The sequence below is a fragment of the Corynebacterium sphenisci DSM 44792 genome, from assembly GCF_001941505.1.
GTDB lineage: Bacteria > Actinomycetota > Actinomycetes > Mycobacteriales > Mycobacteriaceae > Corynebacterium > Corynebacterium sphenisci.
The window spans coordinates 726,404-783,355 of the sequence record NZ_CP009248.1 but is presented as its reverse complement, the minus strand read 5'-3'; the positions used below and the strand labels follow the sequence as shown (position 1 = coordinate 783,355).

General features: G+C 71.5%; 46 protein-coding genes, 1 pseudogene and 1 CRISPR repeat array (2 of these 48 only partly in view). Of the genes and pseudogenes, 26 read left to right on the top strand and 21 right to left on the bottom strand.

Annotated elements, in window-relative coordinates; all coding sequences use genetic code 11:
• Positions 1–381, top strand: the 3' end of a protein-coding gene (locus CSPHI_RS03560) for a sugar-binding transcriptional regulator (RefSeq protein ID WP_075691531.1). It extends 573 nt beyond the left edge of the window; the window shows 381 of its 954 coding nt (coding positions 574–954); the start codon falls outside the window, past its left edge; its stop codon occupies positions 379–381.
• Positions 382–385: 4 nt separating this feature from the next.
• Here CSPHI_RS03560 and CSPHI_RS03555 read toward each other — a convergent pair whose 3' ends face one another.
• Positions 386–1,606 (bottom strand): NupC/NupG family nucleoside CNT transporter, encoded by a 1,221-nt coding sequence (locus tag CSPHI_RS03555; RefSeq protein WP_075691530.1) that lies wholly within the window; start codon positions 1,604–1,606, stop codon positions 386–388.
• Between the two features lie 77 nt (positions 1,607–1,683).
• Positions 1,684–2,082, bottom strand: coding sequence for a cytidine deaminase (locus tag CSPHI_RS03550; RefSeq protein ID WP_075691529.1), 399 nt, complete (start codon positions 2,080–2,082; stop codon positions 1,684–1,686).
• A 168-nt stretch (positions 2,083–2,250) separates the two neighbouring features.
• On the opposite strand from CSPHI_RS03550, the gene CSPHI_RS03545 reads away from it, so the two are divergent.
• From CSPHI_RS03545 to CSPHI_RS12620, 6 genes are all read left to right on the top strand, one after another.
• Positions 2,251–3,534 (top strand): thymidine phosphorylase, encoded by a 1,284-nt coding sequence (locus CSPHI_RS03545; protein WP_075691528.1) that lies wholly within the window; start codon positions 2,251–2,253, stop codon positions 3,532–3,534.
• Positions 3,535–3,630: 96 nt separating this feature from the next.
• Entirely contained in the window at positions 3,631–4,290 is a 660-nt protein-coding gene (gene deoC, locus CSPHI_RS03540; protein ID WP_075691527.1) for a deoxyribose-phosphate aldolase, read from the top strand.
• A gap of 1 nt (position 4,291) precedes the next feature.
• A complete protein-coding gene (locus tag CSPHI_RS03535) occupies positions 4,292–5,992 on the top strand; it encodes a phospho-sugar mutase (protein WP_075691526.1) in 1,701 nt (566 codons plus the stop codon).
• A gap of 770 nt (positions 5,993–6,762) precedes the next feature.
• Positions 6,763–8,334, top strand: coding sequence for a Re/Si-specific NAD(P)(+) transhydrogenase subunit alpha (locus tag CSPHI_RS03530; RefSeq protein WP_075691525.1), 1,572 nt, complete (start codon positions 6,763–6,765; stop codon positions 8,332–8,334).
• 109 nt (positions 8,335–8,443) lie between these two features.
• The gene (locus tag CSPHI_RS03525; protein ID WP_245803378.1) at positions 8,444–9,871 is read left to right on the top strand and encodes an NAD(P)(+) transhydrogenase (Re/Si-specific) subunit beta; all 1,428 of its coding nucleotides are present in this window, start codon (positions 8,444–8,446) and stop codon (positions 9,869–9,871) included.
• Positions 9,872–10,100: 229 nt separating this feature from the next.
• Positions 10,101–10,781, top strand: a complete 681-nt coding sequence (locus CSPHI_RS12620; protein WP_157118469.1) for a hypothetical protein — start codon at positions 10,101–10,103, stop codon at positions 10,779–10,781.
• Positions 10,782–10,875: 94 nt separating this feature from the next.
• Here the strand turns inward: CSPHI_RS12620 and CSPHI_RS03515 are convergent, their stop codons facing one another.
• From CSPHI_RS03515 to CSPHI_RS03495, 5 genes are all read right to left on the bottom strand, one after another.
• Entirely contained in the window at positions 10,876–14,319 is a 3,444-nt protein-coding gene (locus tag CSPHI_RS03515) for an exonuclease domain-containing protein (RefSeq protein WP_075691522.1), read from the bottom strand.
• A gap of 269 nt (positions 14,320–14,588) precedes the next feature.
• A CRISPR array of direct repeats spans positions 14,589–15,409; the repeat unit is 28 nt; unit sequence GGAACAGCCCCGCTCACGCGGGGACGAC.
• Between the two features lie 155 nt (positions 15,410–15,564).
• On the bottom strand, positions 15,565–16,356 hold the full coding sequence (locus tag CSPHI_RS03510) for an ABC transporter ATP-binding protein (RefSeq protein WP_075691521.1): 792 nt from the start codon (positions 16,354–16,356) through the stop codon (positions 15,565–15,567).
• Complete coding sequence (locus CSPHI_RS03505; protein ID WP_075691520.1) at positions 16,357–17,226, bottom strand: ABC transporter permease; 870 nt, start codon at positions 17,224–17,226, stop codon at positions 16,357–16,359.
• The gene (locus CSPHI_RS03500; RefSeq protein ID WP_075691519.1) at positions 17,223–18,200 is read right to left on the bottom strand and encodes an ABC transporter substrate-binding protein; all 978 of its coding nucleotides are present in this window, start codon (positions 18,198–18,200) and stop codon (positions 17,223–17,225) included. Before CSPHI_RS03500 ends, CSPHI_RS03505 begins: the two co-directional genes overlap by 4 nt.
• A gap of 170 nt (positions 18,201–18,370) precedes the next feature.
• Positions 18,371–18,865 (bottom strand): hypothetical protein, encoded by a 495-nt coding sequence (locus CSPHI_RS03495; RefSeq protein ID WP_075691518.1) that lies wholly within the window; start codon positions 18,863–18,865, stop codon positions 18,371–18,373.
• A 202-nt stretch (positions 18,866–19,067) separates the two neighbouring features.
• Between CSPHI_RS03495 and CSPHI_RS03490 the strand changes: the two genes are divergently transcribed.
• The 5 genes from CSPHI_RS03490 (at position 19,068) to CSPHI_RS03470 (ending at position 23,119) form a co-directional block, all read left to right on the top strand.
• The gene (locus CSPHI_RS03490; RefSeq protein WP_075691517.1) at positions 19,068–19,601 is read left to right on the top strand and encodes a type 1 glutamine amidotransferase domain-containing protein; all 534 of its coding nucleotides are present in this window, start codon (positions 19,068–19,070) and stop codon (positions 19,599–19,601) included.
• Positions 19,602–19,855: 254 nt separating this feature from the next.
• Entirely contained in the window at positions 19,856–20,533 is a 678-nt protein-coding gene (locus CSPHI_RS03485; protein WP_075691516.1) for a YoaK family protein, read from the top strand.
• A gap of 82 nt (positions 20,534–20,615) precedes the next feature.
• Positions 20,616–21,812: a CapA family protein gene (locus CSPHI_RS03480; RefSeq protein ID WP_157118468.1), complete on the top strand. Its 1,197-nt coding sequence runs from the start codon at positions 20,616–20,618 to the stop codon at positions 21,810–21,812.
• Positions 21,813–21,913: 101 nt separating this feature from the next.
• A complete protein-coding gene (locus CSPHI_RS03475; protein WP_075691514.1) occupies positions 21,914–22,687 on the top strand; it encodes an SDR family oxidoreductase in 774 nt (257 codons plus the stop codon).
• Positions 22,688–22,828: 141 nt separating this feature from the next.
• Positions 22,829–23,119 carry a hypothetical protein gene (locus CSPHI_RS03470; protein WP_075691513.1) on the top strand — a complete coding sequence of 97 codons (291 nt, stop codon included), beginning with the start codon at positions 22,829–22,831 and terminating at the stop codon, positions 23,117–23,119.
• On the opposite strand, the gene CSPHI_RS03465 is transcribed toward CSPHI_RS03470, so the two are convergent.
• The 3 genes from CSPHI_RS03465 to CSPHI_RS03455 are packed head-to-tail and all read right to left on the bottom strand — an operon-like array spanning position 23,116 to position 25,246.
• Complete coding sequence (locus tag CSPHI_RS03465; protein ID WP_075691512.1) at positions 23,116–23,748, bottom strand: TetR/AcrR family transcriptional regulator; 633 nt, start codon at positions 23,746–23,748, stop codon at positions 23,116–23,118. The genes CSPHI_RS03470 and CSPHI_RS03465 overlap by 4 nt on opposite strands.
• Positions 23,745–24,479, bottom strand: coding sequence for an ABC transporter permease (locus CSPHI_RS03460; RefSeq protein ID WP_075691511.1), 735 nt, complete (start codon positions 24,477–24,479; stop codon positions 23,745–23,747). Before CSPHI_RS03460 ends, CSPHI_RS03465 begins: the two co-directional genes overlap by 4 nt.
• Positions 24,476–25,246, bottom strand: coding sequence for an ABC transporter ATP-binding protein (locus CSPHI_RS03455; protein ID WP_084210218.1), 771 nt, complete (start codon positions 25,244–25,246; stop codon positions 24,476–24,478). Before CSPHI_RS03455 ends, CSPHI_RS03460 begins: the two co-directional genes overlap by 4 nt.
• A 283-nt stretch (positions 25,247–25,529) precedes the next feature.
• Between CSPHI_RS03455 and CSPHI_RS03450 the strand changes: the two genes are divergently transcribed.
• Positions 25,530–26,963, top strand: a complete 1,434-nt coding sequence (locus tag CSPHI_RS03450) for a phytoene desaturase family protein (protein WP_075691510.1) — start codon at positions 25,530–25,532, stop codon at positions 26,961–26,963.
• Between the two features lie 63 nt (positions 26,964–27,026).
• Here CSPHI_RS03450 and CSPHI_RS03445 read toward each other — a convergent pair whose 3' ends face one another.
• A complete protein-coding gene (locus CSPHI_RS03445) occupies positions 27,027–28,790 on the bottom strand; it encodes a class I adenylate-forming enzyme family protein (protein ID WP_075691509.1) in 1,764 nt (587 codons plus the stop codon).
• Between the two features lie 196 nt (positions 28,791–28,986).
• Here CSPHI_RS03445 and CSPHI_RS03440 point away from each other — a divergent pair, with 196 nt between their 5' ends.
• Both CSPHI_RS03440 and CSPHI_RS03430 read left to right on the top strand, forming a co-directional pair.
• Complete coding sequence (locus CSPHI_RS03440) at positions 28,987–30,162, top strand: acyl-CoA dehydrogenase family protein (RefSeq protein WP_075691508.1); 1,176 nt, start codon at positions 28,987–28,989, stop codon at positions 30,160–30,162.
• A 694-nt stretch (positions 30,163–30,856) separates the two neighbouring features.
• On the top strand, positions 30,857–32,611 hold the full coding sequence (locus tag CSPHI_RS03430) for a hypothetical protein (protein WP_075691506.1): 1,755 nt from the start codon (positions 30,857–30,859) through the stop codon (positions 32,609–32,611).
• Between the two features lie 27 nt (positions 32,612–32,638).
• On the opposite strand, the gene CSPHI_RS03425 is transcribed toward CSPHI_RS03430, so the two are convergent.
• Positions 32,639–33,160, bottom strand: coding sequence for an MmpS family transport accessory protein (locus tag CSPHI_RS03425; protein WP_075691505.1), 522 nt, complete (start codon positions 33,158–33,160; stop codon positions 32,639–32,641).
• A gap of 392 nt (positions 33,161–33,552) precedes the next feature.
• Between CSPHI_RS03425 and CSPHI_RS03420 the strand changes: the two genes are divergently transcribed.
• Together CSPHI_RS03420 and CSPHI_RS03415 are read left to right on the top strand one after the other, a co-directional pair.
• The gene (locus CSPHI_RS03420; RefSeq protein WP_075691504.1) at positions 33,553–34,674 is read left to right on the top strand and encodes a ribonuclease H family protein; all 1,122 of its coding nucleotides are present in this window, start codon (positions 33,553–33,555) and stop codon (positions 34,672–34,674) included.
• Between the two features lie 63 nt (positions 34,675–34,737).
• Positions 34,738–35,556: a hypothetical protein gene (locus tag CSPHI_RS03415; RefSeq protein ID WP_075691503.1), complete on the top strand. Its 819-nt coding sequence runs from the start codon at positions 34,738–34,740 to the stop codon at positions 35,554–35,556.
• Positions 35,557–35,881: 325 nt separating this feature from the next.
• Here CSPHI_RS03415 and CSPHI_RS03410 read toward each other — a convergent pair whose 3' ends face one another.
• Positions 35,882–36,175: a hypothetical protein gene (locus tag CSPHI_RS03410; RefSeq protein WP_075691502.1), complete on the bottom strand. Its 294-nt coding sequence runs from the start codon at positions 36,173–36,175 to the stop codon at positions 35,882–35,884.
• Positions 36,176–36,589: 414 nt separating this feature from the next.
• On the opposite strand from CSPHI_RS03410, the gene CSPHI_RS11990 reads away from it, so the two are divergent.
• Together CSPHI_RS11990 and CSPHI_RS03405 are read left to right on the top strand one after the other, a co-directional pair.
• Positions 36,590–36,760, top strand: a complete 171-nt coding sequence (locus CSPHI_RS11990) for a hypothetical protein (protein WP_157118466.1) — start codon at positions 36,590–36,592, stop codon at positions 36,758–36,760.
• A gap of 143 nt (positions 36,761–36,903) precedes the next feature.
• Positions 36,904–37,872 (top strand): annotated as a pseudogene (locus tag CSPHI_RS03405) (IS481 family transposase).
• On the opposite strand, the gene CSPHI_RS03400 reads toward CSPHI_RS03405, so the two are convergent.
• From CSPHI_RS03400 to lepA, 4 genes are all read right to left on the bottom strand, one after another.
• Entirely contained in the window at positions 37,869–38,285 is a 417-nt protein-coding gene (locus tag CSPHI_RS03400; protein WP_075691501.1) for a Dyp-type peroxidase, read from the bottom strand. The pseudogene CSPHI_RS03405 and the gene CSPHI_RS03400 sit on opposite strands and share 4 nt — an antisense overlap.
• A 750-nt stretch (positions 38,286–39,035) precedes the next feature.
• Positions 39,036–41,534 (bottom strand): N-6 DNA methylase, encoded by a 2,499-nt coding sequence (locus CSPHI_RS03395; protein WP_075691500.1) that lies wholly within the window; start codon positions 41,532–41,534, stop codon positions 39,036–39,038.
• A gap of 487 nt (positions 41,535–42,021) precedes the next feature.
• Positions 42,022–43,665: an ATP-dependent nuclease gene (locus CSPHI_RS03390; RefSeq protein WP_075693690.1), complete on the bottom strand. Its 1,644-nt coding sequence runs from the start codon at positions 43,663–43,665 to the stop codon at positions 42,022–42,024.
• 1 nt (position 43,666) lies between these two features.
• Positions 43,667–45,508: a translation elongation factor 4 gene (lepA, locus tag CSPHI_RS03385; protein ID WP_075691499.1), complete on the bottom strand. Its 1,842-nt coding sequence runs from the start codon at positions 45,506–45,508 to the stop codon at positions 43,667–43,669.
• 137 nt (positions 45,509–45,645) lie between these two features.
• On the opposite strand from lepA, the gene CSPHI_RS03380 reads away from it, so the two are divergent.
• A complete protein-coding gene (locus CSPHI_RS03380) occupies positions 45,646–46,209 on the top strand; it encodes a type II toxin-antitoxin system PemK/MazF family toxin (protein ID WP_075691498.1) in 564 nt (187 codons plus the stop codon).
• Between the two features lie 118 nt (positions 46,210–46,327).
• Here the strand turns inward: CSPHI_RS03380 and CSPHI_RS03375 are convergent, their stop codons facing one another.
• Positions 46,328–47,026 carry a hypothetical protein gene (locus CSPHI_RS03375; protein ID WP_075691497.1) on the bottom strand — a complete coding sequence of 233 codons (699 nt, stop codon included), beginning with the start codon at positions 47,024–47,026 and terminating at the stop codon, positions 46,328–46,330.
• A 206-nt stretch (positions 47,027–47,232) separates the two neighbouring features.
• Positions 47,233–47,844, bottom strand: a complete 612-nt coding sequence (locus CSPHI_RS03370; protein ID WP_075691496.1) for a hypothetical protein — start codon at positions 47,842–47,844, stop codon at positions 47,233–47,235.
• A 282-nt stretch (positions 47,845–48,126) separates the two neighbouring features.
• Between CSPHI_RS03370 and rpsT the strand changes: the two genes are divergently transcribed.
• The 6 genes from rpsT to CSPHI_RS03340 all read left to right on the top strand — a co-directional run bounded on the left by rpsT (position 48,127) and on the right by CSPHI_RS03340 (position 55,640).
• Positions 48,127–48,393 (top strand): 30S ribosomal protein S20, encoded by a 267-nt coding sequence (gene rpsT / locus CSPHI_RS03365; RefSeq protein ID WP_075691495.1) that lies wholly within the window; start codon positions 48,127–48,129, stop codon positions 48,391–48,393.
• A 265-nt stretch (positions 48,394–48,658) separates the two neighbouring features.
• Positions 48,659–50,461 (top strand): acyclic terpene utilization AtuA family protein, encoded by a 1,803-nt coding sequence (locus CSPHI_RS03360; protein ID WP_075691494.1) that lies wholly within the window; start codon positions 48,659–48,661, stop codon positions 50,459–50,461.
• A gap of 89 nt (positions 50,462–50,550) precedes the next feature.
• Positions 50,551–52,086: an acyl-CoA carboxylase subunit beta gene (locus CSPHI_RS03355; RefSeq protein ID WP_425429738.1), complete on the top strand. Its 1,536-nt coding sequence runs from the start codon at positions 50,551–50,553 to the stop codon at positions 52,084–52,086.
• A 14-nt stretch (positions 52,087–52,100) separates the two neighbouring features.
• Positions 52,101–54,176 (top strand): ATP-binding protein, encoded by a 2,076-nt coding sequence (locus CSPHI_RS03350; protein ID WP_075691492.1) that lies wholly within the window; start codon positions 52,101–52,103, stop codon positions 54,174–54,176.
• Positions 54,177–54,180: 4 nt separating this feature from the next.
• Complete coding sequence (locus CSPHI_RS03345; protein WP_245803343.1) at positions 54,181–54,972, top strand: enoyl-CoA hydratase family protein; 792 nt, start codon at positions 54,181–54,183, stop codon at positions 54,970–54,972.
• 62 nt (positions 54,973–55,034) lie between these two features.
• Complete coding sequence (locus CSPHI_RS03340; RefSeq protein WP_075691491.1) at positions 55,035–55,640, top strand: TetR/AcrR family transcriptional regulator; 606 nt, start codon at positions 55,035–55,037, stop codon at positions 55,638–55,640.
• 53 nt (positions 55,641–55,693) lie between these two features.
• On the opposite strand, the gene holA is transcribed toward CSPHI_RS03340, so the two are convergent.
• Positions 55,694–56,686 (bottom strand): DNA polymerase III subunit delta, encoded by a 993-nt coding sequence (gene holA / locus CSPHI_RS03335; protein WP_075691490.1) that lies wholly within the window; start codon positions 56,684–56,686, stop codon positions 55,694–55,696.
• A protein-coding gene (locus CSPHI_RS03330) for a ComEC/Rec2 family competence protein (RefSeq protein ID WP_084210216.1) crosses the window boundary here: on the bottom strand, positions 56,683–56,952 show its 3' portion. Its footprint extends 1,662 nt past the window's final position; the window shows 270 of its 1,932 coding nt (coding positions 1,663–1,932); the start codon falls outside the window, past its right edge; the stop codon is at positions 56,683–56,685. The genes holA and CSPHI_RS03330 overlap by 4 nt, the downstream gene beginning before the upstream one ends.

Here is a 56,952-nt window from a genome sequence, read left to right as displayed (position 1 = left end):
GCCCGGATCCTGGCCCTGGGCCGGGCGGTGGACCTGGCGGTGTTCACCGTCGGCGGGGTCAGCCCCGACTCCCTGGCGCTGAACCTGGGCCTGCTCACCGAGGACGAGCGGCGGCTGCTGCTGGAGCGCGCCGTGGGCGACGCCTGCTCCCGGTTCTTCCGCGCCGACGGCGGGGTCGCGGTGCCCGAGATCGACGCGCGCACGGTGGGCATCGAACTGCACCAGCTGCGCGCGCTGCCCGCCCGGCTGCTCATCGCCGGCGGGGCGGACAAGGCCGACGCGATCGAGGTGGCGCTGCGCACCGGGTTGGCCACCCACCTGGTCATCGACGCGCCGACGGCCCGGCGGGTGCTGGACCTCGCCGGGCCGGGGCAGGGATAGCGGCTCAGCCGAAGGCGACCACGCCGACCAGGGCGGCGTTGAGCATGTTCGTGGAGAACCCGGCGGCCAGGGCCAGGGGCCCGTTCTTGGCGACCTCGCCGCGGCGCTCCGGGGCGAGCCCGCCGATGGCGCCGATCTGGATGGCGATGGAGGAGATGTTCGCGAACCCGGCCAGGGCGAAGGTGGAGAGCATGATGGACTTCTCGCTGAGCAGGTGCCGGGCCTCGCCGAAGGCGGTGTAGCCGACGAACTCGTTGAGCACGGTCTTCTGCCCGATGAAGTTGCCGACCAGCCCGGCGTCCTCCCAGGGCACCCCGATGAGCCAGGCCACCGGGGCGAAGGCGAGCCCGAACAGGCCCTCCAGGGACCAGTTGTCCTGGCCGAACCAGGCGCCCACGCCGCCGATGATCGCCGAGGCCATGGCGATGACCGCGATGAAGGCGATGAGCAGGCAGGCCACGATGACCGCGACCTTGCCGCCGTTCATCGCCCCGGCGCCGAGGGCGTCGATGACGTTCTTCGACTCGGTGTCGCGCACATCGCGCACCGAGGCGTCCAGTTCGCTCTCCTCGGTCTCCGGCCAGAAGGCCTTGGCCATGATCAGCGAGCCGGGGGCGTTCATCACCGAGGCGGCCAGCAGGTACTCCAGGGGCGCGCCGAGCAGCGAGTAGCCGATCAGCGTCGATCCCGCCACGGAGGCGAAGCCGCCGGTCATACAGGCGAAGAGCTCGGATTTCGTCAGCCGCGGCAGATAGGGCTTGATCACCAGCGGCGCCTCGGACTGGCCGAGGAAGATCACCGTCGAGGCCCACACCGACTCCACCTTGGAGGTGCCCAGGATGCGGTTGAGCACGGTGCCCACGGCGTCGACGAGGTACTGCACCACCCGCAGGTAGTACAGGGCGCCGAGGATGGCGCCGAGGAAGATGATCACCGGCAGCACGTTGAGCGCGAAGATGAAGCCCTCGTCGGCCTCCGGCAGCAGGGCGCCGAAGACGAAGCCGGTGCCGGCGTCGGTGAAGTCGATGAGCTTCTGCACCCCGCGGGCGGTGGCCTTCAGCGCCGCGAAACCGGGCTCCCATTTGAGCACCAGCAGCGCGAAGCCCACCTGCAGGGCGAGGCCGACGCCGAGGGTGCGCCATTTGATGGCGGTGCGGTGCCGGGAGAACGTGATCGCGAGGCCCAGGATGGCGATGACGCCGAGCAGGCCCTGGAGGCGTTCCATGATCGGGGGGTCCTTTCGGGGGATGGGGATCGGGTGAGGTCGGGGGAATCGGGGCGCGGGGCCCGGCGCGGCCGGGGCTAGAGGTCCCCGGGGCCGAAGGCGTGCGGCAGCAGGTCGGCGAGGTCGAGCACCAGCGGATCGCCGGCGTCGTCCTCGAGCACCACCCGGGTGCAGCCGAACTCGTGCAGCACCTGGCGGCAGGCCCCGCAGGGCGGCAGCGGGGCGGCGCCGGGCCCGGCGATGGCGCAGGCCACCACCCGGGCGCCGGGGCCGGCCTCGGCCACCATCCGGAACACCGCGGAGCGCTCCGCGCAGTTGGTCAGCCCGTAGGAGGCGTTCTCCACGTTGGCGGCGGTGATCGTCTCCCCGGCCTCGGTGAGCAGCGCGGCTCCGACGGGGAAGCCGGAGTAGGGCGAGTAGGAGTTCCTCGCGGCCCGGTGGGCCAGGGCGAGCAGGTCGGCGTCGGTGACGGCCATGGGCGGTTCCTCCCGGATGGGGGCAGGTCGCCGGCGGGTTTTACACTTGGCAACTTGCCCGTTGACATTTGTTCCACCGCTCACCATAATGGAGGCCGACGCCGGCGGCAAGACCGCCACCCGCACCGGGGCCACCCGCCCCCACCAGCAGAAGGAGCATTCAAGAACATGGCCGAGAGGTTCGACATGGTCGACGTCATCCGCATCAAGCGCGACGGCGGGCGACTCGACGACGGGCGGATCGACTGGGTCATCGACGCCTACACCCGCGGGGTGGTCGGCGATGAGCAGATGGCCGCGCTGAACATGGCGATCTTCCTGCGCGGCATGGACCGCGCCGAGATCGCCCGGTGGACCCGGGCGATGATCGACTCCGGCGAGACGATGAGCTTCGAGTCGCTGTCCCGGCCCACCGCGGACAAGCACTCCACCGGCGGCGTGGGCGACAAGATCACCCTGCCGCTGGCCCCGCTGGTCGCCGCCTACGGGGTGGCGGTGCCGCAGCTCTCCGGCCGCGGCCTCGGCCACACCGGCGGCACCCTGGACAAGCTGGAGGCCATCCCCGGCTGGCGGGCGGAGGTCTCCAACACCCGGCTGATGGAGATCCTGGAGGACCCGGGCTGCGTGATCTGCGCCGCCGGGACGGGCCTGGCCCCGGCGGACAAGAAGATCTACGCGCTGCGCGACATCACCTCCACGGTGGACTGCATCCCGCTCATCGCCAGCTCCATCATGAGCAAGAAGATCGCCGAGGGCACCGGCTCCCTGGTGCTCGACGTCAAGGTCGGCTCCGGGGCCTTCATGAAGGACGAGGACCAGGCTCGGGAGCTCGCCCGCACCATGGTCGACCTCGGCCGCGACGCCGGGGTGGACACCGTCGCCCTGCTCACCGACATGAGCGTGCCGCTGGGCCGGAAGATCGGCAACGCCCTGGAGGTCGCCGAATCCGTGGAGGTGCTCGCCGGCGGCGGCCCCGCCGATGTCGTGGAGCTCACCTGCGCCCTCGCCCGGGAGATGCTCGCCGCCGCCGGGGTCGAGGACCCCGACGTGGAGGCGGCGCTGGCCGACGGCCGGGCCATGGACCGCTGGCGGGAGATGATCCGCGCCCAGGGCGGGGATCCGGACGCGCCGCTGCCCGTCGCGCGGCACACCCACGAGGTGCGCGCCGAGCGCGACGGGACGGTCACCCGCCTGGACGCCCTGGCCCTGGGCGTCGGCTCCTGGCGGCTCGGCGCCGGCCGGGCCCGCAAGGGCGATCCGGTCCAGGCCGGCGCCGGCATCGAGATCCACGCCGGGCTCGGCGAGCGGGTCACCGCCGGACAGCGGCTGCTCACCCTGCACACCGATGAGCCGGACCGCGTCGACCGCGCCCTGGAGTCGGTGACCCCGGGCATCGAGGTCGGCGACGGCCCCGCCCCCGAGCGGCGGGTGATCCTGGACCGGATCGCCTAGCCCCGCCCCCGCCCCGGGCCGCGCCGGCCCGGGGCACCGGGCCCGCCCCGCACCCGCACCCGCACCACCGCATACCCCGACCCCGAAAGGAACCCCATGACCGCCCCCGCCTCCCGCGCGGACGTCGCCGCCGTCATCGACCACACCCTGCTCACCCCCGAGGCCACCGCCGACCAGGTCGCCGACCTGGTCGCAGAGGCCGCCGAACTCGGCTGCTGGTCGGTGTGCGTCTCCCCCTCCCTGCTGCCCGCGGACCTGCCCGCCGGACTGCACCTGGCCACCGTGGTGGGCTTCCCCTCCGGGGCCCATGCGGCGGAGGTGAAGGCCGCCGAGGCCGCCCGCGCCGTCGCCGCCGGCGCCGAGGAGGTGGACATGGTGGTCAACCTCGGCCTGGTCAAGGCCGGCGATTTCGCCGCGGTCGCCGAGGAGATCGCCGAGGTCAAGCGCGCCTGCGGCACCGCCCTGCTGAAGGTGATCATCGAATCCGCCGCCCTCGACGACGCCGAGATCGTCGCCTGCTGCCGCGCCGCCGAGGACGCCGGCGCCGACTACGTGAAGACCTCCACCGGCTTCCACCCCGCCGGCGGGGCCAGCGCGCATGCGGTGCGGCTGATGGCGGACACCGTCGGCGGCCGGCTCGGGGTGAAGGCCTCCGGCGGGATCCGCGACGCCGCCGCCGCCCGGGAGATGCTCGCCGCCGGGGCCACCCGGCTGGGCCTGTCCTCCTCCCGGGCCGTCCTGGAGGGGCTGGACTGAGATGGCCCCGCAGGACGACGCCGCCGATCTCCTCGCCCGCGCCCGGCGCTGGCGGGACCACGACCCGGACCCGGTGACCCGGGCGGAGCTCACCGCGCTCCTCGACGCCGGGGACCGCGCCGGCCTCGCCGCGGCCTTCGCCGGGCCCCTGGAGTTCGGCACCGCCGGGCTGCGCGGCCGGCTCGGCCCCGGCGAATCCCGGATGAACCTGGCCACCGTGCTGCGCGCCACCGCCGGGGTGGCCGCCCATGTGCGCGCCCACGCCACCGGGACCTGGCGGGTGGTCCTCGGCTGCGACGCCCGGCACGGCTCCGCGGCCTTCCAGGCCGCCGCCGCGGAGGTCGTCTCCGCCGCCGGCGGCGAGGCGCTGCTGCTGCCGGCGGCGCTGCCCACCCCGGTGACCGCCTACCTCACCCGGGCGCTGCCCGCCGATGCCGGGGTGATGATCACCGCCAGCCACAACCCGCCCGCCGACAACGGCTACAAGGTCTACCTGGGGCGGGCCCTGGCCGAGCGCGACTCCCAGGTGGGGGCCCAGATCACCGCCCCGCATGACCGGCTCATCGCCGAGGCGATCGCCGCGGCCCCGCCCGCCGACGAGGTGCCCCGCGACCGCTCCCGGATCCGCCGGCTCGGCCCCGGGGTCCTCGAGGACTACCTGGACCGGGCCGCCTCGCTGGCCCGCGTCTCCGACCCGGCCGCACGCGGCCGGCTCCGCATCGCGCTGACCCCCATGCACGGGGTGGGCGGGGCGCCCATCGCCGCGGCCCTGGCCCGGGCCGGGTTCACCTCGGTGCACCCGGTGGCCGCCCAGTTCGAACCGGACCCGGACTTCCCCACCGTGGAGTTCCCCAACCCGGAGGAGCCCGGGGCCCTGGACCTGGCGCTGGCGGAGGCCCGCCGGATCGGCGCGGATCTCATCCTCGCCGCGGACCCGGACGCCGACCGCTGCGCCGCCGCGATCGCCGATGACGCGGCCGAGGGCGGCTACCGGCTGCTCTCCGGCGATGAGCTCGGCGCGGTGCTCGCCGAGTACCTCGCCCGCGAGCACGCCGGGGAGCATGGGGCGAGCCTGGCCAACTCCATGGTCTCCTCCCGGCTGCCCGCCCGGATCGCCGCCGCGCACGGCCTGGGCCACGTGGAGACCCTCACCGGGTTCAAGTGGATCTCCCAGGCCCCGGGCATCGTCTACGGCTACGAGGAGGCGATCGGCTACTGCGTGGACCCGGGGCGGGTGCGCGACAAGGACGGGGTCTCCGCCGCGGTGCGGGTCGCCGACATCGCCGCCGCGCTGGCCCCCGCCGGCCGGGACCTCGGCGACGTGCTCGACGATCTGGCCCGCGCCCACGGGCTGCACCTCACCCGGCCGCTCACCGTGCGGGTGGCCGACACCGCCCGGATCGCCGGGGCGATGGCCCGGCTGCGGCAGTCCCCGCCCGGGGAGCTCGCCGGCTCCGCGGTGACCGGCGTCCGGGACTACGCGGAGGGTGCGGCGGGGCTGCCGGCCACCAACGCGGTGGCGCTGACCACCGCGGACGCCGACCGGGTGATCGCCCGGCCCTCCGGCACCGAGCCGAAGCTGAAGTGCTACCTGGAGGTCATCGTCGACGTCGCCGGCGGCGACGTCGCCGCCGCCCGGGCGCGGGCGGAGGCCCGCTTGGACGCCATCGCGGCGAGGATGCGGGACGCCCTCGGCCTCTAGGCGGCGGCCCTGCCGCTACCGACCCGGCGGCGCCGGGATCATCGGCCGCACCCCGGCCGGAACTGCCCCGCCACGGGGATGATGACCACCGGGGACCGGCCGACCGGCACCGCCCAGCGGCGCGCGGGGACCGGCCGCGGGGCCGCACCGGGGCGCCCACCGGCGGGCCGACCCCGCTGAACGAGACCACCGCCCGCTGCGCGAAATCCCCTGAGGGCATCCACGAGCGCGGCACCACCTGGTTCACCGGCGGCACCAGCGGCCGGCCCCGACACCGCGCGGAGGACGTCCACGGCGGGCCGCCACCCTCCCCCGGGACGACGTGGGCGACGACCGTCGAGCAGCCGGAGCCGGAGCCCGCGGACCGCGCCACCCCGCCGATCCGCCGCCCCGGACCAGGACGGCCCCGGCGAACCGGGCCGGTGCCGTGGGGTGCCGCGGATGCGCGCTGAACCCGATTGAGGGGCGGGGAAACGGCCGTGGCGCGGGCCCCGGGGCGGGGCCGGGGGTGACGTGGGTCACCCCCGATTCAGAAAGCCGAACAAAACCATCGCGCCCGCATGAACGGCGTCTGCCACCGGGTATGCCCCCGCGGCGGATCCGGGGCGGATCGGCGCGGGCGGATCCGCGGCAAAGGGGTGCGCCACCGGCTTACAGCTTCTTAAATAAGCATGTTGCGCACGCCGGCACACCCGCCGCACCGAGGTCCGCACCCATGAGGCCCGCAGCCCGCCCCCTTTACCGCCCAGCAAGACCCTTCAGGAGACGAAGTGCGAATCGGAGTCCCCACAGAACCCGGTGAGCGGCAACCGCTCGTCGCCGCCACCCCGGACACCGTCGGCAAGCTGATCAAGCTCGGCTACGACGTGGACGTGCAGGCCGGCGCCGGCGCCGAGGCCGCCTTCCCCGACGAGCTCTACGCCGCCGCCGGCGCCCGCATCGTCGGTGAGGAGGTCTGGGAGGCCGACATCGTCACCCTCCTCGACGCCCCGGACGCCGCGCACCGCGCCCGGATGCGCCCCGGCGCCATGCTCATCGCCCGGATGGCCCCCGGCCGGCACCCCGAGCTCATCGAGGAGCTCGCCGAGCACCGGATCACCGCCCTGGCCATGGACGCGGTGCCCCGGCTGTCCCGCGCCCAGTCCATGGACGTGCTGTCCTCCATGGCGAACATCGCCGGCTACCGCGCCGTGGTCGAGGCCGCCGCCGCCTTCGGGCGCCTGTTCACCGGCCAGGTCACCGCCGCCGGCAAAGTGCCCCCGGCCACCGTGTACGTCATCGGCGCCGGGGTCGGCGGGCTCGCCGCGATCGGCGCGGCGAACTCCATGGGCGCGGTGGTGCGCGCCACCGACCTGCGCCCCGAGGCCGGCGAGCAGGTCGAGTCGATGGGCGCCGAGTTCATCCCGATCCCGGCGGCCGCGGAGCGCTCCGCCGACGGCTACGCCAAGGAGATGACCGCCGACCAGGCCACCGCCGCGGCGAAGCTGTACTCCGAGCAGTCCGCCGCCGCGGACATCGTGATCACCACCGCGAACATCCCGGGCCGGACCTCCCCCACCCTGCTCACCGCCGACGACGTGGCCAATATGCGCCCCGGTTCGGTGATCGTGGACATGGCCGCGGCCAACGGCGGCAACTGCGAGCTCACCGTCGCCGGGGAGACCATCGTCACCGAGGGCGGCGTGACCATCATCGGGCACCGGGATCTGGCCAGCCGGCTGCCCGGCCAGGCCTCCCAGCTCTACGGGCAGAACATCGTCAACCTGTTCAAGCTCATCACCCCGGAGAAGGACGGCACCCCCGTGCTGGACCTCGGGGACGAGATCATCCGCGGCATCACCGTCACCCGGGCCGGCGAGGGCGACGCCGCCGCCGAGATCCTCTGGCCCCCGCCGCCGGTGCAGGTGTCCATCACCCCGGCCGCGGACAAGCAGGAGGAGCTGGCGAAGAAGGCGCACCAGGCCGGCCCGGAGAAGGTCTCCGTGGTCGGCGGCGGCGGGTCCGGCGCGAAACTCGGCCTCGGCCTCGCCATCGCGGCCGCGATCGCGCTGATCCTGGTCTCCCCGCTGACGGTGAGCGCCAACTACATGGTGCTCACCCTGGCCATCGTGCTCGGCTTCTACGTGATCTCCGCGGTCACCCCCACCCTGCACACCCCGCTGATGTCGGAGACCAACGCCATCTCCGGCATCGTCCTGGTCGGCGCGATCCTCCAGGTCGGGTCGAAGGACCCGCTGGTCGCCGCGGTGGCCTTCGCCGCCATCGCGGTCAGCTCGGTCAACATCTTCGGCGGCTTCGCCATCACCCACCGCATGCTCGGCATGTTCCGGAAGGAGGCGTGAGACCATGATCGTCGACGCGCACACCCTGCACCTCGCCGGCGGCCTGCTGCTGGCCGACTCCCCCGCCGCGGGCGCCGACCTGCAGGCCTGGACCGCCCGGCTGTCCAACATGGCCTACATCCTCGCCGCGGTGCTGTTCATCATGGCCCTGTCCGGGCTGTCCAAGCCCACCACCGCCCGGCGCGGCAACGCCCTGGGCATGACCGGCATGGGGGTCGCCGTGGTTGCCGCGGTGATCCAGGCCGCGGTGGTCTCCGCCACCGAACCCGAGGCGCACCGCGGCCCGGTGGTCACCGTGATCCTGGTCGCCGCGGCGATGGGCCTCGGCGCCGTCTACGGCATCTGGCGCGCCACCAGCGTGGAGATGACCGGGCTGCCGCAGCTGATCGCCATGTTCAACGGCCTGGTCGGCCTCGGCGCGGTGTTCATCGGCTACAACTCCTACATCTCCCCCGAGCACCTGGACACCTCCGACGCCGCGATGATGGCCTTCCACCGCGGCGAGGTGTTCATCGGCGTGCTGATCGGCGCGGTGACCTTCTCCGGGTCCATCGTCGCCGGGCTGAAGCTGTCCACGCGGATCTCCGGGGCCCCGGTGCTGCTGCCGGCGCGCAACCTGCTCAACCTGGTGCTGCTGGGGATCGCCCTGGTGCTCCTGATCGCCTTCGTGGTGCTCGCCGAGGGCCCCTGGGCCTGGGCGGCGCTGGGCGTGATGACCGCGCTGGCGCTGTTCCTGGGCTGGCATCTGGTGATCGCCATCGGCGGCGGCGACATGCCCGTGGTGGTGTCCATCATGAACTCCTACTCCGGCTGGGCCGCGGCCTTCACCGGCCTGATGCTGGGCAACACGCTGCTCATCATCACCGGCGCCCTGGTCGGCTCCTCCGGCGCCTACCTGTCCTACATCATGTGCGAGGCGATGAACCGCTCCTTCTCCTCGGTGCTGCTCGGCGGCTTCGGCACCGACGGCGGCGCCGTCGCCGGCGGCGAGGACTACGGCACGCACACCGAGATCAGCGCCGCGGAGACCGTGGAGCTGCTCAAGGGCGCCCGCACCGTGATGATCACCCCCGGCTACGGGATGGCCGTCTCCCAGGCCCAGTACCCCGTCGCCGAGCTCACCCGGAAGCTGCGGGAGGCCGGCAAGACCGTCACCTTCGGCATCCACCCGGTCGCCGGCCGGCTGCCCGGGCACATGAACGTCCTCCTCGCCGAGGCGAAGGTGCCCTACGACATCGTGCTGGAGATGGACGAGGTCAACGACGACTTCGACGAGATCGACGTGGTGCTGGTGATCGGCGCCAATGACACGGTCAACCCGATCGCCGAGGAGCCCGGCTCGCCCATCGCCGGCATGCCGGTGCTCAAGGTGTGGGAGGCCGAGCGGGTCGTGGTGTTCAAGCGCTCCATGGGCTCCGGCTACGCGGGGGTGCAGAACCCGCTGTTCTTCAAGGAGAACTCGGACATGCTGCTCGGCGACGCCAAGGCCTCCGTGGAGGCCCTGGTGCAGGGCCTGCAGACCGCCGAGGTGCGCTGAGCCGCATACCGCGCCGGCGGGGCCGCGGACGCGCCCCGGGGACCCGTTCCCCGGGGCGCGTCCGCGTCCCCGGGCCCGGATCCCCCTCCCGGGGGTGCGGCGCCCGCCGGCCGCGAGGCCCGGACGGCACCCCCGGGGGAGGGGTGCACCCCCGTCCCCCCGTAGCGCTTTTGCGTTGGGAAGGGATACCGCACAATGGCAGACCTGCCCGCCCTACGGAAGGACACCCATGACGACCGGCTCCACAACGACCGCCGCAGGCCCCCGCCGCAGCCGAACCCGCAGGCTGCTGCGCGGGGTGCTGCTGCTCCTCGGCACGGCGATCGTCTTCGCCGGGGGCTTCGGCGCCGGCTTCCTCTACGCCACCATGCCGGGGGTGACCAACAACCCGCCGCCGGTGGCGGTGGCCTCCGCGGAGGCGCCCCCGGAGGACGCGCCCGCGGAGACCACCACCCCGGCCGCCGGGGCGGCCGGCGGAATCGGCGAGGAGATCGCCGCCGAGGGGGTCACCCTCACCGTGCTGGAGGTGGACCAGGCCACGGAGATCGACTTCCTGGAGGAGGGCGTCATCCCCGCCGCCGCGGCCGTGGAGACCCGGGAGGCGCCCACAGGCGGGGTGCTGGTGTCGGTGACCACCGAACTGGAGAACACCGGCAACCACTCCTGGGACCTCACCTGCGGTTTCGCGGTGCAGATGGAGCTGGTGGACAGCCTGGACCGGCATTTCGTGCCGATCGACGGCCTGGACCGGGTGCCCGGCAACCCGGAGTGCAACAGCAGGCTCAACCCCGGCCTGGGCACCACCATGACCTGGGTGTTCGAGGTGCCGGAAAACGCCGAGGGGCTGCTGCTGGGCTTCGCGGACCCGGAACTGGCCTACGACGAGCTCACCTACGTCGAACTCGACTGACCAGGGGGCACTGGACCGGGCATCCGGCGGGCCCATCCCCGCCCGGCCCGCGCAGGCCTCCCCCGGCGGCGGGGAGGGCCCGCCCGCCGTCTACTCAGAGCAGGCGGATCCGCTCCGCGACTTCCTCCTCCCCACGGTGCCGGAAGCGGGCGACGAGGCGCCGCCGCGGTGCGTCGCCGGGCAGGCCCACGGCCTCCGCGAGGACCCGCAGCACCACCTCCGGATCCGCGGGCCCGCCATCGGGCGGGAGAAGACCGCCGGATGCGCCGCCGGCGTCATCGAAACCGCAGTGGTTGAGCAGATCGCGGCCCGGATCCGGGTCGGGCACCCGATCAGTGGCCGGCAGCACCTCGAACAAGTCCGGTGCGAAACGCAGCCAGACCCGCCGGCCCTCCGCCGAACCGAGCTCCTCCAGGTGGCGGCGGATGGTGGACAGGGTCACCCCGGTGCGTCCCCAGCGGATGCGCTGCTCCCCGAACCGGCTGGGCACCAGGACCGCGCCGTTGTAGGGCACGTCGTAGAGGGCGCCTACCGCCGCCGGCACGCCGGTACCGGAGCCGCGGAGATGATCCGGGGTCACGGTGGCCAGGAGCATCCAGGCGCCATCACGCCGGTACAGGTTCCGCGCCTCCTCCGGGATCGCGTCATTGACCGCCTCCCCGCTGCCCAGGTGCACCCTCCCGTCGACGAGGTCGAACTCCGGGGAGGCCACGTAGGTGCGCAGGGTCGACTCGGAGATGCCCAGGGGCCGCACCTCCTCGATGAGCTCACCGAGATCCGCCCCGGCACCGTCGGAGTCCCGGATCCGACGCCGGATATGGTCGACCAGGTTCGTCCACTCCGGCATCCCCCACTCGGCCAGCGCCCAGATGCCGTGACCGCAGCGGTGCACGAGATCGGAGACGATGAGGGCGTTGCCCACCGAGCCCGGGCTGCGATCGTCGATCAGCGCGGTGATGTCATCGAGGGTCATCGGTTCACCGCGGATGGCCAGTTCCGCGGCGGCGCGGTCGGCGATGCTGCGCAGCGCGGTGCGCACCAGCCCCTCGCGGACCAGCCCGGCCCCGGTGGCCTCGAGGCGGTCGGCCAGCACCGCCGGATCGCAGTCCATCCGCCGGGCCAGCTCCGCCAGGTCGACCACCCCGTACCGGTCGGCGAGCTCGTCGATGGCGCCGGCCAGGCGCTCATCGACGTCCCCGACGAGCAGCCACTCCCCGTCGAGGCACCACCGATCCCCGGCGAGCACGTCGAGGACCTGCAGCAGCGTCGCCGCGGTGGTCACCTCGGTCACCGCCTCGAGCGACGGCAGCGCCCGGACCACGTCGGCGATCCGGGCGCAGGGCCGGAAGCGGCGGCCCAGGGCGTCCACCACGGCGATGAGCTCCGGGCCCGGGGCGGCGAGATCGGCGCGCAGCCGACTCTGCAGCTGGCGCATCCGCTCGCGGGACAGGCCGAAGGGTTCGGCTGCGGCCTCGAGCGTGGCCCCGCCGATGAGCCGGTCCTCCAGCAGCACCCGCCGGCGCGGGTCCGCGCCGACCAGACCGGGCAACTGCGCCTGCGCCCGCTCCAGCAGCTCCTCGCCCGGGTGCACCGCATCCGCCGCCTCGGTGACGGCCGCCGGGGCGTCCGGCCCGGGAAAGAGCCCGGCCAGATCGAGCCAGCCCGCGACGAGCTCCAGGCCCCCGGGTGGCTCCCCCGCATCCTCCCCCGAGTAGATGCTCCCGGCGAGGATGCCGAGGGAATCATCCTCCCCATCGAGTGCGCCGAACCCGCCGGGGCCGCCGATCCACTCCTCCAGCCCGCCATCGTCGGCGATCCCCAGCTGCCCGGGGGAACCGGCCACCGCACCAACCTCGGCGTTGTCCAGCGCCCGCAGCGCCACCGCGTAGACCAGCGACTGCAGACGCAGCCGACCCACCCCACGCAGATCCCGCAGATCCCGGGCGCTGGCCGCCAGTGGCTCGGGGTACCTGCGGTACCAGGCGGCCACCGCGGACTGACGCGCCGACAGGCCCTCCGGGCGGTCCCCGGGCTCCAGGTGCGGGGAGAGCTCATGCAGCGGCAGCACCGCGCTGACCTCGATCCAGCGGTCCACCACCGCGATGGTGTCCTCCGGGTCCACCCCCTCCGCGGCCGCCCAGGGGAAGACCTCCGCGGCCTGGACACCGACGGGCCCGTCCTCGCCGGCGGTGCCGCCGGAGGTCGCCTCGGGCAGGTCGAACAGGGGGTCCGTCACCGCGCCGGCCTCCTCCGACGCGACCGGGAAGAGACCCCCGTCGACGTCCATGGTGGCCTCATCGCCCGGATCGCCCGCCACCTCCGGGGCGGCCGGGATGCCCCGGGGGCCGCCGTCCTCGGTGAGCTCGCGCAGGAGGGTGGCGAAGGCCGCCTCATCCACCACCGGGATCCCGAGGCGGCGCGCGGCGGCGACCTTGCCGGAGCCGGATCCCGGGTCGGCGGCGACCACCAGGCGGCAGGACCCGACCACCCCGCCCACGGTCAGCCCGGCGGCCTCGACCCGGGCCCGCCAGTCACCGCGGGGCAGGGCCAGCATCCCGGCGAAGCCCACCCGGTCTCCCGGGCGCAGGCTGATCGGCTCCCCGGCCCCGGGCTCGGCCTGCGGAGGCGTGGCGAGCAGGGCGGACACCCGATCCCGGGGCACGTCCAGCTCATCCGCGATTTGGATGAGCCATTCCCGCTCATCCTCGGTCAGCACCCCGTCACTCCAGGCATCCACCGCGAGGATCCGCATGAACCTGTCATGCAGCTCGGCGACATCGGCGGCGTCGAAGCCGGCGGCCCCGGCGCAGGAGACGAGCTCGTCGATCTCGCCATCGGAGAGCCGGCCGTCCACCAGCACGTCGGCGAGCAGCGTGAGATAACGGTCGACGTCCGCGGCGCCGTCCGCCGGTGCGGCGGCGGCGACCCGGGTCAGCCAGTCCCGGGCGCCACGGGGCACCGCCGGCTCCTGGGGCTGCTCCCACAACGGGGCGGGATCGAGGTTCAGCGGATGCGCCGCGGCCAATTCGGCGGCGGCGTCGTCCGCGAGCCTGGTGAAGAGCTCGGCGGTGGCCTCGGCCCGGGCGAGGGCGGTATGCGCCACCGCGGCATCGGATCCCACGGCGGCCAGGCAGTCGGCCAGCCGGGAGGGCGCGCCCGGCAGCTGCGACTCGGCGAGCCTGCGGGTGCACACCACCCAGTCCACCGGGCTCGGCACCGCCACGCCGAGCTCGGCCAGCTCGCGGACGAGGAAACGGGTCGCGACCGCGGCGTTATGCGCGACCAGCACCCGGCCCTGCAGCAGGTCGGCGAGCTCCGCGGCGATGCCTCCGAAGCAGGGCGCGTCGGTGACCTGCTGCGGGGTCACCCCATGCACGTGGGTGTTGTCGATGTCGCGACCCGGGCACACCAGGGACTGCCATCGGTGCTCCACGGAGCCATCCGCCGCGAGGCCGACGACGCCGATCTCCAGCACACGGTCATCCGGACGGAACCCCGTGGTCTCGACGTCGATGACGGCGTAGGACGGACTCGGCATTGGGGATCACCCTCCTCTTCGACGCCGGCGACACTCGTCGGCGAGTGGTTTCCGCCCGAACGCTAACACCCACCCGGACGCGAACCCGCCGGTGTAACAGACCGTTCACGGGATACGGGAAATCATCTTCGAAGAGACGGGACAGCAGCAGGCGGATCCCACGGCACGGGATTACTGCTGTGAGAGGAGGCCGTCGTCCGGACCGTCCCCGGTAAGCCTCGTTTGCGCAGGCCAATCGGAGTTATGGCACAGCCGTTAACTACGTTCCGGGAATAGCCCCGCTCGTACGGGGATGACTACGGCTGGTCGTTATGGCCGGTGCGCCGTGACGGAACAGCCCCGCTCACGCGGGGACAACGAGCGGGAACGCGCCAAGGGATCCCTGGCCGACGGAACAACCCCGCTCGCGCGGGGACGACGTGGCGATTCGCTCCCCGGGGCGGGTGAAGTCGGGAACAGCCCCGCTCACGCGGGGACGACCCTTGATGTCCCACTTGATCCGTGGGGCCATGGGGAACAGCCCCGCTCACGCGGGGACGACGCGCCGGAGTTGATCGCCTCCAGCAGCGGACGGGGAACAGCCCCGCTCACGCGGGGACGACGTCACGCGCCGCCACACGGCGGACACGGCCTGAGGAACAGCCCCGCTCACGCGGGGACGACCGGGCCCCTGAGGTATACGCGGCCACCCGCTGGGGAACAGCCCCGCTCACGCGGGGACGACCCCCTGTAGGCCCGAACCCCCAGGCCCCCTGGGGAACAGCCCCGCTCACGCGGGGACGACGGTTGCGGTGTGTGTGCATCCGGGGTATTGGAGGGAACAGCCCCGCTCACGCGGGGACGACCTACCATTCCGCCGTTTGGAGCGGGCTATCTCAGGAACAGCCCCGCTCACGCGGGGACGACTGTACGGTTAGGTGTCTTGCGGCCGGGACATGCGGGAACAGCCCCGCTCACGCGGGGACGACTCAATGCCACGAAAACGGAAATTCTGGGACTTAGGAACAGCCCCGCTCACGCGGGGACGACGTGAAAGTCCGTCTACGGCGATTCTAGGCGGGGGGAACAGCCCCGCTCACGCGGGGACGACACTTCTTGACCTGGGCCGATGATCCGGTATCCCCTAATTTACATTCACTTACCCCTCGCGTCACCATCGCCCCGGATGGCCGCGGGAAGCGCCGCGGGGCCGCCCCCGCGGGCCCGTCGCCCCGGTGGCGGCCCCGTCGGCCGCATCCGCCCCGCCTAGCCCAGGAAGGCCTTGTCGGAGAGGGCGGCGCCCTTGATCTTGACGAACTCCTGCAGCAGATCGTGCACGGTGAGCCGGGCCTTAACCTCGGGCCCGGCCTCGTACACGATCTCGCCCTCGTGCATCATCACCAGCCGGTTGCCCAGCTGGATGGCCTGCGCCATGTTGTGCGTGACCATCAGGGTGGTCAGCCCGCCCTCCTCCACGATCCGGTGGGTGAGGTCGGTGACCAGCTGGGCGCGCTGCGGGTCCAGCGCCGCGGTGTGCTCGTCGAGCAGCATGATCTTCGGGTGCGTGAACCCGGCCATGAGCAGCGACAGCGCCTGCCGCTGACCGCCGGAGAGCAGCCCCACCTTGTGGGTGAGCCGGTCCTCCAGGCCCAGCTCCAGGCTGCGCAGCTCCTCGGCGAAGCGCTCCCGCCGGGCGCGGGTGAGCCCCAGGCCCAGGCCGCGGCGCCTGCCGCGCAGGTAGGCCAGGGAGAGGTTCTCCTCCACGGTCAGGCTCGGCGCGGTGCCGGCCATCGGGTCCTGGAAGACCCGGCCGACGAAGCGGGCCCGCCGGTGGTCCGGCATCCGGCCCACGTCCACGCCATCGATGGCGATGGTCCCGGCGTCCACCGGGATGCCCCCGGCGACGGCGTTGAGCAGGGTGGACTTGCCGGCGCCGTTGGAGCCGATGACCGTGACGAAATCGCCCTCGGCCAGCTCCAGGGAGACCCCGGCCAGGGCCCGGCGCTCATTGGCGGTATTCGGGAAGAAGGTCTTGCGGACCCCGTCGATGCGCAGCATCTACGCCACCGCCTTCCGTCGGGTGAGCACGGCCCGCCAGCGCGGCAGCAGCAGCGCCACCACCACCAGGGCCGCGGTGATGAACTTCATGTCATTCGGGTTCAGGCCCAGCTCCAGGGCGGCGAAGATGATCAGGCGGTAGAGCACCGCGCCGAAGACCACGGCGACCACGGACAGCCACAGCAGCCGCTGGCCGAACACCGCCTGGCCCATGATCACGCTGGCCAGGCCGACCAGGATGAGGCCGATGCCCATGGAGATGTCGGCGAAGCCCTGGAACTGGGCGACCACCGCACCGCAGGCGCCGACCAGGCCATTGGACATGGCCAGGGTGAACATCTTGGTGCGGTCCGTGGACACCCCCAGGGAGCGGATCATGGGGTCGTTGTCGCCGGTGGCGCGCACCGCCAGGCCGAAGTCGGTGGTGAGGAACCAGATGACCAGGCCGGTGACCGCGGCGACCACGGCGGCGAGGATCGCCACCGAGGCCCAGCTGCCCAGCAGCCCCGCCTCGCGCAGCGGGGTGAAGGCGGTGTCCGCGCGCAGCAGGGGCACGTTCGCCGAGCCCATGATGCGCAGGTTCACCGACCACAGCCCGATCTGGGTGAGGATCCCGGCGAGCAGGCCGTCGATATGGCCCTTGGTGTGCAGCAGGCCGGTGACCAGGCCCGCGGCGAAGCCGGCGGCGAAACCCGCGCCGATCGCCAGGAAGGGGTTCCAGCCCGCCAGGATCGCCACCGCGGCGGTGGCCGCGCCGGTGGTGAAGCTGCCGTCGACGGTCAGATCCGCGAAGTTGAGGACGCGGAACGTGAGGAACACGCCCAGCGCCATCACCCCGTAGATGATGCCGAGTTCAACGGCAGAGATCATACGGTCTCAGCCTCGTTCAGGATCTCCTGCGGGATCTCCACGCCCTGCCGCTTCGCGGCCTCCGGGTTGACCATGTAGGTGAAGGTCTCCGCGGTCTCCACGGCGATCTCCGCCGGGTCCGCGCCATCGCGCAGGATGCGCAGCGCCATCTCCCCGGTCTGCCGGCCCAGCTTCTCGTAGTCGATGCCCAGGGTGGCCACCGCGCCGCCCTCCACGGCGCCGGACTCCGCGGCGATCACCGGGATGGACGCGGCCTCCGCGGCCTGCACCAGGGAGGCGATCCCGGAGACCACCATGTTGTCGGTGGGCACGTAGAAGGCGTCCACGTCGCCGATCGCCTCCACCGCCTGCGGGATCTCGGTGACGTTGGTGACGGTCTGGGTGAGGATGTCCAGGTCGCGGGACTTCGCCGCCTCCTTGGCCTCGTCGACCTGCACCTGGGAGTTGACCTCCCCGGAGGCGTAGACGATGCCGACCTTCTCCGCGTCCGGGACCAGCTCCTTGAGCAGGTCCAGCTGCTTGCCGATGGGGGCGACGTCGGAGGTGCCGGTGACGTTGCCGCCGGGGGCCTCCATGGTGTCCACCAGGTCCGCGGACACCGGGTCGGTCACCGCGGTGAACAGCACCGGGGTGTCGGTGATGTTCTGCACCGTGGCCTGCGCGGCCGGGGTGGCCACCGCCAGCACGAGGTCCAGATCATCGGAGGCGAACTGCTGGGCGATGGTCAGCGCGGTGGACTGCTCGCCGTTGGCGTTCTGCTCGGTGAACTCCACCGCCACCCCGGCGTCCTCGAAGGCGGCCTTGAAGCCGGCGGTGGCGGAGTCCAGCGCGGGGTGCTGCACCAGCTGGTTGATGCCGATGGCGTAGGACTCCCCGCCGCCGTCCGACCCGGCGGCGTCGTCCGAGCATCCGGTCAGGGCGAGGGCCCCCGCGGCCAGGGCCGCGGCGATCGTGGTCAAGCGGGACGTGAACATGGGAATGGCTTCCTGTGGTTCCGATGGGGACACAGGAGAACCTATCCGGCGGATGCCCGGAAGCGGGAACGGATCCCCGTCGCTCATCCCCCATCGGCACCCCCGTGTACGGGATTCCGGCCCGGCCAGGAACGCGCCGATCCCCCAAGCGGAGGTGAGCCGCGGCCCCCTCAGCCCCCGGCCCGGTCCCGGGGCGGCGCCGGCTCCCCCGCGGCGCGGGGGTCCTCCGCGCACCGCCCGGCGGCGCAGGGGTTGCGCCGCCAGGCCCAGGCCACCGCGGCGGCCAGCAGCACCAGGGAGATCCCGGCGAGGTAGGGCTGCACCGGGGCGAACACGGCCAGCGCCCCGGAGGCGCCCAGGGTGAGCAGCACGATCTTGTTGCACACCGGGCAGGCCACCGCGAACATGGCCAGCCCCGCCGGGCCCATCGCCGGGGCCAGGCGCTCCCCGCCGCGGGGCTGCAGCGCGAAATAGGCGCCGGTGAGCACCGCGGTGGCCGCCAGCACCGGGGCCTCCCAGGGGCGCACCGGCACATCCCGGCCGAAGACCGGGTTGGCGATGATGTCGGTGGGGACGCCGATGAGCACGGCGGCGAGCGCCGCGGCGGCGAGGCCGGCCAGCGGCCGCAGCCGGCGGCCGGCGAACGTCGGGGTGCGGGCGGTCATGGCCGCCCAGGGTAGGCGAGGCGGCCCGGCCGGTGTTCCGGGTCGGGGCCGGGCGCGCCCGGATCGGGCGCGGGGTCGGCCGGTCGCACCCATGATGGCCATGGCGCGGTTCCGGCGGGCCCACCTGGGATCCCTGCGCGGGACGCGCATGGGCTCTACCCTCGCGATCGTCAGTGAACATCAAGCACCAGGAGGTTTCGCCATGGCCGAACTCACCGGACGCACCGTCGCCGTCATCGCCACCGACGGGTTCGAGGACTCCGAGCTGACCAGCCCGGTGGCGGCGGTCCGCGACGCCGGGGCCACCGTGCACGTGATCGCCCCCGAGGCCGGCGCGATCACCGGCAAGAAGGGCGCCGAGGTCGAGGTGGACCGCACCACCGCCGAGGCCGGCGCCGACGACTACGACGCCCTGATCCTGCCCGGCGGCACCGGCAACGCCGACCACATCCGCACCGACGCCGCCGCGGTGGCGCTGGTCAAGGCGATGGTCGAGGCCGGCAAGCCGCTCGGCGTGATCTGCCACGGCGGCTGGATCCTCGCCGACGCCGATGTGCTGCGCGGGCGCACCCTCACCTCCTACCCCTCCATCCGCACCGACCTGGTCAACGCCGGGGCGACCTGGGTGGACGAGGAGGTCGTGGTGGACGCCGGCATGGTGTCCTCGCGCACCCCGGCGGATCTGCCCGCCTTCAACGCCAAGCTGGTCGAGGAAATCGCCGAGGGCCGGCACTAGCCGCGCCGCCGGTGCGCCGGGGGCGGTCCCGGTGCGCCGGCCACCCCGGGAGGGCCCGGGCCGCGATGGGATTCCCGTGGCCCGGGCCCGTCCATCGGCCCGGTGGCCGGGGGCGGCCCCGGGGGACCCCGCCGCCGGGCGGGCCCGCCGGCGGCGGCATCCGGGTAGGGTGAGCATCCTGCGCAAGCGCCGGATCCCCGGCGCGGATCGCGACCCCGTCCCCGTCGCCCCCGTCCCCCGGAGCCGCCACGCACATGATCGAGTATCGCCTCGGCGAGCGCGTCCTCGCCTGGTACCTGTCCTCCATCACCGGGTTCATCGACGCGATCGGCTTCATGTACCTCGGCGGGTTCTTCCTGTCCTTCATGTCCGGCAACACCACCCGGCTCACCGCCTCCGCCGCGGAGGGCACCTGGGACGTCACCCTCAAGGCCGCCGGGCTGATGGGGCTGTTCCTCACCGGGGTGGCGGTGGGCTCGCTGATCTACCGGCTCGGCCTGAAGCACCTGCCCCATGGCCGGCCCCGGGAGGCGGTGCTGCTCTTCGTCGCCTCCTCGACGATCCTCTCCGGGATCCTGGTGGCCCTGGATCACGGGGATAAGGGGATGCTCTTCCTCTCCTTCGCGGTGGGCGCGATGAACAGCGTCTTCGAGCGCGATGGCCAGGTGGCGATCAGCCTGACCTACATGACCGGCACCCTGGTGAAGACGGCGCAGAACTTCGTGGGCGCCTTCTTCGGCGGGGACCACCGGCTGTGGATCCACCACTTCCTGCTCTGGGCCTCCCTGGCGGGCGGGTCCATCCTGGGCGGCCTGTGCTACGTGCACTGGGAGCTGCGCGCGGTGTGGGTGGTCGCCGCCCTGGTCACCGGCGGGGTGGTCGCCGCGATCGGGAACCGGGAGCGGCGCCGCCGGCTCGGCCTGAGCATTTGAGGCGCCGACGCTGACGCCCCCGTTCCGGGGAATGGGGTGACCACGATTCGAATCGCTCTACAAAACCATTATTCTGTATTTCGTGAATGCTTTTCGCCCCTCGTTGATGCTCGGTTCGGCCGCCGTGGGCGGGCTGCTCATCGCCGGCTCCCTCGCCACCGCCGCCACCCCCTGGACCCCCTGGGACGCCACCACCGCCTTCACCGCGGAAAGCGCCGCGGCCGACCCCGGGCGCGCCGCCCCGGCGGAGCCCGCGCAGGAGCCGGTGACGGTCACCGTCAGCGGGGACCTGCTCTGGCACCCCGCGGTCTACGAGTCCGCGATGACCGGCGGGGAGGACTGGGACGGCGGCTGGGACTTCCAGCGCGTCTTCGCCCCGATCCGGGACTTCGTGGAGGACGCGGACCTGTCCATCTGCCATGAGGAGGTGCCCTTCGCGCCCCCGGAGGGCCCCTTCTCCGGCTACCCCCAGTTCCAGGCCCCGCCGCAGATCGCCGCCGCGGTGCGCGACACCGGCTGGGATCTGTGCACCACCGCCTCCAACCACTCCGTGGACGCCGGGGCGGAGGGGGTGTTCCGCACCCTGGACGCCTTCGAGGACGCCGGGGTGCTCACCGCCGGCACCGCCCGCAGCCCCGAGGAGGACGCCGCCCCGACCATCTTCACCACCGACTCGGGGGTGCGGATCGCCGTGGTCGGCGGCACCTACGGCACCAACGGGCTGCCCGTGCCGGAGCCGTGGATGGTGCAGGACCTGGACCCCGACGAGCTGCTCGCCAAGGCCGCCGCGGCCCGGGCCGCCGGGGCGGACATCGTGCTGATGGGCCTGCACGCCGGCGATGAGGAGGTGCAGGAGCCCAATGCGCAGCAGGAGGCCCTCGCCGAGATCCTCACCCGCTCCCCGGACGTGGACGTGGTCTACCAGCACTCCTCCCATGCGGTGCAGCCGATCGAGAAGGTCAACGGCAAATGGGTGGTCTACGGGGTGGGCAACCTGATCGGCCAGCAGCTGGCGGAGAACCACCTCGCCTACGAGGGGATCATGGTGCGCTTCGGCTTCAGCCCGGACGGCGCCGGCGGCTGGGCGGTCTCCGAGCTCACCTACGTGCCCACCATGATCAGCGATCCGGGGGTCATGCCGGTGCGCGCCACCCCGGTGTCCGCGCTGGGCCCGGACTCCGGCGTGGACGAGGCCCGGGTGGCCGAGTCCCTGGCCCGCACCCGGGCGGCGGTGCTCTCCCGCGGCGCCGGGGAGCACCCCGAGGTCCGGGAGGGCTGAGCGCCGCCCCGCCGGTACCCTGTGCGCAGGCGCCCGCCGCCGCGTGGGCGGCGCGGCGCGGGAACCGCGAACGGACGATGACGGGAAAGGACGGAGCGGGCATGGACATGGGACTGGCCGGACGGCGGGTGCTGGTGACCGGGGGATCGAAGGGGCTGGGCTTCGCCGCGGCCCGGGAGTTCCTCGCCGAGGGCGCCCGGGTGGTGTTCTGCGCCCGGGACGCGCAAGAGGTCGCCGCCGCGGAGGCGGAGCTCGGCGACGGCGCCCGCGGGGTGGTCGCCGACGTCACCGACCCGGCGCAGGTGACGCGGCTCATCGAGGCCGCGGTGGCGGAGCTCGGCGGCATCGACGTGGTGGTGAACAACGCCGGCGGGGCGAACCCCGGCACCGGGGAGTCCATCTCCGAGGATGCGCTGCGCCACGACTACGACCTGAAGGTGCTCACCTGGCAGCGGGTGCTGCGCGCGGCGCTGCCGCAGCTGCGCGCCTCGGATCAGCCGCGGGTGGTCAACGTCGGCTCGGTCTACGCCGCGCACCCGGATCACCGCTTCTTCGCCACCGCGGTGAACCGCGCCGCCGGGGCGAACCTCACCCGGTGCTGGGCCGCGGAGCTCGGCCGGGAGGGGATCCTGGTCAACGGGGTGGACATCGGCTGCATCGAGACCCCGCAGTGGGCGAACATCCGGGACAAGCGCGCCCCGGGCACCCCGCTGGCGGAGTTCCTCGCCACCACCGCGGAGGAGGACGTGCCGCTGGGCCGGATCGGCCGGCCGGAGGAGGCCGCCGCGGCGATCGTCTTCCTCGCCTCCGCGCGGGCGAGCTACCTCACCGGCACCACCATCGACGTCGCCGGGGGCATGGGCCTGCGGGTGTAGCCGGCGCCCGCCGCGGGGAGCGCTCCCCGCGGCGGTACCGCGCCGGCGGCCGGCCCGCCTACCCTCGGCGGTGCCGCCCCGGGATGCGCCCGGGCCCGGGGCAGGCCGCCGACGCCCCCGGGCACCGGGGAGGTGGCCGCCATGGCCGAATCCGATTCCGACGGCGGCGCCGCGGGGGACGCCCGGGGCGCGGGCGCCGGCCCGATCCCGCCGGAGGTGCGCGCCCGGCTGCGCCCGATGGCCCTGCTCAACCCCCGCGGCGCCGACGGCAGCATCGACGCGATCGCGCTGACCCGGGCCTTCATCGAATGGCGGCAGCGCGCCGATCCGGACCCGGGGCGCCACGCCCGGGATCTCGCGGAACTGGCGGAGCTGGCGCGGCGGCGGGCGGCCGATGCCGGGGATTCCGGGGAGCCGGCCGCCGGGGACTAGAAGAGCCGCTCCTGGCCCGGATCGGCCGGCGTCCCGGCGGCGGGCAGATCCGCATCCCGGATCGGCCGGCCGGTGAGATGCCACTGCACCACCGGGCCGATGCAGTCCACCATGCCCGCGGCGTCGAGCATGCTCAGCGCCGGGCCGTCCAGCAGCATCCGGCCGATGAAGGCGCCGAAGACGGTGGCCTGGGCCAACTCCACGCGCAGCGCCGCGTCCGGGTAGCCGGTGGCCGCCAGCTCCGCGGCGATCCGGTCCCAGAACACGTCGTCGAGCACCCGGCGGAACCCGGCGAGGCCCTCCGGGGTCTCCAGCAGACCGCGCAGCCGGGCGGTCAGCGCCGGCCCCTCCGGACCGAGCCACACCTCCGCGAGGATCCCGATCACCGCCCGGCCGGCCTGCGCCGCGCCCACCCCGTCCAGGCGGGCGGCCAGGTCCGCCGGGTCCACCGGCAGGGTCGTGGCGATCTCCCACAGCGCCCGCTTGGCGCCGAAATGGTGCCCGATGAGGGCCACGTCCACCCCGGCGGCGGCGGCGATGGCGCGCATGGTGGTGCCCTCGTAGCCGCGCTCCGGGAACAGCCGGCGCGCCGCCGCCAGGATCCGGGTGCGCCCGTCCGCCCCGGTCATCGGCTCACCCGGCGCAGGGTCAGCGCGGCGGCGCCCGCGAGCGCCACCGCGAAGGCGGCGACCGCGGCCAGCGGCGTCCAGGCGTCGGCCCCGCCGCCGGCGGCGGCGAGGGCCCGGGAGGAGTCCACGGCGTAGGACAGCGGCAGGGCGGCGGAGACCGCCTCCAGCACCGCGGGCATGCTCTCCCGGGGCACGAACACCCCGCCGAGGAAGACCTGCGGGGTGATGAGCACCGGGAAGGCCTGCACCGCCTGGAACTCGGAGCGCGCCGCCGCGGAGGCGAGCAGCCCGATGGCCACCCCGCAGGCCCCGGAGACCGCCCCGAGCAGCACCTGCGGCGTCGGCCCGGCCGCGGGGGCCCGCTCCAGCAGCAGCCGCAGCACGCCGGTGAGCACCACCGCCTGCCCGGCGGCGAGCAGGGTGAAGGCGATCGCGTAGCCGGCGAGCAGGTCCAGCCGGTGCAGCCGGGTGGTCCACAGCCGCTCCAGGGTGCCGCCGGAGCGCTCCCGCTGCATCACCACGGAGGTGAGGATGGCCATGAGCATCATCGGCAGCAGCGCCAGCAGCAGCACCCCGATGTGGTCGAAGAGGCCCCGGCGGGCGTCCAGCACGTAGCGCAGCAGGGTGAGCAGCACCGCCGGCACCACCAGCACCAGGGCCACGGTGCGCCGGTCGGCGCGCACCTGGCGCAGCACCCGGGTGACGACGGCGAGGGTCAGCCTGGGGTTCATCGGGGATCCTCCTCGGTGATCACGCTCAGGAAGGCGGCGTCGAAGTCGGTCGCCCCGGTGGCGGCGAGCAGCCCGGCCGGGGTGCCCCCGGCGAGGATCCGGCCCTCCCGCATGAGCAGCACCCGGTCGCAGCGGGCGGCCTCGTCGAGCACATGGGAGGAGATGAGCATGCCCACCCCGGTGTCCGCGATCCGGCGGAACAGCGCCCAGAGCCGGCGCCGGGTCAGCGGGTCCAGGCCGACGGTGGGCTCGTCGAGCACCAGCAGGTCCGGCTCCGCCACCAGGGCGCAGCCGAGGGAGACCCGGCCGCGCTGGCCGCCGGAGAGATCCGCGGCGGGGCGGTCGGCGACATCCGCCAGATCCAGCTGCCCCAGGACCTCCCCCACCCGGCGCCGGGGGACCCCGGCGAGTCGGGCGAAGTGGGCGAGGTTGTCGGTCGCGCTCAGGTCCCCGTAGACGCTGGCGGCCTGGGTGACGTAGCCGATCCGGCCGCGCAGGCCCCGGTCCCCGGCGGGCCGACCGAGCACCTCGAGCGCCCCGCCGTGGGCCTGCACCCCGACGATGGCGCGCATGAGGGTGGTCTTGCCGCAGCCGGAGGGCCCGAGCAGCCCGGTGATCACCCCGGGGGCGAGGTCGAGGTCGATCCCGTCGACGACCCGGTGCCGGCCCCGGCGGGGGCCGAGATCCACGGTCAACCCCCGGGCGCGCACCACGGGCGCGGTGGTGACGGCGCCGCCACCTGCCTCAACATCCGTTGAATGGATCATGCACCCAGGGTATTCAACACCTGTTGAGCGGACAAGGCCCGTCCCCCGCGCCCCACCCCGCCGTGCGGCCGCGCGGCACCCGCGGCCAGGCGCCGTGGGAGCGCACCCTCGCCCCCGGCGCGACCTAGGCCACGCCCCCGCCGGCCGGTCCCGGACCCGCCCGGGCACCCCCGCGGTTATCACCGTTTGCGAACAAAGCCTTCCCCACCGGCGGCGCGGGCGGTACTCTGCCCGGCGAGGACCCGGGGCAGGCCGCCCCGGGCGGACCCGGACAGGGGGCGGCATGCACACCGCGACCGTGGTCGGCGCCGGCCCGAACGGGCTGGTCGCCGCGATTGATCTGGCCCGCCGCGGCCTGGGGGTCACCGTGCTGGAGGCCGCGGACGCCCCCGGCGGGGGCCTGCGCGCCGCCGAACCCCTCGTCGAGGGCGTCGCCCACGACGCCTTCGCCGCGGTGCTGCCCCTGGCGGTGGCCTCCCCGGGGCTGCGCCGGCTCCGCCTGGAGCGGCACGGGCTGCGCTTCGCCTGGCCGGAGGTGCAGCTGGCCCACCCCCTGGCCCACGGGGAGGCCGCGGTGCTGCACCGCGGGGTGGGCCGCACCGCCGCCGGGCTGGGCCGGGACGCGGGCGCCTGGGGGCGGTTGTTCACCCGGCATGTCCGGGCCGTGGACCGGCTGCTTCCGGATCTGCTGGGCCGGCCCGGGCACGCCCCCACCGACGCGCTCGAGATGGCCCGCTTCGGCCTGCACGCGCTCTCCCCGGCGGCGCTGATGTGGACCCGCTTCCGCGGGGACCGGGCCCGGGCGCTCTTCGCCGGGATCGCCGCCCACGCCGGGGGCCGGCTGGACCGGCCGGGCTCGGCGGTGGCGGCGATGATGCTGGGCATGGTGGGCCAGTCCACCGGCTGGCCGGTCGCTGTCGGCGGCACCCGGGCCCTCGCCGACGCCCTGGTGGCCGAACTCGCCGCGGTGGGCGGCCGGATCGAGCTGAACCGTCGGGTCACGACCCTGGACGATGTGGGCGAACCGGATCTGCTGCTGCTGGATCTCGCCCCCGGCCATGCCGCGGAGCTGCTCGGCGGCCGGCAGCCGCTGCGCCGGGCGGTGCCGCACCGCCGCTTCCGGCACGGCATCGGCGCCTTCAAGCTGGACCTGGTCATCGAGGGCGAGGTGCCCTGGACCGCGGCGGCGGCGCGGCGGGCCGGCACCGTGCACCTGGGCGGCACCGCCGAGGAGATCGCCGCCGCGGAGGCCGAGTGCGCCGCCGGGCGGATGCCCGCCCGGCCCTTCGTGCTCGTCGCCCAGCAGCACCTGGCCGATCCCTCCCGCTCGAGGGGGGACCTGCACCCGCTGTGGGCCTACGCCCATGTGCCCAACGGGTACGCGGGAGACGCCACGGAGGCGATCCTCGGCGAACTGGAGCGCGCCGCCCCCGGCATCCGCGGCCGCATCACGGCCGCCCGCGCCACCGGCCCGGCCGCGCTGGAGGCCGCGAACGCGAACCTGGTCGGCGGGGACATCGCCGGGGGCGCGGTGGATCTGCGCCAGCTGCTGGCCCGGCCGCACGCCGGCCCCAACCCCTATGACACCGGGGTGCCCGGGGTGTGGCTGTGCTCGGCCTCGACCTCCCCGGGCGGCGGGGTGCACGGCATGTGCGGGGTGAACGCCGCCGCGGTGGCGCTGCGCGGGCTGCGCGCCGGCAGGCGATTCCGCCCCTAGCGGCCCGGACATGGCGACGCCGCCGGCGGGGCCCGCCGGCGGCCTCCCCGGGTGCGGCGGGCGCTACCCGGCCGCCTCCGCGGAATCGGAGCCCTCATCCGCCCCCACCCCGGTCGCGTCCGCATCGGCCGCGGCCGCCTCCCCGCCACCGGCGCCGGAGTCGCGCAGCACGTTCTTGCGCACCTTGCCGCTGCCGGTGCGCGGCAGCGCCTCCACCAGCCGGATCTCCCGGGGCCGGTGCGAGGGGGCGAGGCGCTCCCGGGCGAAGGAGATGATGTCCGCGGCGAGCTCCCCGCGCTCCCCCTCGTCCGCGGGCACCCCGCCGGCGGGCACCACCACGGCGACCACCCGCTCGCCCCAGGACTCGTCGGCCACCCCGATCACCGCGGCCTCCGCCACCGCCGGGTGATCCAGCACGATCCGCTCGGTGACCACCGAGGAGACGTTCTCGCCCCCGGATTTCACCAGGTCCTTCATCCGGTCGATGAACCAGAAGGCCCCGTCGTCGTCGAAGTGGCCGATGTCCCCGGAGTGCAGCCAGCCCTCGGCGAAGACCGCGTCGGCGTCCCCGGCGCCGAGGTAGCCCTCCATCACCGAGGGGCCCCGGTAGACCAGCTCCCCCTGCTCGCCGGCGGGCAGCTCATCGGCGGTGCCCGGGTTCATCACCCGGCAGTCGGTGTGCGCGCCGACCACGCCCCAGCTGTCCTTCTTCGTCTCGCACATGCCCGGCCATTGGGCCAGGGTCGCCGGCAGCGCCTCGGTCATCCCGGAGGCCAGCAGCGGGGCGATGCCCGGGAAGCGCTCCCGCAGCGCCCGGTAGAGCTTCTCCGGCAGCGGGGCCATCCCGTAGGCCAGGGTGGCCAGGTGCTCGAAGCGCTCCCCGGTGCTCAGCGAATGGTTGAGGATCGCCTCCAGCATGATCGGCAGGCCCACGAAGTGGGTGGAGCGGGATTCGGCGAGCACCCGGCACAGCTGCGCCGGGTCGAAGCCGGCGAGCAGGTGGATCCGGGCCCCGTGCATGAGGAAGGGGATGGCCAGCACGTTCATCCCCACGGTGTGGAACAGCGGCAGCACGATGGTGGTGGCCGGCTGGTCCTCGGCGCGGTGCAGGGCGACGATGGAGGAGTTCGACAGCGCGGCCACGGTCACCGCGAGATGGCTGGTGAGCACCCCCTTGGGGGTGCCGGTGGAGCCGGAGGAGAACATGCACTGGGCGACCTGGCGGTCCGCGATCGCCACCCGCGGGGGCTCGTCGACGTCGACCGCCGGGTCGGCGACGAGGCCGGCCACCCCGTTGAGGAAGGCCCGCCAGGAGTGCATCCGCGCCCCCGAGACGCTGCCCAGGCCGGCGCCCGGGTCGGCGTGGATGACCAGGATGTGCTCCAGCGCGGGCAGGGTGTGCGCGACCAGCTGCAGCATGGGCAGCGCCGCGGAGTGGCAGACCACCACCCGGGCGCCGGTGGCGCGCAGCGCATGCCCGATATGCGCGTCCCCGCCGAGCATGTTCACCAGGGTCGCCGCTCCGCCCATCTTGGCGATGCCGAAGTAGGCGACCAGGTAGGCGTTGCAGTTCGGGGCCAGGATCGCCACCGGCTCCCGGGAGGCGATGCCCAGGGCCCGCAGACCGTGCGCGAAGCGGTTGGCCTCCCGCTCCAGGCGCTCGTAGGTCATCTCCCCGGAGTAGTCGACCAGGGCGGTGCGGGAGCCGTAGGCGCGGGCGGCCCGGGTGGGGATGTCGCCGATGGAGCAGCGCCGGGCGATCGCCCGGTCCAGCTCCGCGCCGGCCAGGGCGTCGGGGTCGTCGAAGGTGAGGATGGGCAGGCGCATCGGGGGCCTCCTGGGATCGGGGATGCGGCGCTGCCCCGCCCGGGGCCGCGGGATGCGCGGCGCGGGGCCAACCGCTTTCCCCGGTGAACCTAAACGGCGCCCGTTAATCAGTCAAGCATGATTGCTTTTTTCTCCCCCGGATGGTTCAGTGGGGGAACACGCATAATCCCCATCCCCGAAGGACGAGGCCACCGCCATGGGACCCGACGCCACCCTGCACCTCACCGACACCGATGAACGCCGCCAGCTGCGCGAGTCCGCCCGGGGCCTCGCCGCCGGCTACGGGCTGGACTACATGATCGAGAAGGCCGACGCCGGGGACTACCCCCGGGAGCTCTGGGACGAGGCCGGCCGGCTCGGCTTCATCGGGGTGAACATCCCCGAGGCCTACGGCGGCGGCGGGGCCGGGATCGCCGAACTGGCCATCGTCGAGGAGGAGTTCGCCGCCCAGGGCGCGGGCCTGCTCATGCTGGTGGTCTCCCCCGCCATCAACGGGACCATCATCAGCGCCTTCGGCACCGAGGAGCAGAAGAAGACCTACCTGCCCGGCATCGCCAGCGGCGAGTACATCGCCGCCTTCGCGATCACCGAACCCGACGCCGGCACCAACTCCCACGCCATCACCACCACCGCCCGCAAGGTCGGCGGGCAGTGGGTGCTCAGCGGCACCAAGACCTACATCTCCGGGGTGGACCAGGCCTCCGGGGTGCTGGTCGTGGCCACCATCGCCGACGAGGCCACCGGCAAACGCCGCCCGGCCCTGTTCATGGTGCCCACCGACGCCCCCGGGTTCACCGCCACCCGGATCCCGATGGAGGTCAAGCTCGCCGAATGGCAGTACCAGCTCTTCCTCGACGAGGTGAAACTGCCCGCCGACGCGCTCATCGGCTCCGCCGAGGCCGGGCTGCCGCAGCTGTTCATGGGGCTCAACCCGGAGCGGATCCTGGCCACCGCGATGGCCACCGGGATGGCCCGGCACGCCCTCGACGTGGCGGTGGCCTACGCCAGGGAGCGCGGCGTCTTCGGCCAGCCGATCGGCGCCCACCAGGGCCTGGCCCACCCCCTGGCGCAGTGCCGGATCGAGCTGGAGATGGCCCAGCTGATGGGCGCCAAGGCCGCCGCGCTCTTCGACGCCGGGCTGCCGATGGAGGCCGCGGACGCGGCGAACATGGCCAAGTACGCCGCCGGGGAGATCTGCGCCAAATCCCTCGACCAGGCGGTGCAGACCCTCGGGGGCAACGGCCTGGCCAGCGAATACAAGCTGGCCCGGATGCTGCCGGCCTCCCGGCTGCCCCGGATCGCCCCGGTGAGCCGGGAGATGCTGCTCAACTACGTCGCCCAGAACATGATGGGCCTGCCCAAGAGCTACTGAGCAGACCCCTCCCCCGCTCCGGTCATCGACCCACAGCCCACGAGTCGAACTCGACCAGTCGACCCTTCTCGACATCCCGGATGCTGTCCATGAGCACGGCCAGCGTATCCGGGTCCCCGACGATCCCCAGGGCCTCGGCGTCCATTCCGGAGCAGTCCAGGACATGCACCCGACCCCGGGAGTCGCGGCACTCGCGCAACGCCCCAGGCACGGCGCCGGCGGCGGAATGGCGGTTCGGCCCCATCATCGGCATCGTCCCGGCTCCTTCCTCCGTCGTTGCCCGGTTCGGGCCCCGGACCGGCGGCTCCGCGGCGGTGCGTCGCGGGCACCCGTCCTGCCGTGAGCATGGCACGCCCGGTGCCCCGCCACCAGGGATGGACGCGAGCAACACCCCCACGATCGCCCCCACCCCCGGGAACCGCGGGTTGCCGGGTGCGCGCCACCCCACCGGCGAACGCGCCCCGGGCCGCCCCGGGCAGAGCCACGGCCCCACCCGACCGGCCCCCTATTTCGCGCCCCGGCTCCCGCGGGCTATCCGCGGGGCACCGGCCCCGCCCCCGACCCGGGTCCTCGCCGAGGGCGCCGCGGCACCGGGAATACGGGATGCGGGCTGACGGGGACATGTCCGGCGCACCGGGCGGATGGGCGCTGAACCCCCTTCCCGGAGGGGGCGGGCTGCCGTAGCCTCACCTTCATGAGCGACGCCTTCGCCGACCACCAGCACGCCCTCGGCTTCGCCTTCGCGGACCCCTCCCCCGCGGGCGCCGCCGCGGAGCTGCCCGGCGCGGCGGTGCGCTCGGTGCCGCGGCTCATCGACTGGGGCGCGGCGGGTCCGCTGCTGCCCCGGGTGCACGTGGACCCCTCCGGGGCGGCGGTGCTCTTCGGCGCCGCGGAGCTCACCCTCGGCTTCGCCGGGGCGGGCACCACCGTGCCCTGCCTGTCCAGCGCCGAGGACCCGATCTACGGGTTCGCGATGGCGGCGCTGCCGGAGGCCGCCGATCCCCCGGCGATGCTGCCCTACCGCTTCGTCGACCCCCTGGCCCATGCGCCGCTGCCCGGGGCCGGGCGCTGCGACACCGACCGGCTCTTCCGGCCCGGGCTGCTGCACCTGACCCTGCTCGCCGGCCAGGACGCGGCCGTCGCCGCCGAGGGGCCCCTCACCGCGGGCCTGGCGGAGTTCGCCACCGCCCACGCGGCCTCGGCCACCCCGCGCGCCACCCTGCGGATCCGCTCCGCCGAGGAGCTGGCCAACACCCTCACCGGGTGCGCCTTCCACCACCTGGTCTGCGAGTTCGGCGACGGCACCGCGGTGGACGTGTGCGCCCCCGCCCGGGCGGGCGTGGCCGATCCCTATCCGGCGGGGGCGGCGCTCACCGCGGCGATGCTCACCACCGGGGCCTTCGAACCGGCGGAACCGCATCCGGGGCCCTTCCACTTCGCCGAGCCCACCGTGCTGGAGTACCCCCGGCACGCCCCGGCGGCCCCGCCCCGGCTGGAGGTGTACACCATCGCCGGCCGACCGCCGACCATGGAGCTGACCTCGACCATCCCCGCCGCCCTGGGCTTCGTGCCCGGGGACCAGTCCGCGGTGTGGACCACCCTCTTCGCCCGGGACACCGGGGTGGACTGGGCGGTGCGCGAATACCGGGACGGCACCGGCGCGGCCGGGGTGGAGCTCACCCATGGCGCGGACGGGTTCGCGATCACCCTGGACGCGGTCACCGGGCGGTGGCGGCCGGTGGCCTACTCCGGGGCGGAGGGCCTGTGGGAGTTCGCCGCCACCGAGGTCGCCGTCTTCGACCGCGGCGTGGACCTCGCCCGGTGGCTGCCCGGGGTGCCGGATCCGGATGCGGCGCACCCGGGCCTGCCCGAGGAGCGCCGGCCGCATTACGGGGATCCGTGGACGGTGGCGGTGCGGCTGCAGGATCCGCGCCGGGTGGACTGGGCCCTGGACGGCGGCATCGGCACCATCATGTGCACCGCGACCTGGCGGGGCCGGCCGCTGCATCTGCTGCTGCCGGCCACCGTGGCGGAGCAGGCGCCCTTCGCCATCGACGGAGCGGTGCTGGTCGGCACCATCCGCTACTGCGGCCCGGACCCGGCCGGCGCCGCCGACGAGGCCCCCGGGGCCGCGCAGGGGCCCAGCCTGCCGGAGTGGGCCCCGGAGCCCCCGGCGCCCCGGGAGGCGGTGCGGACCCTGGCGGGCATCCTCGCAGATCCGCCCGGGCACTGGCGGCTGATGGAGCTGATGGAGGCCGCCCCGCACACCGCCCGGGAGCGGCTGGCGCGGATCGCCGCCCCCTTCGGACTGCAGGTGGCCCTGGAGCATGGCGCGGACCAGACCGGGGACCGGCATCTGCTGCTGCCCGATGAGGGCGCGGGCGCCGCGGCCTTCCGGGAGCTGGAGGCCGCGCTGCGATCCCGGCGCGACCCCCGGGAGGACGGGTAGGCCCCGGGTCCGCCGGGGCCGGCGGGGCTACTTCCGCTCGGCGTCCTGGATGGCCCCGAGATCGGCGCTGCAGCCGGCGGCCCCGCCGCGGCCGCCGCCGCTGTCCTCGGCGATGGTCACCCCGTTGACGATGATCCGGCAGGTGACGGCGCCCTCCTCATCGGGGGCGTTGGCGGCGAGCAGTTCGGCGCCGGGCGGGCCGTCGAGGGCCACCTCGGTGGACCAGCCGGCGGCGACGCCATCCTCCTGGACGATCCCCTCCTCGCCGGCGTAGTAGGTGGCCAGCACGTCCCGGGCGTCACCGCCGATTTCGTAGGTGACCACATGCCCGTCCCCGAGCTCCTCCCGGACACCCTCGACGACCGTGTCCGCGGGCCCGTACCACCCCCGGAGCCCGAGCACCGACACGACGGTGATGAGGATGATGATGCCGAACACGGCGACGAAGACGATGCCGAAGAGGCAACCGGGCCGGCGGTACCACGGTTTCCCTCCGCCGCCGGCCGGGTCGGCCTGGTTCGGATCCTGCGGGATGGGGTGCGATGGCATGGCTCGCCCTTCCGTGTGGTGGCGGTGGATGGCCGCGACGGTAGCAGCGGGAACCGCAGCCCCTCGCCGAAATGGCGAGGGAAGCCTCCCCTGCCACCCCCGGAAGACGATGCCCGACCGGATCCCGGCACCGCGCCCACGACACCAGGCCATCCCTCTTCCGTCACAGTGACGAAGGCGGGGTCCTGCGCCCCGCGGGCATCGCCGCCCGGATCCGGCACCCCTGCAGCGGCCGGCACCCCAGGCGTCCCGGTCGTGGGGGCCGGGCCGGGCGGTCCCCTCCCCCACCCCGGCAACCCGAAGACGCCGGAATTCACTCCTGAACTTTATTTCCCGAACACATGTCCCGGGATCCGCCTGCCGGCGTCCGGGGCCGCCCTAGCCTCCGGGCCATGGACGCGAACCTCTCCCCTCTCATCGAGCCCACCACCGGGGGCGGGTTCATCACCGTGCTCGCCCTGCCCACGAACACCCTCAGCGGCCACGTCCGCTTCACCGCGGTCGTCGCCCCGGACGGGTCCCTGGAGGTGTTCAGCGATCTGGTGCACCACCGGGGCCTGGACCGCCGGGTCCGGGAGGCAGTGGCCGCGCTGCGCCGCCGACATCCGGAGGCCACGGTGGACTACGGGCAGTACCGCCATCTGGGACATAACCCGCTGCACAGCCCCGCCCTGGTCGGCTACCTGGAGCACCTGGCGCTGAGCACCCCGCGCACCCCCGCGGCGCCGGATGGTCCGGCGACGGGTTTCGCGGGCGACCTGGACTGCGGAGGCACCCTGGTGGTGGTCTCCGACGCGACCTGCCTGGACGGGGAACTCGCCACCCTCGGCGGAGTCGCCACCGACGGTTCCCTGTGGTCCCGGCTGGTGTCCCTGGGGCCGGGCGAGGGCAGCATCCAGGCGGAACTGCGCGCCGCCGAACTCGCCCTGACCCGGCCGGACCCGCGGGCGCGGCGGATCCAGCTGGTCTCCGACTGCGATGCGGTGGCGCGGATCATCGAGCAGGGGGATCCGGATGCCGAGGAGGCCCGGCTGCCGGAGGCGCGCCGGCTGCTCGATGCGGTGCAGGTGCTGCGCGGTATGGGCATCCGCGTCGAGGCGCACCACCGCCCCGGCCACCAGGGTCTGCCCGCCACGGAGATGGCCGATGCGGTGGCCCGGCACGGGATGACCCGGGCCATCGACGATCCCCTGGGGCAGTCCCGCCTGGCGCGGCTGCACGAGTTCTGGCGGGCCCACCTGACGGCAAACCACCCGGACCTGGGGGATCTCTCCGAGCCCGGGGCCTGGTTCGGGGTGGAGTGGCTGGCGCTGCTGGACCGGGAGGAGATCACGGAGCTGCACCCGCTGAGCCGGGTCCGGGCCCTCATGCACCCCCGGCCCGCCGCCGGCGGCGGCCGCCCGGCGAAGGTGCTCGACATGACGCCGCCATTGAGCGTGCGAACCCCCGCACCGGGCGCGACCCCGGCGCCCCCGACCGGCCTCGGCGATATGCCGGCGCCCATGTCGGCGTAGCGCCACCCGGTACCGTCGGCTGTCGAGGACCCCATATCCCGAAGCCCATCCGGAGGAACCCCCATGCGGACGGTCGACCCGCAGCTCATCCACGACACGATCCGGGACTACCGCCGCTGCGGGCATTCGGTGGCGGTGCCGCCGCGCCGGGTGTGGGAAAGCGCGGAACCTCCCCGGGAGCCGTCCGCGGAGGCCGGTGGCGTCGAGGATGCCGCGGTGAACCGGGAGCTGGCCTGGGATCTCTGCTACCTGCATTTCCTCACCTCTCCCCTGGATGCGTCGAGCCGGGAGCTGGATCGGATGCACCTGGGCATGTTCCTGGCCTCCTGGGGGATGTACCGGGGCTCGGGATTCCTCGGGCAGCGCACGAACCTGCTGCACTATGACGCCGCCATCGGCGTCATCGCCCAATACAGCGGGGAGCTCACCGAATCCGGGGAACGAGGAGTGCACCGGGTCGGCGGCCTGCACGCCTTCGATGTTCCGCAGTATCCCCGGACGGCACGGGAGACGGACGCCTGCGCTCTCTTCGACGAGGCCTGGGTGAAGCTGGAGCGGGCTCTGCTGCCCGAGGGCGGCACCTCGTTGACCCTGGTGACCAAGGTGATGCTCGGGGTGTGGGGCTGCATCCCCGCCTTCGACAGCTACTTCCAGGAGGCCCGGAAGGCCCTCCAGGAGCCAGGGGATCCGGGCTTCTCACGGGCGAATGCGACCGCGCTGGCAGCCCTCCGCGGCTTCTACGAGAGCCACCGGGGCCCCTTCGACGGCATTCGGCATGAGGTCGGGGTGATCGATCCCCGCACCGCACGGAGGACCGCGCACCCGCTGCCGCTGGGGAAGGTGCTGGACATGTTCCTCTGGCAGTACGGGGCCGCGCAGTGACATACGGCGAGCCACCCTCGGCGCTCGGTCTTCCTTTGAGCTTCCTCATGTGGGCAAGGTATCCCGGCTCCCCCGGAGCCTCCCCGTGGCCCCCTGGACGGTAATCCGCGGGCACCGACGGCCAAACGCATCATGAGCACAGGCCCGTGGGGCCCTCACCGGAACCGGAGCTCACCGCGGAGCCCGCAATCGCCCCACCTGCCGGGGCCGTCTGATCTCATAGGCCCGGTCGCCGTTCCCGCACGCATGAATGATCCCGGCGAGGCCGGCGGCATCGGCCTGACGACACCCGATACCGCCGGCTCGCTCCCTCCCGCCACGGGGTCTACACCCCGTACCGGTCGCGCAGCCCGATGAACTCCCGGTAGTAGAGGTCGATGGCCTCATCATCGCGGCCCGCATCGAGCAGCCGGCCGGTGGGTAGCACCATCCGGTCGAAAGTGCCGCGGTACACCTCCTCCCCGTTGCCCTCAGCGGCGATGGCGTCGACGATCCGGGGTGCCCGGTCGTAGTACTCGGTGACCAGAGGCCTCAACGCCGGACGCTCGGCGGCGCGCCGATCCCGGTGCCGGCGCAGGGTCTCCAGCTCCAGGGCGTCGTCACGGAAGGCCTGCCCCATCACCACCTCACAGGCTGTGGTGAGGAAGCAGCAATCGCTCGCCGGTTCCGGATCCTCCTCCCCGCTGGCGATGAAGGCGATGCGCTCCTCGCGGCGGTGACGCTGTCAAAGGTCTCCAGTTCGGGGGCGTCGCGCTTCATCAGCACCCACCGCCGCCCGGTCTGCTTCTGGATGATGACGTAGGGGGCGCGGTCATCGCGGTGCCGGGACTCGTAGGAGATCCCGTGTTACTTCTGGGTCGGTTTCGCCGGGTGTCCGCCATGGGCTTTGGCTCCTTGGACAAAAATCATGCGAAACCCTCGTGATTAGCCCTTGCTACCCCCGTCCGCTACCCCCGCCTGGATTGATGAAAAACACTGAGTAAAACTGAAAATCGTCCCGAATGCACAACCCACGAATTAGGAGGGTACCAGAATGGAAGAAGATAAGATGCAGCAGCTGCTTGCGGAACTGGTGAACAACCAGAACTATATTCGTATTGCCCTACTCGAGCTTGCCGACTCCCATAGGACCGTAGCCGCGCGCAACGCTGCCCTCGCCGACAACCTTAGCGAGCTGGCTCACAAGGTGCAGGTTTTGACGTAGGAGCTCTAGGTGTTGTGTCCCGGTAGGTTGCGAACGTTGCCTGCCGGGATCTCCGCGTATGCGGGGATAGGCCCATAGGGGGAAGGCCGCTTCTGTGTATGTCTTGGGTTACCACACTCAAAGACGACAGAAACGCCCCTTCCATGTCCCACGCTAACGCACCTTTGACCCCCACCGGGCGACTGCGCCTGGCCAAGCTCATCGTCGACGACGGGTGGAGCTGCGCCCGCGCAGCCGAGCGCTTCCAGGTCTCGGTGTCCACCGCGTAGAAGTGGTCGCGGCGCTACCGGGCCGGCCAGCCGATGGTCGACCGGCCCAGCACCCCGGCGACCTGCCCGAATCGGACCCCCAGGCGCACCGAGCGGCGCATCATCGGCTTGCGGCACACCCGCCGGTGGGGGCCGGCGCGCATCGCCTACCACCTGGGGTTGAACCCAACGGAGGGTGCACCGGGTGCTTCGGCGGTACCGGATGGCATTCTGGCGTGCCTGGATCGGGCCACCGGGTTGCCGGTGCGCCGCGAGCCGGCCCGCAGCTACGTCTACGACACCCCCGGTGAGCTGGTCCACATGGACGTGGGGAGGCTCGGGCGGATCCCCGACGGTGGCGGCTGGCGGGCCCTGGGCCGCGGAAACGACGCCACCAAGGGCCACTTGCGGAGTCGGCTACGCCTTCGGCCACCACGAAAGTCGACGACTGCTCCCGGCTGGCGTACTCGGAGTTCCTCGACGACGAGACCAAGGAGACCGTCACCGGGTTCTGGGCCCGGGCGCGCGAGTTCTACGCCGGCGTGCGTCTCACCATCGCCAGAGTGATGACCGACAACGGCTCGGCCTACCGGTCGCGGCTGCTGGCCAAGACCCTCGCCGCGCAGAACATCAAGCACATCTTCACCCGGCCGTACCGGCCCCAGGCAGGTGGGAAGGTCGAGCGGTTCAACCGGACCCTGGCCGCTTCAGTGGGCCTACGCCGACACCTACGACAGTGAGGCCGCCCGCGCGGCGACGTACCAGCGGTGGTTGCACACCTACAATCACCACCGACCCCACACTGCACTGGGCGGCCTAAGCCCCGCAAAGATCGTTCACAACCTCACGGGGCACAACACCTAATCCTCCTCCGGCAGGTAGGGTTCGGCGACCTCCGCCAGCGCCCCCACCGCGGGGCAGACGTTCCAGGATCCGGTGAGCGCGTCGGTGAAGCGGGTGAGGGTGTCCCAGGGCCCGCCGTCGGCGCCGGCCATGCGCACCAGCATCTGCTCCAGGCGCCACTGGTCGTGCCTGAAGCCGACGAAGACGGTGCCGTGCTCCCCGAAATCGCCGTAGGCGACGTTGCGCCGGTAGACGTCGAGCTCCTCCCCGTCGACCTCCACCACGGAGCGGGCGACATGGGAGTCCTCCGGCTTGACCTCGTCGTCGAATTCGACGCTGTCCACCTTGGTGCGGCCGATGATCTCCTCCTGCCGGTCCTCGCCGAGGCCCTCCCAGTCCCGGCTGCGGTGCTCCCACTTCTGGAAGAGCAGCACCGAGGAGCCGGCGCCGGGCCGACAGGGCTGAACGCCGCTGGCCGTTCCCGGGTGCAGTGCTGTCCCAAGACCGGTGCGGCGAAGGACCCAAACCCGTTGCGGGACGTGCATCATAAAGTCCCTTGCCCGCCGCGCTGTGGTGGTGGCCGCGATGGAGGGAATCGGGAAGACCATCCCGGAGATGGCCCCGACCTAAGGGGCCTGCCAACCCAACGGTGGACAAACGCCGCCGGGGGTGGCGCTCCTTGATGCCTGCCCAGTATCCCAGGTCTTGGAGAGCCATGCCGGGCGTGGTCAACAACTCCGCCTCGGAAATCATGATGTACATCGTCGAGTCCTCCGATCTCGACAGTGCCGAGCATCTGGGGGCTGCTCTTGCGGCATAGCACCAACGACCCGCAGGTGCGGAACGTGCATTCAGGGCGACTTCCCGGGCAAGCCCGGGAACCAGCGACGGAGAGACAAGGGAAATCCACAGCGCACGGGTTGCGTCAACCTACCCAGGGCAATCAACGATCTACAAACTAAGCCAATGGGGGAATAGGCAACCGAGACACAGCACCGCTCAGTATCCCCTAGAGCCCCATTTTTACCAAGGCTAACCACATCCGAATCGGCCCTATAACGGGAGCTTGTAGCCGTCACACAAACCGGCATTCCAAAAGGATTTTACCAAGGACCTTAACAGAGCCGAACGAAGCAAAAATAACGCTAAGGACCATGTGGCGTTAGGCGTGACTCCATCCTAGACTAGTCAAAAGACTCTTCCTGAAGAAGTTCCCGAATATCTTCCATGGCAATCCAGCGGGCCTCCACGGCGGATCGGACCTTCTCGGAGAGTTCTTTACGGATAACCTTATCTTTGGCGATGGGAAGCCTAATGGATTTATATCGGTCACCGATATTAGGCAAGGTCGTATCAAGGAACACTCGCGCCTGGGTTTGGAGTTTGACTTGAGGAGTCGTAAGCAAGTAGAGGAGGTAGTAGGGGGTCATGCCGAGCGCATTATCCTCGAGAACCCTTAAAACATGAAGCTCCCGGGTGAGTATAGTGTCAACATCATTTGGCCCAACCAATGCTACGTCACCGATACGGTAGGATCCCCGGGAAACGTAAACGACATCCAAAGGTTCCAATCGGAATTTATCAGTGAAGTCCCGAGCAACGTCTTCGGAAATCGCGGAGGTCGGATCTCTATAAATCTCCCAGTTGACGATATCTTTAACGCGCGCATAGGTAAACTTTCCGCGACCCTTAAAAGCAGATTTGGGACTGCCGTGCCCAGGCCTAGTTGAAATAATACCACGATCTTCGAGCTCCTGAATCGTGATCCATTCAGCGGGATAACTAGACGGCAGCGAAACATCCTCATTGAAACCATGCCAATAATACCTAGGAACCCAGATATCTTCTCGCGCCAACTCTGTAGCCGAAACCTCAAAGACAAGGTCGCTATGTACACCGGCTTCGAGGGCATCAGCAGCGTCAGTGATATCATCCCAGATAGGGGCACCTTGTCCCCCTGCAGGGCCACCCATCCTAAAGATAGGCCGGCCAAGGTGGTCGTGACCCATTTCCTGGGCAACTACCATCTTAATAAATTCCTGCTGCTTTACCCCCTTTTGAACAATAGCGGCGACACACTTGGCGTTATTAAACGGCCTAAACGTGTTATGGGGCAAATCGATGAGAGCGACAACATTATTCTCCCCGAGCAGAACTTCGCGCACATTCTGGACGGAGGGCCCATGGAAATATATCTCCGGGAGAATTATGCCTACGTATCCACCGGGTTTCGCTAACTGCAGGCACCTTTCGACGAATAGAACCTGTGGGTTACACTCCTGAAGGAGAGTAGAGGGTTCAACTTCTTGCCTGCCCCGCCATTTATGGGCGAGCCGGAACTGGCTGAGCTTATCCGCCCCACGCACCTTAATCTCTTTCCCAAAGGGGGGATTAGCCAAAACGATATCGTAGTTGTTAAGTTGAACAAAACGAGAGGCGTTTCGCCAATTGTCTGGTTTCTCAAGTGAATCCTCAGAGAAGATATTTCCCTTGCCGTCTCCCATGATCGCCATATAGGCCTTGGCGACTTTTACAAGGAAGTCATCTTTATCTAGGCCATGAATTGTCTTCATCGCACAGGCGGTCTTCTCTTTAGCGATAGACAACTCCTTCCACCCATTCTCGCGCCCGAGCCTATCAATAGCATTCCACTTCTGCCGAAGCGTCTCAATTAGGAATCCGCCGGCTCCACAGGCCGGATCGATAACGAGGTGGTCTTTTCCGGGGTTAGTAAGTTGGACCATAAGCCGGATTACATTCCGCGGTGTGAAAAACTGCCCTTGCTCACCTTTAAGAGTCCCACCAATAAACACCTCGAAAGCTTCGCCTACAGCGTCTCTACCTGCCTCAGTTAGACAGAACGTCTGCAATTCACCGACGACAAATTTCACTGAGGCCGGATCCAAAGCCAGTGTGTCATTCTCCGAAAAGACGTCATTGTACATGGTACGTACGTTATCGAAAAGAGAAGTGATCCGCTCATGTACTTCAGCCTCGCTCTCGCCTGTAGCAGCGCGAAACTCTACAAGTTCCTGAGGCTTGGTATACATCTCGTCGTAGATCTTACAGAAGATCAAGTTGATCATTTCTGTAGCGATGGCCTCGTCGCGGGTCGTGCCCCTAGCGTTACCGGCGAGGTGCGCCCGAATCGCCCGGAAGACCTGTTGCAGGTTGCGGGGCTTAGTTAGCTGGTCTCGCCGGTAGCGTCCCACCTCCTCTAGGCTCTCTCCGTACCTCGGAACCGTAGGCAGCTCCCGATAGTCTAGCTGCCCGTTAACCTGTTCTTTGACCCAATTTAGGCGCGTTTCTCCATTAGTCCAGGTGCCTATTACAGCCGAAGACCAATTGAGATAATTGAAAATTTGCCTATCATGGCTATCTTCAGGGTTTGCCCCTTTTCGTTTACACTCAACGATCATGATGAGGTCGTCGGGCAGCTTTCGCGCATCCCGAAATACCGCGATATCAACTGGCACTGACTTTTGATTATCTGAAGGGCGGGTCTTTACCCTCCACTGGGGATGTGACTGAATACACTCAGGAGGGTAACCAAGGTCCTCAACAAGATACTTTAAATAGGGCTGCACCGACTCCACTTCTTCGGGTGTACTTCGGACCGGCGCACCAGTAATGAAGTCGATAATCTCGTTAGTTTCGGAACGGGGTAGAGCTGATGGCTTCATCTAAATCCTCCTTGGCGTCAATTATAAGATAGAGGCGCTATGTTGCTTTAGAACAGGTATAGTTATCCTATATTAGGCTAGGTCGAGCCAAACACCGCCCAGACTTGGCTTCACTCGACTCGTTTTGGACACGCTTGAACTGCCTTTACTAGACTCCGGATTAGTGCTTCTGCTTATGGGAGATGTTCTCTTATAACAGAGGTAACCCACAGGGTAACCCAACGCCTTCAACCACACCGGTTAACCGGCCGCAGCTGTGCCAATTTAGAGCTTCTGCTGATTACCTGCGAGTCCGCATAGTATAAACTAGGCCGGTAGTGAATTAGATCCCACTTTAGCAAGAACAATTCCAATTTAAGCCTACAGATATCGAAGTTAGGCAAAATCGGCCTTGTGTTTGCTGAGTCCTACAGAAGGATACTGGCGGTTCTGCCGCCAACTTTTGCACGCCCTGGTCAGCTGTTCCTATGATCACCAGATTCCCAGCCTAATCTTCGAGTTCAATGAAAGGCAACACGTTAGCCGCATCGCGCCACATTTCCTCTAGGCGATCAGGGTAGCTCGCACACCATTGGTCAAAGAATGCGTCCTCAACTTTATGTGCCGACAAGAAGCCCAGCTTCTCTCCAAGGCGCGCAAATAAGAGATGAGGATCATGATTTGAATGGTAGATTTCCTCGACATGCGAGCGGACGTGTTCTTGGCGCCCAGAATCCTCTCCAAGGCTAACCGTAAGTTTAGCCGTCGGATCGGTCCTGCCATCTTCGCCGGCCATTGCGCGGATGATATCCTCATAAATGACTTGTTCTGGATGTCCATCACCTGGGCAATATACAATTTGATTAAATGTTCGGACTTCTCCGTCATTAGTCCATTCTGCCGTTTCGGCTGTTTTGGAAGCGGCATCTCGCTGGTCGCCATCCAGGAGTCCTACGACCGGAAACTTGATCGTCGGATTACTATTATGGTGTTGGGTGTGCTCCCTAACTTGAGATTCACCTCCCAACGCGTGAATCTCAAGACCCTTCATGTCCACGATTCGTGGCGATTTACTACCCGGATGATGAAATTTCCGCAAGGTAACTTCTGCAAATCTCTTTGTAAATTCATCCTCCGTGAAAATTGCGCACTTGGTATCAATCTCCCCAACCAGCGCCCTCAGAGATTCGACATCAAGTTTTCCCTGATAGAGTTTTCCTCTTCCTACCGACCATACGGCGTCATCTGGAAGAGGCTCGATCGCATTGTTGCTATGGGTAGTAAATATAATCTGGGAGCTCTTCCGCTTCGCGACGTCCATGAGGTATTCAATGAGTCGGAAGGTGGCTACAGGATGTAGCCCGTTCTCGATTTCCTCGATCAGGATGAGCGAGAATTTTGGGGCTTGCTCAATTTCATCTACGATGGAAATAATTGAGGCCTCTCCGGCACCGAAGTGAAACTCAGAGTATGCTGGATTCTTCCTCAGATTCTCACCGCTTGACGTATCTCCTTCAGGCGTCGCATGTTCCCGTGGCGCGGCCGCGAAAATTGATTTCTCCGAGGGTGAGTTCTCGGCCTCGAATACTCGAATATAATTATCGGCTTCCTTGCCGAGAATCTTCGCGACATTTCTCCGAGTCTCGGGACTTAAAGCCTGTTCTTTGTCGGACTTAAATTTTCCCGAGGCGAATTTACTTAGGTTTCGCCTCTCTGCGGCCGGTATCGTTCGTTCGATTCCGATATAGCGGACCGGTCGGGCTATCGCATCCCGATTCCATTTAGCCTGTCTGAACGTAGCCGTTGTAGTCTTTGGCTTATTCAGGCTCTTATCATCCGGGACTAAACATGAGTACGATACGGTCCATCCCTTCATGGAGTCATCGTATTTTCCCGCGCGGGAGAAGAATGTCCTCGGTTTTAGTTGCTTACAAATTAATCCTGCCGCACCGACGATTGTTGATTTTCCAGATCCGTTTGGTCCTACAATGGCCGTAACCGGGAAATCAAAACGTATAGCACAATCCTCCAACCCACGTAATTTCTCGATGCGGATCTCACGCAGATAATGCTCGTATTGTTGTTTCTTGACCCTTTCCTTTAACGCCTCTATATGCGAATCTCGGATTTGGGTTTTATTCTTTGTTATCATTTCAATTCCCCTCTGTGCTCAACGCCGCCACGAAAGCTTCCTGCGGCACCGACACCGTTCCGATGTTCTTCATGCGCTTCTTGCCGGCCTTCTGCTTCTCCAGCAGCTTGCGCTTGCGGGAGATGTCGCCACCGTAGCACTTGGCGAGCACGTCCTTGCGCAAAGCGCGGATATTCTCTCTGCTGATAATTTTAGAACCAATAGCCGCCTGGACCGGTACCTCGAACTGCTGGCGGGGGATGATCTCCTTGAGCTTCTTGGTCATCTTGTTGCCGTACCACTGGGCGTTGTCCCGGTGCACGATGGCGCTGAAGGCGTCCACCGGCTCCCCCTGCAGCAGGATGTCCACCTTGACCAGGTCCGCCTGCTGCTCCCCGGCCTCCTCGTAGTTGAGGGAGGCGTAGCCCTTGGTCCGGGACTTCAGCATGTCGAAGAAGTCGAAGATGATCTCGCCCATCGGCATGGTGTAGCGCAGCTCCACCCGCTCCTCGGAGAGGTAGTCCATGCCGCCCATCTCGCCGCGCTTGGTCTGGCAGAGCTCCATGGTGGGGCCGACGAACTCGGCCGGCACGATGATGGTGCACTTCACCATCGGCTCCCACACCTCCCGGGGCTTGCCCTCCGGCCAGTCCGAGGGGTTGCGCACCATGATCTCGGCGCCGTCCTCCTGCACCACCCGGTAGACCACGTTCGGCGCGGTGGAGATGAGGTCCAGGTCGAACTCCCGCTCCAGGCGGGTGCGGGTGATCTCCATGTGCAGCAGGCCCAGGAAACCCCCGCGGAAGCCGAAGCCCAGCGCCACCGAGGTCTCCGGTTCGAAGGTCAGCGAGGCGTCGTTGAGCTGCAGCTTCTCCAGGGCGTCCCGCAGATCCGGGTAATCCTCCTGGGAGATCGGGAACAGGCCCGAGTACACCATGGGCTTCGGCTCCGCGTAGCCCGGCAGGGGCTCCTCGGCCCCATGTTTGGCGGAGGTGACGGTGTCGCCCACCTTGGACTGGCGGACGTCCTTCACGCCCGTGATGAGGTAGCCCACCTCCCCCACCGAAAGGCCCCGGCACTTCTGCGGCTGGGGGCTGACGATGCCAATCTCCAGCAGCTCCACCTTGGTGCCGGTGGACATCATCTGCAGCATGTCCCGGGGGGTGAGCTTGCCGTCCACCACCCGCACGTAGGTGACCACGCCCCGGTAGGTGTCGTAGACGGAGTCGAAGATCATCGCCCGCGCCGGCGCATCGGCGTCCCCCGCCGGCGGCGGCACCAGCTCGCAGACCCGGTCCAGCAGCTCCGGCACGCCCTCGCCGGTCTTGCCGGAGACCCGCAGCACCTCCTCCGGCTCGCAGCCGATGATGTTGCCGATCTCCTCGGCGAAGCGATCCGGGTCCGCCGCGGGCAGGTCGATCTTGTTGAGCACCGGGATGATCTCGAGATCGTTCTCCATGGCCAGGTAGAGGTTGGCCAGGGTCTGCGCCTCGATGCCCTGGGCGGCGTCCACCAGCAGGATGGCGCCCTCGCAGGCGTCCAGTGCCCGGGAGACCTCGTAGGTGAAGTCCACGTGGCCGGGGGTGTCGATGAGGTGCAGCACGATCTGCTCCCCGGCATGCGCCCCGGAGCGCGGCACCCAGGGTAGGCGCACGTTCTGCGCCTTGATGGTGATGCCCCGCTCCCGCTCGATGTCCATGTTGTCCAGGTACTGGTCGCGCATGTCGCGGTCCTCGACCACGCCGGAGAGCTGCAGGATGCGATCGGCCAGGGTCGACTTGCCGTGGTCGATGTGCGCGATGATGCAGAAGTTGCGGATCCGGGCGGGGTCGGTGAAGGTCTCGGCCGCGAAGTTCCTGGTCACGTAGTAGCCACTTTCAGTGCACGGTCCCCGCAGCGGGTGCCGCCGGGGCCCGCGCGGGCCCGGGGCCGCCGGCGGGGGCGCCGTGCGGTCGGTAACGGATGGTCGGCGACAACTCTACCCGGCTACACTCGGTTTCCATGAGCAACAGGCTGGTGGGGGCGCTGCGCGGGGCGGGACGCCGCCTGGAGGACTTCTTCCGCGGCCCCGACCCCCTCGACGAGGGCCTGGCCCGGCTCACCGAGCAGCTCGGCATGGTGCCGGAGACCGACGCCGCCGAGGAGGAGCAGCTCGCCTACCGGGAGCCGGCCACCGTGGCCCGCCCGGCGGCGGATCTGGCGCGCGCCGTGGTCTACGCCCCGGACATGGACGGCCAGACCGATCCCGGTGAGGTGGTCTGGGCCCCGGTGCTCCTCGACGGCGATGTGGGCACCCCCCATGAGCGCGCGGTGGTGGTCCTCGGCCGGCATAAGCACACCCTGCTGGGCGCGCTCATCTCCACCGACCCCCGCCATGCGGACGACAACCGGTGGCTCTACATCGGCGCCGGCGCCTGGGACAGCCGGGCCCGGCCCTCCTGGGTGCGCCTGGACCGGATCCTGGAGGTCCCCGAATCGGGGATCCGCCGCTCCGGGGCGGTCATGCCCCGGCGCCGCTTCGACCGGATCACCTCCCGGCTGCGCTCCGACTACCACTGGCGCTGAGCGCCCCTCCCCCACCGCGGCCGCGGCCGTGGGATCCCGGGGCGGGCCGCCGCGGCCCCTCCCCCACCAGGGGGTAATGGACGTGCGGGCCCGCGGCGCGGGCGGGGCCGCCGTCGGGTCAGCGCTCCACGGTGAAGGTCAGCGGGAAGACCACGGTGTCGCCGTCCATGGTGATGCGCACCCGCAGCAGATAATCGCCGGGCTGCAGACCATCCTCGAGTTTCACCATGACGTCCTCGGCGGCCACGAAATTGTCGTTCGTGCACGCCTTCCCGGTGGGCTGGGCGTCGATGTACTCCCGGCCCTCGGCATCGGTGATGGACACATGCGTTTCGCAGGCGTCGTCCGTGATCTCCCGGCCATTGACCTCCACCGCCCACAGCACGATGGCCGGCTTCCCGGCGCGAATGCGATCGCTGCCGTGCCGGCCCAATTCCATTTCCGCGATATCGGCCTTGACGTTGAAGGGGCCGTCGAAGGGCTTATGGCCCGGGGAATCGTCCTCCTTCGCCGAGGTCGGCTTCGTGTACGTGCCGGAGGCCGACCGGGTGGACCCGGAGCCGGAGGAATCGGAATCGGCTCCCCGGTCGCCACGCGAATCCCGGTCATCGTCCTCCCGGGTGGTGCTCGTGGTCGGGGATTCGGATTCCGTGGTCGCGGTGGTGGTCTCGGTGACCGTTTCGGTGATCGCGGGGGCCTGCGCCGGCGGGGCGGCGACCTCGCCGGAACCGCCGCCGCAGGCGGTGAGGGTCAGGGCCGCCGCGCAGGCGACGGCGGCCGCGGTAATGCGGGGGCGGTGCGGGATTCGGGTGCTCATCGGGATGTCCTTTTCGGTGCGGGGACGGGGCACCGTCAGTCTCGGATGCCCTCCCGGCATGCACCAGGGGAATTATCCCGTCCCCGGTCCCGCCGGGGTCCGGGGCCCGCGATCGACCGCACCGGGTGCGCCGCCGGAGCTCGCGGTTCCGCCGGCGACATGCCGCGCGCCGGGGGAATGCGCAGCCGCCCACCGGGGCGGCGGGGTCAGGTCGAGGACATGCTGTTGACGTGCACCTCGAAGGGGATCACCTCCACCAGCTTCGCCCCGCCTTCCGTCACCGTGACGGTGAGCACGTAATCGCCGCCCTCCCGGGGGATGAAGACCAGCGGGGAGTCCCCGAAGGCCTCCTGCTCCTCGTCGCCGAGGCAGGTCGGCCCCTCGGCCTCGCCCTCGTAGCGGATCGCGCCCCCGTCCTCCTCGCGCACGGTGACGGTGCAGCGCAGCCCCGCCGGGTCCGGGGCGCCCGCCAGCCGCCAGGCCACCAGCGCGGGCCGTCCGTTCATCGGCGGGTACGGATCCCCGAGGATCACGGTGTCCCCCGCGTAGTAGACCCTCGGGGCCGTCTCGAACGCGAGCTCCCCGGCGGCGGGGCTCTCCTCCGCGGACCCGGCGGCGGTGTCGCGGGCGGTCCCGGCGCCGTCCGCCGCGTCCTGCCGCGTGGTGGTGGTCACGGTCTCCCCGACCTCGCCGGGGTCCGCGGTGCCGGGCTCCCCGCCGGCGCAGCCGGCGAGGGCCAGCGCGAGCAGCGCCATCGCGGTGAGCAGCCCCCGGGCGGGGCGGAGGGGCGGTCGGGGGATTCGGCGGTCGTGGCGCATGGCGAGGTTCCTTCCTGATCGACACCCACAGCATCACCCGCCAGCCGGTCCCGCGCAGCCGGCGCGGGGAACGCTCCCCGCGCCCGGCACCGGACCCGGTTGTCCGGCGACCGCGGCCCCTGGTAGGGTTCCACGAGTTGTCTGCGCGTACGCGACGCGCCTGCACCGGGCGTTCAGGACCTTGGGTTCGCCGGTGCCGGCAGGGTCGGATGACCGTCACCCCATCCGGCGTCGGGCGCAGGTGCCACCCATCCGAGACGGAAACCAAGAGGTAATTCAGACATGGCGAACATCAAGTCGCAGATCAAGCGCAACAAGACCAACGAGAAGGCCCGCCTGCGCAACCAGGCGGTGCGCTCCGCGGTCCGCACCGAGATCCGCAAGGTGCGCGAGGCCATCGAGGCCGGGGACAAGGCCGCCGCCGAGGCGCAGCTGCGCGTCGCCTCCCGGAAGCTGGACAAGGCCGTGAGCAAGGGCGTGTTCCACCGCAACAACGCCGCGAACAAGAAGTCCGGCCTGGCCCGCGCCATCAACAAGATGGAGGGCTAAGACCCCTCCCCCGCCGCGGGTCCCGCCCGCGGCAGCGCCACCGCCCCGACCGGGTCCCCCGGCCGGGGCGTCGCCGTCTCCGGGGGCCGGGCGCCGGCGTACCGGGCACCGCCCCACCGCACGGGTGCGCCCACCCCCGGATCCCGGGGATCACCTGGTCGGCCCCGCCGCATAAAACAATCATGCGCGATTGGTTGATTTTCCCCGGCGGTCATGGGACCGTGGTCACCAGCACCAGATGATGTCCCCCAGGAAAGCAGATCCGATGCGCGCCGCCTCCCCCGGAACCCCCGATCGCCCCGCCGCCGCGGCCCGCCCGGCGCGGATCGGCAACATGTCCGGCTTCTACGGCGACCGCTCCTCCGCGATGCGGGAGATGCTCCTCGGCGGGGAGCTGGACTACCTCACCGGCGACTACCTGGCGGAGCTGACCATGCTCATCCTCGCCAAGGACCGGATGAAGGACCCCGCCGGCGGCTACGCCCGCAGCTTCCTCGCCCAGGTCGACGACTCCCTGGACCTCATCGCGGAGCGCGGCGTGAAGGTGGTCGCCAACGCCGGCGGGCTCAACCCCGCAGGGCTCGCCGAGGCGCTGCGCGAGCGGATCGCCGCCCGCGGCCTGGATCTCATGGTGGCCCACGTACACGGCGACGACCTCACCGGCCGGGCCGCCGAATTCGGCGTCGACGGGGCGATCGCCGCCAACGCCTACCTCGGCGCCTTCGGCATCGTCGCCTGCCTGGACGCCGGGGCGGACATCGTGGTCACCGGCCGGGTCACCGACGCCTCCCTCATCGTCGGCCCCGCCGCGCACCACCACGGCTGGGGCCGGGGGGATCTCGACCGCCTCGCCGGGGCGATGGCCGCCGGCCATGTCATCGAATGCGGCACCCAGGCCACCGGCGGCAACAACCCCTTCTTCGACCGCCCCGAATCCGGGGATCCGCTCCGGCCCGGGTTCCCCATCGCCGAAATCGACGCCGCCGGCGACGCGGTCATCACCAAGCACCCCGGCACCGGCGGCGCGGTCACCGCGAACACGGTCACCGCCCAGCTGCTCTACGAGGTCACCGGGGCCCGCTACCCCGGCCCGGACGCCACCCTGCGCCTGGACACCGTCGCCGTCACCGAGGAGGGCCCCGACCGGGTGCGCCTCACCGGCGCGGTGGGCGAGCCCCCGCCGCCGCGGCTGAAGGTCTCCGTCAACCGGCTCGGCGGCTACCGCAACGAGGTCACCCTGCACGTCACCGGCCTGGGCATCGAGGCCAAGACGGCCCTGCTGGAACGCCAGCTGCGCGCCCTCGCCCCGGCCCCGGCGGAGCTCGACATCCGGGTGGCGCGCACCGACCACCCGGACGCGGACACCCAGGCCGCGGCCAGCGCCCGGGTCACCGTGGTGGCCTGGGACGCCGACCGCCGGGTCGCCGACGCCTTCCCCCGGGCCATCGTGGAACTGGCCCTGGGCACCGCGCCCGGGGTCTTCCTCGACGCGCCCCCGAGGCGATCCTCGCCCTACGGGGTGCACACCGCCGGCTGGGTGGACCAGGCGGCGGTACCGCATCTCGCCGTCGCCCCGGACGGCGCCGAAACCGAGATCCCGGCGCCGGCGGCCACCGCCGAGGTCGGCCCCGCGGACACCGATCTGCCGCCGCCTCCCGACGGGCGCGTCCCGGGCGAGCCCACCGCGCGGGTGCCGCTCGGCCTGCTCTTCGGCGCCCGCTCCGGGGACAAGGGCGGGGACGCGAACATCGGGGTGTGGGCCGAGGACGACGCCGCCCACGCCTGGCTGGCGCACGCCCTCGACGAGGGGCTGCTCGCCGAGCTCCTCCCGGAGACCCGGGGGCTGGCGGTCGAGCGCCACCGGCTGCCCCGGCTGCGTGCGGTGAACTTCATCGTCCGCGGCCTGCTCGGCCACGGCGTCGCCCACGGCGCCCGCTTCGACCCGCAGGCCAAGGGGCTCGCCGAATGGCTGCGCAGCCGGCATGTGGACCTGCCGACCCGGCTGCTGCCCGACGAGGCCCGGTACCCGCACAGCCCCAGCACCACCGACCCCGAGGAGACGCGATGACCGCCGCCCGGACCGCGTACGCCGCCACCACCGCCCCACCCACCACCATCGACCCCGCCACCGCCGACTACCGGGCCGCCGAGGCCGCGATGCTGGGGAAGCTCCACCGCATCGAGGGGTACCTCGACGAGGCGCTCGCCGGCGGCGGGGAGAAGTCCGTGGCGCGGCTGCGCACACGCGGCAAGCTGACCCCCCGGGAGCGGATCGACACCATCCTCGACCCCGGCTCGCCCTTCCTGGAGCTGATGCCCCTGGCGGCCTGGGGCTCCGACTTCCACGTCGGCGCCTCCCTGGTCGGCGGCATCGGGGTGGTCGAGGGCGTGGAATGCCTCTTCATCGCCAACGACTCCACCGTCAAGGGCGGCACCTCCAACCCGTGGACCCTGCGCAAGATGCTCCGGCTGCAGGACATCGCCCGGGAGAACCGGCTGCCGCTGATCTCCCTGGTGGAGTCCGGGGGCGCGGACCTGCCCACCCAGAAGGAGGTGTTCATCCCCGGCGGGGCGATGTTCCGCAACCTCACCCAGCTCTCCGCCGCGGGCATCCCCACCATCGCGGTGGTCTACGGCAACTCCACCGCCGGCGGCGCCTACGTGCCCGGGATGAGCGACCACGTGATCATGATCGAGCAACGCTCCAAGGTCTTCCTCGCCGGCCCGCCGCTGGTGAAGGCCGCCACCGGGGAGGTCACCGACGACGAGTCCCTCGGCGGCGCGGAGATGCACGCCACCGTCTCCGGGCTCGCCGACCACCTCGCCGCCGACGAGCACGACGCCGCGCGGCTGGCGCGGTCCGTGGTGCGCCGGCTGAACTGGACCAAGGCCGGGCCCGGCCCCCGGGGGCCGGGCGCGCCGCCGCGGCTGGACCCGGAGGAGCTCATCGGGGTGGTGCCGGACGACCCGCGCACCCCCTTCGACCCCCGGGAGATCATCGCCCGGATCGCCGACGACTCCGCCTTCGACGAGGTCAAGCCCCGCTACGGCTCCTCCCTGGTCACCGGCTGGGCGGAGATCCACGGCTATCCGGTGGGCATCCTCGCCAACGCCCGGGGCGTGCTGTTCAGCGAGGAATCGCAGAAGGCCACCCAGTTCATCCAGCTCGCCAACTCGGCGCGCACCCCGCTGCTGTTCATGCACAACACCACCGGCTACATGGTGGGCAGGGAATACGAGCAGGGCGGCATCATCAAGCACGGCTCGATGATGATCAACGCGGTGGCCAATTCCACGGTGCCGCACATCTCCCTCATCACCGCCGCCAGCTACGGCGCCGGCCACTACGGCATGTGCGGCCGCGCCTTCGACCCCCGCTTCCTCTTCTCCTGGCCCTCGGCGAAATCCGCGGTGATGGGCGCCGAGCAGCTCGCCGAGGTGGTCTCCACCGTCGCCGCCGGGGCCGCGCGGGCCCGCGGCCAGGACTTCCCGGAGCCGATGCAGAAGGCCATGTACGAGAGCATCCGGGAGCAGGTGGAGAACGAGTCCCTGCCGGAGTTCCTCTCCGGGATGCTCTACGACGACGGCATCATCGACCCCCGCGACACCCGCACCGTGCTGGGCCTGGCCCTGTCCGCGATCCACAACGCCCCCATCGACGGCGCCGCCGGCTTCGGCGTCTTCCGGATGTGAGCGGGAGGGACCCCATGAGCGACCACGACCACTCCCCCGCCCCGACCGGCGCCCCCGGCATCGGCCCGGTGCTGGTGGCCAACCGCGGCGAAATCGCCCGGCGGGTCATCCACGCCGCCCGGCTGCGCGGCATCGGCACCGTCGCCGTGCACTCCGACGCCGACGCGGCGGCCCCCTTCGTCGCCGAGGCGGACTGCGCGGTGCGCCTGCCCGGCGTCAGTCCCGCGGACACCTACCTGGACGCGGGGCGGATCCTCGCCGCGGCGCGGGCCGCCGGGGCGCGCGCCATCCACCCCGGCTACGGCTTCCTCTCCGAGAACGCCGCCTTCGCCCGGGCGGTCATCGACGCGGGCCTGACCTGGATCGGCCCGCCCCCGGAGGCCATCGAGGCGATGGGCTCGAAGACCCGCGCCAAGGAGATGATGGCCGCCGCCGGGGTGCCGGTGCTCGACGACCTCGCCCTCGAGGAGGTCACCGGGGCCCACCTGCCGGTGCTGGTGAAGGCCTCCGCCGGCGGCGGCGGCCGCGGGATGCGGGTGGTGGCGAACCTCGACGAGCTGGTGCGCGAGCACGCCGCCGCCGCCGCGGAGGCCGGCGGCGCCTTCGGCGACGACACCGTCTTCATCGAGCGCTTCATCGCCTCCGGGCGGCATATCGAGGTCCAGCTCATCGCCGACGGCCACGGCGGGGTGTGGGCGGTCGGCGAGCGGGAGTGCTCCATCCAACGCCGCCACCAGAAGGTCATCGAGGAGGCGCCCAGCCCCCTGGTGGAGGCCGTCGACGGGATGCGCGACCGGCTCTTCGACGCCGCCCGGGCCGCCGCCCGGGCGGTGGGCTACGCTGGCGCCGGCACCGTGGAGTTCCTCGCCGACGCCGAGGGCGGGTTCTTCTTCCTGGAGATGAACACCCGGCTGCAGGTGGAGCACCCGGTCACCGAGGCCACCACCGGCCTGGACCTGGTCGGGCTGCAATTCGACATCGCCGCCGGGCTGCCGCTGCCCGCCGAGCGGCCCCCGGCCGCCCGCGGCTGGGCGGTGGAGGCCCGGCTCTACGCCGAGGACCCCGCCCACGACTACCGGCCCGCCTCCGGGGAGCTGCTGCGACTGGCCCTCGACGACGTGGTCTCGTCCTTCTCCGGGCCGGAGAAGCCCGGGATCCGCCTGGACTCCGGGGTGGCGCCCGCGCCGGGGGCGCCGGCGACGGTGGGCACCGACTACGACGCGATGCTCGCCAAGGTGATCTCCTACGCCCCCACCCGCGCCGAGGCGGTGGCGCGGCTCTCCGCGGCGCTGCGCCGCGGCCGGATCCACGGCCTTGGCGTCAACCGGGATCTGCTGGTCCGGGTCCTCGACGATCCCGGGTTCCGGGCCGGGGAGTTCGACACCTCCTTCCTCGACGCCGGCCGGCTGGCGGCCTACGCGGCGCCCCTGGTCGCCGGCCGGGATCTGCGGCTGGCGCTCTTCGCCGCCGCGGTCGCCCTGGAGGACGCCTCCGCCGAGGCGCTGCCCACCCCGGCCGCGCCCGTCGGCTTCCGCACCGTCGGCCGGGCCGGCTCGACCACCATCCTGCTGCTCGCCGGGGAGGAGCAGGAGGTGCGCCTCATCCGGGACCGCCGGGGGACGGCGCACGGCGCCGGCGATCTCGATGGCGCCGCCGTGGTGGAGTCCCGGCCCCTCGCCGAGGGCGAGTGGACCAGCCGCGGCGGGGTGCGCAGCCGCCTGGTGCGGATCGCCGACGGCGGGGTCACCCGGCCGTTCACCGTCACCGCCTACCCGGGCGGGGCGATCGCGGTGGACCAGCCGGCGGGGTCCGTGCAGCTGGTGCACCCGCCGCGGCACCCGGACCTGGCGCTCGCCGCCGCGGAGGGCTCCCTGCTGGCGCCCATGCCCGGATCGGTGCTCTCGGTGCGCCTCGCCGTCGGCGACCGGGTCGCCGCCGGGGATGTGCTGCTGTCCATGGAGGCGATGAAGATGGAGCACGGCATCCGCGCCGGCGTCGACGGGGTGGTCGCCGAACTGCCCGTCGCGGTCGGCGACCAGGTCGCCGCCGGGACCGTGCTCGCCGTGGTCCACGAGGACGAGGAGGAATGAGCCGATGCCCATCACCATGACCCGCAGCACCCGCCCCACCGCCGGCGGGGCGGAGGCCGCCATCGCCCGGATCACCCTCGATGAGCCGGAACGGCGCAATGCGCTGACCCCGGAGCTCATCGGGCAACTAGCCGAGCATCTCGCGGCCGCGGCCGCCGACGCCTCGGTGCGCGCGGTGATCCTCGACCACGCCGGGGGCACCTTCTGCTCCGGGGCGGATCTCGACGCCGCCCGGGAGGTCGGCATGACCGCCGCGGCCGGGGGCTTCCTGGACCTGCTGCGCGCCATCGTGGACTGCCCCAGGCCGGTGATCGCCGTGGTCGACGGCCATGTCCGGGCCGGCGGACTGGGCCTCATCGGCGCCTGCGACGCGGTCTTCGCCTCCCCGGGATCCGACTTCGCCGCCCCCGAATCCCGGATCGGGGTGGCCCCGGCGATGATCGCGCTCACCGTGCTGCCCCGGATGGTGCCCCGGGCGGCGGCGGCGAAGCTGCTCACCGGATGCGTCTTCGACACGGTCGCCGCCGCCCAATGCGGACTCGTCACCACCGTGGCCGATGACCCGGCCGCCGCCGCGGCGGCCTTCACCGCGAAACTGCTGCGCTGCTCCCCGCAGGGCCTGGCGGAGACCAAGGCGCTGCTCACCCACGAGATCCGCGCCGCCTTCGACGCCCGCGGGGCCGGGCTGGCGGAGACCTCCGCCCGGCTCTTCGCCACCGAGGAGGCCCGGGAGGGCATGGCCGCGGTGCTCGGCCGGCGGGCCCCCGCCTGGGCCCCGCCGCCCCGGGACGGGTGAGCCCCGCCGGGTCCGGCGCACCGTATACTGCGGGTTCGGCGAAGGCCGGGGAAGGACGGGACATGGCCAACGAACCCAAGCAGGACCGCAGCCGGGAAACCCGCCGCCGGCTGCTGGAGTGCACCATGCGGATGGTCGCCGAACGCGGGCTGCAGGGCACCACGGTGGGCCTGGTCGCCGAGGAGGCGGGGGTCTCCCGGGGCGCCGCCCAGCACCATTTCCCCACCCGGGAGGCGCTGATGAAGGAGGCCATCGACAAACTGGCCCATGAGCGCACCACGGCGCTCAGCGAGGCCATGGCCGCCCTGGACGCCGGCCCCGGCGGGGCCCCGGTGGAGGATGTGCTGCGGCTGCTCTTCCGGGAGTTCTCCAACGACCTCTTCCACGCCGCGGTGCACATCTGGGCCGGGGCGGCGGCCGAGGAGTCCCTGCGGGACGTGATCCTGCCCGCGGAGGCCACCTACAACCGGCGGGTCTACGAGCTCACCGCCGCCGCCCTGCACGCCGATCTCTCCGATCAGCACACCCGGCGGCTCATCACCATGCTCCTCGACATCGCCCGGGGCCTGGGCCTGTCCTCCATGCTGGTGGACACCGCCGCGCAGACCGAGCGCGCCGTGGCCGCCTACTCCCGGATGCTGGGGTCCATCGCCCGCCTGGACGACTGATCCGCGGGCCGGGGACCACCCGGCGGCGCCGGCTTGGCGCGGGGGCGGCCGCGCTAGCGGCGGTGCGAGGCGTGCGCGAGCCGGGCGACCTCGAGGATGGCGTGCTCCACGGCGTAGTCGGGGTCCGGCAGCTCGCCCTTGACCCCGGCGTCGAGCTCCAGGACGATTTCGGTGGCCCGGGCGATGGCGGGGGTGGACCAGCGCCGGGCCAGCCGGTGGGTCTTCTCCAGCTTCCACGGCGGCATCTTGTAGGTGCCGGCATCGCTTTTGCTCACCGAGCGGGCCCCGTGCAGCCGGGCGATGTCGCCGACCATGCCGGACAGCGCCGCGGCGAGCAGCACATGCGGCACCCCGATCTGCAGGGCCCGGCGGGCCCGGGCCAGCGCCTCCGGGCCGCGGCCGGCCAGGGCCAGTTCCGCGATCTCGAAGCCGGAGACCTCCGCGGAGGCCCCGTAGTAGGTGCGCACCGCCTCGACGGTGACCTCCCCGCCGGTGTCGGCGACGAGCTGGTCGACCGCGGTGGCCAGTTCCCGGGGGTCGGAGCCGACGGCGTCGAGGATGGCGCCGACCACGTCGGGGCTCACCCGCAGCCCATGGCCGCGGAATTCGCCGGTGACGAAGCCGGGCAGCTCCCGGCGGGGGATTTCGGCGGCCTCGAACACGGCGGCCCCGGCCTTGCGCAGCGCCGGCACCATCTTCTTCTGCCGGCCGCCCCCGGAGTGCTGCAGGATGAGCGTGATCCCGGGGGCGGGGTCCCGCGCCGCCTGCAGCACCAGGTCGGCGGGCTCCTTGCCGGCCTCGTCGCAGTCGGTGAGCACCACCACCCGGTCCTCGCCGAAGAGGGAGGGGCTGAGCAGGTTCACCAGCTCCACGGTGGTGATCTCCCCGGCGCGCAGCTGGTCCACGGGCACGTCCCGGCCCCCGGGGTCGGCGGGGGTGGCCGCGCCGCGGCGCACCGCGGCGATGATGGACAGCCGGGCCCGGTCGATGAGCAGGCCCTCCTTGCCCACGATCAGGTTCACGGGGGCCACTGCGCTGCGAGTCACGGCTCCATGGTGCCACGCCCGGACCAGATCCGGGGCCCCGCCGGGTAGAGCGCCACCGGGCCGTCGCGCAGCGGGCAGGCCACCGGGATCCCGGAGGGGGTGCGGATCCGGGCCCGGGCCCGCCGGCCGCAGTCGGCGACCAGGATCCAGGCCAGCCCGGCCCGGCCGTCGAGCTCCTGGGCGGCGGCCAGGTCGGCGACCACCATCGTCCCCCCGGGGTGCGGGGCGCCGCCGGCGCGCAGCGCCCGCCGGCAGCGCCGGTCCAG

Excerpts from the sequence above, each read along its gene's own strand:
- CSPHI_RS12620 (WP_157118469.1), top strand. The coding sequence starts at position 10,101 with ATGACGACCGGCTCCACAACGACCGCCGCAGGCCCCCGCCGCAGCCGA.
- CSPHI_RS03465 (WP_075691512.1), bottom strand. The coding sequence starts at position 23,748 with ATGACCGGGGCGGACGGGCGCACCCGGATCCTGGCGGCGGCGCGCCGG.
- CSPHI_RS03390 (WP_075693690.1), bottom strand. The coding sequence starts at position 43,665 with ATGATAACAAAGAATAAAACCCAAATCCGAGATTCGCATATAGAGGCG.
- CSPHI_RS03495 (WP_075691518.1), bottom strand. The coding sequence starts at position 18,865 with ATGACCGCCCGCACCCCGACGTTCGCCGGCCGCCGGCTGCGGCCGCTG.
- CSPHI_RS03360 (WP_075691494.1), top strand. The coding sequence starts at position 48,659 with ATGCGCGCCGCCTCCCCCGGAACCCCCGATCGCCCCGCCGCCGCGGCC.
- CSPHI_RS03380 (WP_075691498.1), top strand. The coding sequence starts at position 45,646 with ATGAGCAACAGGCTGGTGGGGGCGCTGCGCGGGGCGGGACGCCGCCTG.
- CSPHI_RS03490 (WP_075691517.1), top strand. The coding sequence starts at position 19,068 with ATGGCCGAACTCACCGGACGCACCGTCGCCGTCATCGCCACCGACGGG.
- CSPHI_RS03500 (WP_075691519.1), bottom strand. The coding sequence starts at position 18,200 with ATGTTCACGTCCCGCTTGACCACGATCGCCGCGGCCCTGGCCGCGGGG.
- CSPHI_RS03375 (WP_075691497.1), bottom strand. The coding sequence starts at position 47,026 with ATGAGCACCCGAATCCCGCACCGCCCCCGCATTACCGCGGCCGCCGTC.
- CSPHI_RS03370 (WP_075691496.1), bottom strand. The coding sequence starts at position 47,844 with ATGCGCCACGACCGCCGAATCCCCCGACCGCCCCTCCGCCCCGCCCGG.
- CSPHI_RS03485 (WP_075691516.1), top strand. The coding sequence starts at position 19,856 with ATGATCGAGTATCGCCTCGGCGAGCGCGTCCTCGCCTGGTACCTGTCC.
- CSPHI_RS03430 (WP_075691506.1), top strand. The coding sequence starts at position 30,857 with ATGAGCGACGCCTTCGCCGACCACCAGCACGCCCTCGGCTTCGCCTTC.
- CSPHI_RS03525 (WP_245803378.1), top strand. The coding sequence starts at position 8,444 with ATGGCCTACATCCTCGCCGCGGTGCTGTTCATCATGGCCCTGTCCGGG.
- CSPHI_RS03415 (WP_075691503.1), top strand. The coding sequence starts at position 34,738 with ATGCGGACGGTCGACCCGCAGCTCATCCACGACACGATCCGGGACTAC.
- CSPHI_RS03340 (WP_075691491.1), top strand. The coding sequence starts at position 55,035 with ATGGCCAACGAACCCAAGCAGGACCGCAGCCGGGAAACCCGCCGCCGG.
- CSPHI_RS03515 (WP_075691522.1), bottom strand. The coding sequence starts at position 14,319 with ATGCCGAGTCCGTCCTACGCCGTCATCGACGTCGAGACCACGGGGTTC.
- CSPHI_RS03355 (WP_425429738.1), top strand. The coding sequence starts at position 50,551 with ATGCTGGGGAAGCTCCACCGCATCGAGGGGTACCTCGACGAGGCGCTC.
- deoC (WP_075691527.1), top strand. The coding sequence starts at position 3,631 with ATGACCGCCCCCGCCTCCCGCGCGGACGTCGCCGCCGTCATCGACCAC.
- CSPHI_RS03505 (WP_075691520.1), bottom strand. The coding sequence starts at position 17,226 with ATGATCTCTGCCGTTGAACTCGGCATCATCTACGGGGTGATGGCGCTG.
- CSPHI_RS03455 (WP_084210218.1), bottom strand. The coding sequence starts at position 25,246 with ATGATCCATTCAACGGATGTTGAGGCAGGTGGCGGCGCCGTCACCACC.
- CSPHI_RS03510 (WP_075691521.1), bottom strand. The coding sequence starts at position 16,356 with ATGCTGCGCATCGACGGGGTCCGCAAGACCTTCTTCCCGAATACCGCC.
- CSPHI_RS03425 (WP_075691505.1), bottom strand. The coding sequence starts at position 33,160 with ATGCCATCGCACCCCATCCCGCAGGATCCGAACCAGGCCGACCCGGCC.
- rpsT (WP_075691495.1), top strand. The coding sequence starts at position 48,127 with ATGGCGAACATCAAGTCGCAGATCAAGCGCAACAAGACCAACGAGAAG.
- CSPHI_RS03545 (WP_075691528.1), top strand. The coding sequence starts at position 2,251 with ATGGCCGAGAGGTTCGACATGGTCGACGTCATCCGCATCAAGCGCGAC.
- CSPHI_RS03445 (WP_075691509.1), bottom strand. The coding sequence starts at position 28,790 with ATGCGCCTGCCCATCCTCACCTTCGACGACCCCGACGCCCTGGCCGGC.
- CSPHI_RS03350 (WP_075691492.1), top strand. The coding sequence starts at position 52,101 with ATGAGCGACCACGACCACTCCCCCGCCCCGACCGGCGCCCCCGGCATC.
- CSPHI_RS03345 (WP_245803343.1), top strand. The coding sequence starts at position 54,181 with ATGCCCATCACCATGACCCGCAGCACCCGCCCCACCGCCGGCGGGGCG.
- CSPHI_RS03550 (WP_075691529.1), bottom strand. The coding sequence starts at position 2,082 with ATGGCCGTCACCGACGCCGACCTGCTCGCCCTGGCCCACCGGGCCGCG.
- CSPHI_RS03440 (WP_075691508.1), top strand. The coding sequence starts at position 28,987 with ATGGGACCCGACGCCACCCTGCACCTCACCGACACCGATGAACGCCGC.
- CSPHI_RS03395 (WP_075691500.1), bottom strand. The coding sequence starts at position 41,534 with ATGAAGCCATCAGCTCTACCCCGTTCCGAAACTAACGAGATTATCGAC.
- CSPHI_RS03450 (WP_075691510.1), top strand. The coding sequence starts at position 25,530 with ATGCACACCGCGACCGTGGTCGGCGCCGGCCCGAACGGGCTGGTCGCC.
- CSPHI_RS03460 (WP_075691511.1), bottom strand. The coding sequence starts at position 24,479 with ATGAACCCCAGGCTGACCCTCGCCGTCGTCACCCGGGTGCTGCGCCAG.
- CSPHI_RS03555 (WP_075691530.1), bottom strand. The coding sequence starts at position 1,606 with ATGGAACGCCTCCAGGGCCTGCTCGGCGTCATCGCCATCCTGGGCCTC.
- CSPHI_RS03410 (WP_075691502.1), bottom strand. The coding sequence starts at position 36,175 with ATGGGGCAGGCCTTCCGTGACGACGCCCTGGAGCTGGAGACCCTGCGC.
- CSPHI_RS03475 (WP_075691514.1), top strand. The coding sequence starts at position 21,914 with ATGGACATGGGACTGGCCGGACGGCGGGTGCTGGTGACCGGGGGATCG.
- CSPHI_RS03470 (WP_075691513.1), top strand. The coding sequence starts at position 22,829 with ATGGCCGAATCCGATTCCGACGGCGGCGCCGCGGGGGACGCCCGGGGC.
- CSPHI_RS03420 (WP_075691504.1), top strand. The coding sequence starts at position 33,553 with ATGGACGCGAACCTCTCCCCTCTCATCGAGCCCACCACCGGGGGCGGG.
- CSPHI_RS11990 (WP_157118466.1), top strand. The coding sequence starts at position 36,590 with ATGGAAGAAGATAAGATGCAGCAGCTGCTTGCGGAACTGGTGAACAAC.
- CSPHI_RS03535 (WP_075691526.1), top strand. The coding sequence starts at position 4,292 with ATGGCCCCGCAGGACGACGCCGCCGATCTCCTCGCCCGCGCCCGGCGC.